Here is a 57671-nt window from a genome sequence, read left to right as displayed (position 1 = left end):
TGCCGGGCAGCCGTTACAGCGGGGGCAGCCCGGGAGGGGTGACGGCCGGGGTGGCCGTCAGCGCCTCGATGGCGAGCCGGACCGCCTCGTCCAGCTGCGGGTCCCGTCCCGCGGCCCAGTCCTGCGGCGCGATCGGCACCTCCACGTCCGGCTCCACACCGTAGTTCTCCACGTCCCAGCCGAAGTTCTTCAGCCAGATCGCGAACTTGGGCTGGGTGACGCCGGTACCGTCGACCAGCTCGTACCGCATGTCGATGCCGATGACGCCGCCCCAGGTGCGGGTGCCGACCACCGGGCCGATGCCCAGCGTCCTGATCGCCGCGGTGACCATGTCCCCGTCGGAGCCGGAGAACTCGTTGGCGAGCGCCACGATCGGCCCGCGCGGTGCGTCCGACGGATAGCTCTCCGGCCGCTCCCCCCGGATCAGGTCCCAGCCGATGATGCGGCGCGTCAGCTTCTCCAGAACCAGCTGCGAGGTGTGCCCGCCGCGGTTCCCGCGCACGTCGACCACCAGGCCCTCCCGGGCCACCTCGGTCCGCAGATCACGGTGCAGCTGCGCCCAGCCGCTGCTGACCATGTCCGGGATGTGCAGGTAACCGAGCCGCCCGCCGGACCGCTCGTGCACGACCTCCCGGCGTTCCGCGACCCACGCGTGGTAGCGCAGCTGCTCCTCGTCGTCCAGCGGCACGACGACCACGTGCCGGGGGGTGTCCCCGGCGGCCGGCAGCACCGTCAGCTCGACGGGCTTGTCGGCCGCGCCCGCCAGCAGCGGTGCCGGGCCGGTGACCGGGTCCACGGGGTCGCCGTCCACCGCCACGATCGCGTCCCCGGGCCGGATCGCGACGCCGGGAGCGGCCAGGGGTGAGCGGGCCTCCGGGTCCGACGTCTCCGAGGGCAGTATCCGGTCGACACGCCAGTGACCGTCCTTGTGGCGGGACAGGTCGGCCCCGAGCAGCCCCTGCCGCCGGTCCGCGGAGCCGCCGCCGCCCGGGGGCATGATGTAGGCGTGCGAGGTGCCCAGCTCCCCGTGCACCTCCCAGAACAGATCCGTCAGGTCGTCGTGGGTGGCCACCCGGTCCAGGACCGGACGGTAGCTCTCCAGCACCCCGTCCCAGTCCACGCCGCCCAGGTCGGCCCGCCAGAAGTTGTCCCGCATCAGCCGGCCCAGCTCGGCGTACATCTGCTGCCATTCGGCCGTGGGGTCGACGGTGAGCCGGATGCGGGACAGGTCGACGGTGACGGTGCGCTCGTCGTGCTCGCCGGGCTTGTCGGCGTCGGCGGGCACCAGCCGCAGGGTGTCATCGGCCCGCAGCAGAATCTGTTTGCCGTCTCCCGTGACCGCGTAGTCGTGGGCCTTCTTGGCCGGCGTGCCCGCCCGGAGCCGGACCAGGTCGTAACGCTCCAGCGAGGTGCTCACACCGCCCTCACCGGGGGCGGCGACGGAGCTGCCGAGGCTTCCGCTCACCGGGTGGTGCAGCCAGAGCACCCCGTCGGCGTAGGAACGCAGGCCGCTGTAGCGGCCGGCATCGACCGGGAACGGCACGATGCGGTCGCCCAGACCTTCTCGGTCCACCCGGGTCACCGGGGCGGGCTTCTCACCGTTGCCGCCGCTCTTCCCGCCTGCGGCCCCCTCGGCGCTGTCGCCGCCCGGCTCACCGTCCACCGGCCTGCCGAGCAGCTGGGGCCCGAACGGGGAGGGGGTCTCCGCCGCCAGCGTCAGCAGGTACGGACGGCAGGCCGCGGGGAAGGACAGGTCGAAGACGTGGACGTCGTAGACGGGGTCGAAGGTCCGCTCCGAGAGGAACGCCAGGTGCTTCCCGTCCCTGGTGAAGGCGGGCGAGAAGTCCTGGAAGCGCAGCGGTGTGGCATCGGTGACGGTCCGGGTCTCCAGGTCGGCGATCCGGAGCTGGCGCAGGGGGCGGGTGCCCGGATGCGACCAGGCGAGCCAGCGGGAGTCCGGGGAAAAGGTCAGGCCGTCGGCATCACCGAACTCGCTGCGGTCCAGCTCGTGCAGCTCCCCTCCGGCCAGCCGCACCAGCAGGACCCGGCCGTCGTGCGAGGCGACGGCTGCCCAGCGGCCGTCGGGTGAGACCTGAAGGTCGTGCACCCGGCCCAGCTGCCCGGCCGCGATCAGGCGCGGGGCGGGTTCACCGGGGGCGGGGGTCACGGTGCGGAGGGAGAGGGCGTCGTCGCCACGCGCATCGGTGACCCACAGCACCTGGTCGACGCCGTCGGTGCGGAACACCCTGGGGAGCCTGATCCGCACCCCGGGATCGGCGGACAGGGTACGTGCCGGGCCGTCCCGGTGGGTGACCCAGTGCAGTGTTCCGCGGGTCTCCACCGCGCTGCCGCGTCCGGTGTGGTCGGGGACCGCCGCGCCCAGCCGGTCAGCGGCCGGCACCGGCCGCGGCTGCCGGTCGGTGCGCGGCCCGGGCACCCGGATGTCGAGCCGCCGCGGCTGGTCGTCGGCCAGGCTGTCCAGGATCCACAGCTCGCCGCGGCAGGTGTGGACGACGCGTTCGCCGTCGGTGGTGGCCTGCCGTGCGTATCCGCCGCCCAGTGGGCTGTGCCGGCGCAGATCGGAGCCGTCGGGCAGCGAGGAGTACACCGCGCCGGTGCCCTCGTGGTCGGAGAGGAAGGCGATACGGTCCTGGACCCACATCGGGCATTCCAGGTTGCCGTCGAGGCCGGTGTGCACCCGGGTGAACGTGCCGTCACCCGTGCGGTCGATCCACAGCTTGCCCGCGGTGCCGCCGCGGTATCGCTTCCAGCGGGCCGCGTCCCGGCCACGGCTCTGCCCCGCGGACAGCAGCAGGACGGCTTCCTCGGGGCCGTGGGCTGCGCTGCTGACGGGGCCGTACGGGAGGAGGCGGGCGGGTCCGCCGTCCAGCGGCACCGCATGCGCCCAGGTGTCGCGCGGCGACGGCTGCCCGTGCGGGCTGATCGCCAGCACCTCCGGGTCGCCGCCTCCGGGGCCGGCCGGAAGCCAGCCGCGCACGCCGGTCTCGCCGTTGCCCCAGTACGTCAGCCGGCGGGCGGACCCGCCGTCCACCGGGGCCACGTGCACCTCCGGTGCTCCGTCGCGGGTGGAGCCCCAGGCCACCTGGGTGCCGTCCGGGGAGAGCCGCGGGTGGCTGACCGGGGCGCGGTCGGCGCTGACCCGCCAGGCCCGGCCCCCGTCCAGCTGCGCAACCCAGACGTCGTCCTCGGCGGTGAAAGTGATCAGGTCACCCTGTACGTGCGGGAATCGAAGATAGGAAGGTCGTTTCACTCCAGGAACCCTAGGAGCCGGGCAGGGTTGGCGGAAGGCCATTCCCCGCAGGGGTTGCCTCCCGGTGCGCCGGGCCCGCCGCACATTCCGGGTCCGCGGGGCTGTTCTCCGGCCGGTCCGTGCTGGCGGGCCGGCGGGTTCCCGGCGAGGCAGCCCTTACCCGTTCCGACGCGCCTGAAAGGCCGTCACGGGGTTCCACTGCTACCGTGCAAAAGCCATACAGTGGACGATAAAGGACTCCGCCCATGTCCCACTTGCCCCAAGATCGGTGGACACTGCCCCGAGAACAGTGGGCCACCAGAGCAGGCTTCCTGCTGGCCGCGATCGGGTCCGCCATCGGTCTTGGCAACATCTGGCGCTTCCCGGCCATCACCTACGAGAACGGCGGTGGCGCGTTTCTCCTGCCGTATCTCATCGCCCTGCTGACCGCGGGCATTCCCCTGCTCATTCTCGAGTACACGGTCGGCCGCAAGTACCGCGCCTCACCGCCGGCCGCCTTCCGTCAGCTGGCCCGGCCGGCCGAGTTCATCGGCTGGTGGCAGGTCGTCATCTGCTTCGTCATCGCCACCTATTACGCCGTCATTCTCGCCTGGGCGGTGCGCTATGTCGGGTTCTCCGTCGGGCAGACCTGGGGCGACGACCCGGACACCTTCCTCTTCGAGGACTTCCTGCAGCTCTCCGACGAGCCCGGGACGGTCACCGCTTTCGTGCCGGGGGTGGCCTGGCCGCTGATCGCGGTATGGCTGGTGGTGCTGGCGATTCTGGTGTTCGGCGTCCGGCGCGGCATCGAACGGGCGAACAAGATCTTCATCCCTCTGCTGGTCCTGTTCTTCCTGATCCTGGTGGTGCGTGCGCTGACCCTGGAGGGCGCGGACATCGGCCTCGACGCCTTCTTCCGGCCGGACTGGGACGCGCTCACCGTCGGCAGTGTCTGGGTGGCGGCCTACGGGCAGATCTTCTTCTCGCTGTCCATCGGCTTCGGCATCATGATCACCTACGCCTCGTATCTGCGCCGCCGCGCCGACCTGACCGGCTCCGCCCTGGTCGCCGGTTTCGCCAACAGCTCCTTCGAGATCCTGGCGGGCATCGGCGTCTTCGCGACGCTGGGCTTCATGGCACTGCAGGCGGACATCGCCGTCGACGAGGTCGCGACCTCCGGGCTGGGCCTGGCGTTCATCGCCTTCCCGCAGATCATCTCCGAGATGCCGCTCGGCACCTTCTTCGGTGTGCTGTTCTTCAGCTCGCTGGTGGTCGCCGGGTTGTCCTCGCTGATCAGCATCGTGCAGGTGGTCGTCTCCTCGGTGCAGGACCGCACCGGGCTGGGCCGGCTCCCGACCGTGCTGGGGGTCGGCGGCGCGGTCGGCCTGGTGTCCGTCCTGCTGTTCTCCACCGACGGCGGGCTGTACTTCCTGGACGCGGCCGACCACTTCATCAACCAGTACGGCATCGCCCTGGCCGCCCTGGTCATCGTCATCACCATCTCCTGGATCCTGCGACGGCTGCCGTCCCTGCAGGAGAACGCCGACGCCACCTCCGCGGTCATGCTCGGCAAGTGGTGGCGGCTGTGCCTGGCGATCATCACCCCGCTCGTGCTGGGCTGGATGATGATCGACAGCCTGTGGACGGAGCTCACCGAGAACTACGAGGAATACCCGACCTCGTTCCTGCTGTACGCGGGATGGGGCGTCGCCATCGGCGCTCTGGTGCTCGGCATCCTCCTCGCTCTGCTCCCCCGGAAGCGGGGCAACGACCCGGGCGTCGCAGGGAAGTCCGGTACCAGTGAGGGAAGGAGCCGCTGATGTCGGGAGGCGCAGTGATCATGATGATCATCGCCATCACCATTGTCTGGGGCGGTCTCGCCGCGGCCATCGTCATGCTGCGACGGCACCCGGACGAGCCGGAACCGCCGGGCGTGGAGACCGCGCCACCGGACGGCGGCATGCGGCGCTGACCGGGGCCAGGCCGGCCGGACAGCGCCGCCTCGGCCAGGGTTCGCCCCCGCGACCCCGGCCGAAGTGTCACCGGCCCCAGCGGCCGGTGCGGGCCAGCAGGACGGCCGCACCGGCCGTCCCCGCCGTCGAGGTCCGCAGCACGCTGGGGCCCAGCCGGTACGGCCGGGCCCCAGCCTCGGCGAAAGCGGCCAGCTCTTCCTCGGACACCCCGCCCTCGGGGCCGACCACCAGGACGATCCCGCCCTCCCGGGGCAGCTCGGCGGTGGCCAGCGGGGTGCTGCCCGCCTCGTGCAGCACCGCGGCGAACGCCGCACCCGCCAGCAGCTCGCACACCTCGCCGGTGCTCGCCTGCCCGGTGACCTCGGGGAAGCGCAGCCGCCGGGACTGCTTGCCGGCCTCACGGGCGGTGGTCCGCCACTTCGCCAGCGCCTTCGCGCGTCGCTCACCCTTCCAGCGGGTGACGCAGCGGGCTGCGTCCCAGGGCACCACGACGTCCACTCCGGTCTCGGTCATCAGCTCCACGGCCAACTCACCGCGGTCCCCCTTGGGGAGGGCCTGGACCACCGTGAGAGAGGGACGGGCCGGCGGTTCGTGCCGGACGGCGCTGACCTCGACCAGCAGCCGGTCCTTGCCCGCGCTGTCCGCCACCGTGCCGTCCGCGCCGCTGCCCGCACCGTCGGTGAGCACCACCGCCTCACCGGCCCGCAGCCGCTTCACGGTCACCGCGTGCCGGCCTTCCGGCCCGTCGAGCCAGTACTGCCCGCCGGCCCGGAAGCCGGCCACCCCGGCATGCACGAAGACCGGTGCGGTCACCGCTGCCCCCCGAACGGCGCGGCAGCCACCAGGTGTACGGTCACCGGCCGTTGAACGCGTCCTTCAGGCGCGAGAACAGCCCTTGCTGGCCCGGCTGGAACTGACCCATCGGCCCTTCCTCGCCGCGCAGCTCGGCCAGCTTGCGCATGAGCTCCTCCTGCTCCGCGTCCAGCTTGCTCGGCGTCTGCACCTCGACGTGCACGACCAGGTCCCCGCGGCCGTTGCCGCGCAGGTGGGTGACGCCTCGGCCGTGCAGCGGGATCGACTGGCCGGACTGGGTCCCGGGCCTGATGTCGATCTCCTCGACTCCGTCCAGGGTGTCCAGCGGCACCTTGGTGCCCAGCGCGGCGGCCGTCATCGGCACGGTGACCGTGCAGTGCAGGTCGTCACCGCGCCGCTGGAACGTCGAGTGCGGGGTCTCCCGGATCTCCACGTAGAGGTCGCCGGCCGGGCCGCCACCGGGGCCGACCTCCCCCTCGCCCGCCAGCTGGATCCGGGTGCCGTTGTCGACACCCGCCGGAATCTTCACGGTCAGGTTCCGCCGGGAGCGGACCCGGCCGTCACCGGCGCAGTCGGGGCACGGAGTCGGCACCACGGTGCCGAACCCCTGGCACTGCGGACACGGCCGCGAGGTCATGACCTGCCCCAGGAACGAGCGGGTGACCTGGGAGACCTCTCCCCGGCCGCGGCACATGTCACACGTCTGCGCGGAGGTACCGGGCGCCGCCCCCTCACCGTTGCACGAGTTGCACACGGTGGCGGTGTCGACCTGGATCTCCTTCGTGGTGCCGAAGGCCGCCTCGCTGAGCTCGATGTCGAGCCGGATCAGGGCATCCTGACCGCGCCGGGTGCGCGACTTCGGGCCGCGCTGCGAGGCGGTCCCGAAGAAGGCGTCCATGATGTCGGAGAAGTTCCCGAAACCACCGCCGAACCCGGCACCCGCACCGGCCGCCCCGCCCATCGGGTCGCCGCCGAGGTCGTACATCTGCTTCTTCTGCGGATCGGAGAGCACCTCGTAAGCGGTGTTGATCTCCTTGAACCGCTCCTGGGTCTTCGGATCCGGATTGATGTCCGGGTGCAGCTCCCGCGCCAGCCTGCGGAAGGCCTTCTTGATCTCGTCCTGCGATGCGTCGCGCTGCACGCCCAGGACGGAATAATAGTCCGTCGCCACTTATTTCTCCGCGAGGATCTGTCCGACGTACCGTGCCACCGCGCGTACCGCTCCCATCGTTCCGGGGTAGTCCATCCTGGTCGGTCCGACCACACCGAGCTTCGCGACCGCCTCGTCACCTGAACCGTAGCCGACGGCGACAACCGATGTGGACGTCAGGCCCTCATGGGCATTCTCATGCCCGATGCGGACGGTCATGCCCGAGTCCGTCGCCTCTCCCAGCAACTTCAGCAGCACCACCTGCTCCTCCAGCGCCTCCAGCACGGGGCGGATGGTGAGCGGGAAGTCGTGGCCGAAACGCGTGAGGTTGGCGGTACCGCCGATCATCAAGCGCTCCTCGGTCTCCTCGACCAGGGTCTCCAGCAGCGTGGACAGCACGGTACGCACCGTGCCGCGCTCGTCCCCCTCGAAGGCATCGGCCAGATTCTCCACCAGCTGCGGCACCTCGGCGAAGCGCCGGCCCGCGATCCGGCTGTTCAGCCGGGCCCGCAGGTCGGCGACGGAAGCATCTCCGAACGGCACCGGGCAGTCGATCATCCGCTGCTCGACGCGGCCGGTGTCCGTGATCAGCACCAGCATCAGCCGGGCCGGGGCCAGGGAAAGCAGCTCCACATGCCGCACCGTGGACCGGGTCAGCGAGGGGTACTGCACGACCGCGACCTGCCGGGTCAGCTGCGCCAGCAGCCGGACGGTGCGCCCGACCACGTCGTCGAGGTCGACCGCCCCGCCCAGAAAGTTCTGGATGGCCCGGCGTTCCGGCGAGGACAGCGGCTTGACACCGGCCAGCTTGTCGACGAAGAGCCGGTAGCCCTTGTCCGTCGGCACCCGCCCGGCGCTGGTGTGCGGCTGGGCGATGTACCCGTCCTCCTCCAGCGCGGCCATGTCGTTGCGCACCGTGGCAGGGGACACCTGAAGGTTGTGGCGCTCGGTGAGTGCCTTGGAGCCCACCGGCTCCTGGGTGCCCACGTAGTCCTGGACGATCGCCCGCAAGACCTCGAGCCTGCGTTCGCTCAGCACCCGCGCACCTCCCGTCCGGCCGTCGCTTCCGGCTCGTCTCCTGGCACTCCCGATCGGCGAGTGCCAGCAATCCTGCTCCAGTGTACGGCCGGGTAGCAAGGCGGGGTAAGGCACGTCGTCGGTACGGATCCCGCTCTCCGGCCCAGGGGACTAACGTCTCAGTATGGAGAGCACCTGGGAAGAGCTTGCGCCGGGAGTCGTCCGACGACGGCTGCCGGGGTGGGACGAGACGGTCGGAGCGGTGGCCGGGCACCACGGGCTCCTCGTCGTGGACACCGGAGCCTCGCTGCGCACCGGTGCGGAGCTCCGCCGGGAGCTGACCGGCCGGTTCGGGCAGCCGGTGAGCCACGTCGTGATCACCCATCCGCACTTCGACCACGCGCTGGGCAGCGGCGCCTTCGCCGGCACCGAGATGTACGCGGCGGCCGGCTTCGGCGAACTCCTGGATCACGGCGTACGGGAGACGCTGACGGAGGACGCCGTCCGGCACGGCGCCGGCCGTGCGGAGAGCGAGGAGGCGGCCGACGTCCTGCACCGGCCGCAGCACGAGGTGTCCGGCGACATGCTGGTGGACCTGGGCGGCCGGACGGCCGTCGTGGCGAATGTCGGTCCCGGCCACACCGCGCACGACCTCGTCGTGCTGGTGCCGGGCGGGCGGGAAGGGCCGGACGTCGTGTTCTGCGGCGATCTGGTGGAGGAGTCCGGAGAGCCACAGGCCGGGCCCGACGCCCAGCCCGCCTGGTGGCCGGGCGCCCTGGACCGGCTGCTCGCCCTCGGCGGCGAGCACGCCCGCTACGTCCCCGGCCACGGCGCCGTGGTGGACGCGGCGTTCGTCCGGGCGCAGCGGGACATGCTGGCCGGCCGGTACGGCGTGGCGACGTGACACGAGGGGATTTCTTCATATCCTCTGCCGGGTGCGCAGCAGACAGTACGGCCCCGATCTGACCCCGCCCTGGAAGAAGCGGACCTCCGCCCCGGAGGTTCCGGCCGAGCCGGACCTGGTGGTGGAGGAGGTGGCCACCGGTTTCTGCGGTGCGGTGGTGCGCTGTGAGAAGACCGCTCAGGGGCCCACCGTCACCCTGGAGGACCGCTTCGGCAAGCACCGGGTCTTCCCGATGGAGCCGCGCGGCTTTCTGCTGGAGGGCAAGCCCGTCACCCTCGTCCGCCCCCTCCCCCGGTCCCGGCAGCCGGGCCGCCCCGCCCGCACCGCGTCCGGCTCGGTGGCCGTGCCCGGGGCCCGTGCCAGGGTGGCCCGCGCGGGCCGGATCTATGTCGAGGGCAAACACGACGCGGAGCTGGTCGAGAAGGTCTGGGGGGACGACCTGCGCATCGAGGGTGTCGTCGTCGAGTACCTGGAGGGCATCGACGACCTGCCGGACATCGTGCGGGCCTTCGCTCCCCGGCCGGACGCCCGGCTCGGGGTGCTTGTCGACCACCTGGTACCCGGCTCCAAGGAGTCCCGCATCGCCGAGCGGGTAACCGGCCCGGACGTCCTGGTGGTCGGTCACACGTACATCGACATCTGGGAGGCGGTGAAGCCCTCCTCCGTCGGTATCCAGGGCTGGCCGCAGGTCCCCCGCGGGCAGGACTGGAAGACGGGCGTCTGCCGGGCGCTGGGCTGGCCCGACCGCACCGGTGCTGCCTGGCAGCGCATCCTCGGCTGCGTGCACAGCTACCGCGATCTGCAGCCGGACCTGCTCGGACCGGTGGAGCACCTGATCGACCACGTCACCGTCGGAGGCCCGGCCGGCCCGCCGGGGTGACCTGATCACCGCGCCCGGCACCGGCTGCCGGGTAGGTACCGGCGGCATCCGTAGGACAATGGTTCCCATGCCCTCCGCACTCCCCGACGGCGATCCCGTCCCCGAGGACGGCTCCCTGCCGTCCACGGCCCTCGACGGCGCCGCGCACCGCCCGCTCGCCTTCTACCTGCACGTCCCGTACTGCGCCACCCGCTGCGGGTACTGCGACTTCAACACGTACACGGCGAGCGAGCTGCGGGGCTCGGGGGGCGCGGCAGCCTCCCGGGAGAACTACGCCGGCCTGCTCACCGACGAAGTGCGGCTGGCCCGCAAGGTGCTGGGGGACGACCCGCGCCCGGTGTCGACGGTGTTCGTCGGCGGCGGCACCCCCACCCTGCTGCCGGCCGCCGATCTCGGCCGGATGCTCGCGGCGGTGCGCACGGAGTTCGGCCTCACCGCCGACGCGGAGATCACCACCGAGGCGAACCCGGACTCGGTCGGCCCGCGCTCCCTCGGCGAGCTCCGCGCGGCCGGCTTCAACCGGGTCTCCTTCGGCATGCAGAGTGCCCGCCCGCACGTGCTGCGGGTGCTGGAGCGCACCCATGCCCCGGGCAGTCCCGAGCTGCGGGTGGCGCAGGCCCGGGAAGCGGGCTTCGCGCACGTGAACCTGGACCTGATCTACGGCACCCCGGGCGAGACCGACGACGACTGGCGGGCCTCCCTGGAGGCGGCGCTCGGCACCGGTGCCGACCACGTCTCGGCCTACTCCCTCATCGTGGAGGACGGCACCCGGCTCGCCCAGCAGGTACGGCGCGGTGAGGTGGAGATGACGGACGACGATGTGCACGCCGATCGTTACCTGATCGCCGAGGAGGCGCTCACCGCGGCCGGGTTCCACTGGTACGAGGTGTCGAACTGGGCTTCCTCGGCTGCCGGCCGCTGCCGGCACAACGAGCTGTACTGGACCGGTGCGGACTGGTGGGGAGCCGGACCGGGGGCCCACAGCCATGTCGGCGGCGTGCGCTGGTGGAACGTCAAGCATCCCGGCGCCTACGCGCAGGCGCTGGCGGAGGGCCGCTCCCCGGGCGCCGGACGCGAGATCCTCTCCCCCGAAGACCGCCGGGTGGAGCGGATCCTGCTGGAGCTGCGGCTGACGGAGGGCTGTGAGCTGTCGCTCCTCGCCCCGGCCGGTCTGCGCGCCGCGGAGCGGGCCCGGGAAGCCGGGCTGCTGCGGACCGACGCGCACCGCCGTGGGCGGGCCGCCCTCACTCTGGAGGGCCGGCTGCTGGCGGACGCGGTGGCCCGGGACCTGGTGGACTGACCGGGTCCCACCGGGGCGCCTCCCGTGCGGCCCGGGCCGGGATGCCCCGGCCCCGGCGGCGTACCGCCGGGGCACCGGGTCACCACGGCCGCCGGGTCAGGAGGTGTACATCTCCTCGACCAGGTGCTGGTACTGCTTCTCCACGACCGGCCGCTTCAGCTTCAGGCTCGGGGTCAGCTCGCCGTGCTCGACGTCGAGGTCCCGGGGCAGCAGCCGGAACTGCTTGATCGTCTGCCAGCGCTGCAGGTCGCTGTTGGCCCGCTGGACGAAGCCGTCGATCAGCTCACGGGTCCGCTCGTCGCCCACAACCTCCTCGTAGCTCTTGCCGCCGAGACCGTTCTCGTCGGCCCAGGCCATGATCGCGATCTCGTCCAGGGCGATGAGCGCGGAGCAGAAGTTCCGGTCGGCGCCGATCACCAGGATGTTCGACACGAACGGGCAGACGGCCTTGAACCGGCCCTCGATCTCCGTCGGGGCGATGTACTTGCCACCGGAGGTCTTGAACAGGTCCTTCTTGCGGTCGGTGATGCGCAGATAGCCGTCCTCCGACAGCTCACCGATGTCGCCGGTGTGGAACCAGCCGTCGGGCTCCAGCACCTCTGCGGTCTTCTCCGGGAGCCCGTGGTAGCCCTCCATCACGCTCGGGCCGCGCAGGAGGATCTCGCCGTCCTCGGCGACGCGTACTTCCAGACCGGGCATCGCCTTGCCGACCGTGCCGGTCCGGTAGGCGTCCGACGGGTTGACGAAGTTGGCGGCGCTGGTCTCGGTGAGACCGTAGCCCTCCAGGACGTGGATGCCCGCGCCGGCGAAGAAGAACCCGATCTCCGGGGACAGCGCCGCCGAACCGGAGACGCAGCCGCGCATCCGGCCGCCGAACCGCTCCCGCAGCTTGCTGTAGACCAGCTTGTCGGCGATCCCGTGCTTGACCCGCAGCCCGAACGGCGCGGTGCGGGTGCCGGTGCGGCGCTGGTTCTCCTGGGTGACCCGGCCGTACTCCTTGGCCACCTCGGCGGCCCACAGGAAGATCTTGTACTTGGCGCCGCCCGCTTCCTTGGCCTTGTTCGCCGCGCCGTTGTAGACCTTCTCGAAGATGCGCGGCACGGAGGCCATGAAGGTCGGCTGGACCACCGGCAGGTTCTCGATGATCTTGTCGACCCGGCCGTCCACGGCGGTGGGGTGCCCGATCTTCACCTGCCCAGCGAGCAGCGCCTTACCGAACACGTGGGCGAGCGGCAGCCACAGGTACTGGAGGTCGTCCTCCTGCACCAGGTCGATCGCCGACATGGCGTGCCCCAGGTACGACCAGCAGTCGTGCTGCAGCCGCACGCCCTTGGGACGCCCGGTGGTGCCCGAGGTGTAGATGAGCGTGGCGAGCTGGTCGGACCGCAGCGCCGCGACAGCGTCCTTGACACTGTCCGGGTGCTGCTTCAGGTAGGCCCCGCCCTTCTCGGCGAGGTCGGCCAGCGAGAGCACCCAGCCGTCGGGGTCCCCGTCCTCGGCTACCGCGTCCTCGGCCTCCATCACGACCACGTGGGCGAGGTCGGGCAGCTCCGCGCGGCGCGCCCGGGCCTTGGCCAGCTGGGCGGCGTCCTCGGCGAACAGCACCCGGCTGCCGGAGTCCTTCAGGATGTACGCCGTCTCCTCGGCGTTGGTCTGCGGGTACACCGTGGTGGTGGCACCACCGGCGCACAGGATGCCGAAGTCCGCCAGAATCCAGTCGACCCGGGTCATGGAGGCGATGGCGACCCGGTCCTCGGGCCGCACGCCCAGCGACATCAGCCCCGCCGCGATCGCGTACACCCGTTCCGCGACTTCCCGCCAGCTGTAAGTGCGCCAGTCGTCGGGCCCGCCCGCGGCGGACGGCACCGGGTATCGATACGCCTCCTTGTCGGGGGTGGCCTCGACCCGATCCAGAAAGAGATGCGCCACGGACGGCGGACGGTTCTCGATCTGGCTCTGCATATCGCTCACGACTTCCTCCGGGTCCCGCACTGCACACGGGGGTGACTCACGAGTAACTCTCGAGTGGAGCGCTCAGACTAGAGGGCGGGAGCCGCCCAGGAAAGGGTCCGAAGCTGGGTCGATATGAGGCTGTGCCCGGAGCGCAGCCCGCCAGGGCCCTTCCGGACGGGTCCGCCCAGGTCGGCGGGGCACCCCGGGGCAGCGGAATCGCCCCTCCGAGCATTCCCCCGACCGGGGGAAACGCCGGGCGGAACGGATTCCCCCGGGGGGCCCGTTCGGGGGAATGGCCGGTACACCCGCCGAGCGGTACGTCTGCACAGCCCGGGCTGTGCAGACGTACAGGGGCTATTTCTTGCTCTTGCTGTCCTTGACCTCCGCATCGGAGGACAGGGCTGCGATGAACGCCTCCTGGGGGACCTCTACGCGCCCCACGACCTTCATCCGCTTCTTGCCCTCCTTCTGCTTCTCCAGGAGCTTCCGCTTACGGGAGATGTCGCCGCCGTAGCACTTGGACAGCACATCCTTACGGATGGCCCGGACCGTCTCCCGGGCAATGACGCGGGCACCGATGGCAGCCTGGATGGGCACCTCGAACTGCTGCCGCGGGATCAGGTCGCGCAGCTTGCCGGCCATGCGGACGCCGTAGGCGTAGGCCTTGTCCTTGTGCACGATGGCGGAGAAGGCGTCCACCTGGTCGCCGTGCAGCAGGATGTCGACCTTCACCAGGTCGTCGGCCTGTTCGCCGGTCGGCTCGTAGTCGAGCGAGGCGTAGCCGCGGGTCTTGGACTTCAGGACGTCGAAGAAGTCGAAGACGATTTCCGCCAGGGGCAGCGTGTAGCGCAGCTCCACGCGTTCCTCGGACAGGTAGTCCATGCCCTGCAGGGAGCCGCGGCGGTTCTGGCACAGCTCCATGATCGCGCCGATGAACTCGCTGGGGGCGAGCAGCGTGGCCCGTACCACCGGCTCACGCACTTCGTCGATCTTGCCGGTGGGGAACTCGCTGGGGTTGGTGACGACGTGCTCGGTGCCGTCCTCCATCGTCACGTTGTAGACGACGTTCGGTGCGGTGGCGATGAGATCGAGGTTGAACTCCCGCTCCAGCCGCTCCCGGACGACCTCCAGGTGCAGGAGGCCGAGGAAGCCGACCCGGAAGCCGAAGCCCAGGGCCGCGGAGGTCTCCGGCTCGTAGACCAGCGCTGCGTCGTTGAGGAGGAGCTTGTCCAGGGCGTCCCGCAGGTCCGGGTAGTCCGAGCCGTCCAGGGGATAGAGCCCGGAGAACACCATGGGCCTGGGGTCCTTGTAGCCGCCCAGTGCCTCGGTGGCACCGTGCTTCAGCGAGGTGATGGTGTCCCCCACCTTGGACTGGCGGACGTCCTTCACCCCGGTGATCAGATAGCCGACCTCGCCGACGGCCAGCCCGTCGGAGGGGGTCATCTCCGGGCAGCTGGCCCCGATCTCCAGCAGCTCGTGGGTGGCACCGGTGGACATCATCTGGATGCGCTCACGTTTGCCGAGCTTGCCGTCGACCACCTTCACGTAGGTCACGACGCCACGGTAGGAGTCGTACACCGAGTCGAAGATCATGGCGCGGGCCGGTGCGTCGGCCTTCCCGACCGGCGGCGGGACCTGCCGGACGACCTCGTCCAGCAACTCCTCCACGCCCTCGCCGGTCTTGGCGGAGACCTTCAGGACCTCCGAGGGGTCGCAGCCGATCAGGTGTGCCAGTTCGGCGGCGAACTTCTCCGGCTGGGCCGCCGGCAGGTCGATCTTGTTGAGCACCGGGATGATGGTGAGCTCGTTCTCCATCGCGAGATAGAGGTTGGCGAGCGTCTGTGCCTCGATGCCCTGCGCCGCGTCGACGAGCAGCACACAGCCCTCGCAGGCGGCCAGGGACCGGGAGACCTCGTAGGTGAAGTCCACGTGACCGGGGGTGTCGATCATGTTCAGGATGTGCGAGGTGCCTGACTGGTCCCAGGGCATGCGCACGGCCTGCGACTTGATCGTGATGCCGCGTTCCCGCTCGATGTCCATGCGATCGAGGTACTGGGCGCGCATCTGTCGTTGCTCGACCACTCCGGTGAGCTGAAGCATGCGGTCGGCAAGTGTCGACTTGCCGTGGTCGATGTGCGCGATGATGCAGAAATTCCGGATCACTGCCGGGTCGGTGCGGCTCGGCTCCGGCGCGTTCGAAAGGGTCGCGGGCACGCAAGATCCTGTCGGGTGGATGGCTCGTATCGATACGTCGGTCCCATGCTCCCATGCGCGGCGCCCGACTCCCCGATGGGGAGGGCGACGCTCACCACTGGTAAGCTGGTCCACTGTGCCTTCTGCGCTCGCGGAGGCATCTTTCAGAGGCAATCGAACCTGCAAAGGCTCATTTCGTGGCGAACATCAAGTCCCAGGTCAAGCGGAACAAGACCAATGAGAAGGCCCGTCTGCGCAACAAGGCGGTCAAGTCCGAGCTGAAGACCGCCGTCCGCAAGGCCCGCGAGGCCGTGGCCGGTGGCGACGTCGAGCAGGCCACCGAGGCCACCCGCACGGCTGCCCGCAAGCTCGACAAGGCGGTCAGCAAGGGCGTGCTGCACAAGAACAACGCCGCCAACAAGAAGTCGTCGCTCGACGCACAGGTCGCCGCCCTCAAGGGCTGACCCGATCACCTCCCACCGCCCGGACCCAGCGGCCCCTCTCTCCGCTCCGGCCGGTGACCCGCGCACCGCACGCGTCCGACGTTCGCCACGTGGGTGCGGTGCCTCGTAGCACGCACGACACGGAAGGCCCCGGGCCGCTCTCCCCAGAGCGCCCGGGGCCTTTCCGCCGTACCGGCGGGGGTGGGCGCGAGTGCTAGCGGCGTGACCGGGCGGCCCCGGCGATGGTGACGACCGCCTTCTCCAGGGCGTACGCCGGATCGCTGCCGCCGCCCTTCACCGCTCCGTCCGCCTCGGCAACGGCGCGGATGGCCACCGCCACTCCGTCCGCCGACCAGCCGCGCAGTTGCCGCCGCACCCGGTCGATCTTCCACGGCGGCATCCCCAGCTCGCGTGCCAGGTCGGCGGGACGCATCCCGGACGGCGCGGAGGCCAGCTTGCCGATCGCCCGCACGCCCTGGGCGAGCGCACTGCTGATGAGCACCGGCGCGACCCCGGTGGACAGCGACCAGCGCAGGGCCTCCAGGGCACCCGCGGTGTTGCCCTCCACCGCGTGGTCGGCGACCGCGAAGCTGGAGGCCTCGGCCCGGCCGGTGTAGTACCGCGCGACGACGGCCTCGTCGATGGTGCCGTCCACGTCGGCGGCGAGCTGCGAGCAGGCCGAGGCCAGCTCCCGCAGATCACTGCCGAGGGCGTCCACCAGCGCCTGGCAGGCGTTCGGGGTGGCGCTGCGGCCGGCCGTCCGGAACTCGTTGCGGACGAAGGCCAGCCGGTCAGCGGGCTTGGTCAGCTTCGCGCAGGGAACCTCCCGGGCCCCCGCCTTGCGGGCGGCGTCCAGCAGCCCTTTGCCCTTGGGGCCTCCGGCGTGCAGCAGCAGCAGAGTGATCTCCTCGGCCGGTGCCGCACAGTACTTCTTCACATCCTTGACGGTGTCCGCGGAAAGGTCCTGGGCCTGCCGCACCACCACCACCTTGCGCTCCGCGAACAGCGACGGGCTGGTCAGCTCGGCCAGCGTGCCCGGCTGCAGCTCCCCGGGCGCCAGATCGCGCACGTCGGTGTCGGCGTCGACGGCCCTGGCGGCGGCCACGGTCTGCCGGACGACGCGGTCCTGCAGCAGCTCTTCCTGCCCCACGGCGAGCGTGATCGGGGCCAGCGGATCGTCGGTGCTCTTCTTCCCAGCCATCGCGCCCAGCATCCCACGCCACTCGGACACCCCCTCCGCCCCCACGTCCCCCGCCGGCCGGACGGCGCGTCCCGGGCGCCCTCCCGCCCGGGATGCGCCCGGCACCGTCCCTGACAATGGACCGGTGACCGACGCACGACGACACATCCTGGTGCTCCCCGACCGCGACGCGGCCGAGGAGGCCGCCGAAGAACTCGCCGAGAGTCTCGGCCTCCCCGAGGAGCCGCGGCCGGTGCGGGACGCTCTCGCCGGCGAGGACGACGCGGAGGACGCACAGTGGCTGGTGGTTCTGGAGGATCCGCGCTCCCGGCACGACCGCGAAGCCCTGCGGGGCCTCGCCGAGCGGTACGAGGGCTGGCTCGAGAACGACTGACCGGGCCCGGTCCGGCTCAGGGCCACCGGGCTGATCGGAAGAGCTGAGAGGGTGGGCGCGCGGGGCCGCTGCCGGTCACCGCGGGCGGTCTGCTCTCAGCGGCACCGGCACCTGGTCGAGCTCAATACCGAAGTGCTCCTGATAGGCGCGGAGTACGGCACTGTCGTCCGGCAGGTCCGTCTCGCGCTTCGCACCACCCTCGGTGATCTTCAGCTTCCGGCCGGCAAGCGTCACCCGTCCCTCCTCGGTGAGCCGCGTGCACATGGGACCGCGGGTGAAGTGGGACCGCGGTGACGTCCGGTGGTACCAGCAGGTGGGCTCGAACTCGGCGAGCTCCCGGGGCCGGGTGTCCAGCCGGTACTGCGGCACACCGTTCTGCAGCAGATCCAGGTCGCCGTACTCCGCCTCGACCAGCTGGAAAACCCCGGCCGGGTCCTGCTGCTCCGCCCGGCTTTCCCAGCGCAGCGGTTGCAGGAACGCCTCCCCGAATCCGACCTCGGCGAGCCAGGACCCCGATCCGTCGGCCGCCGTCGCCCGCAGCACGAGGTGGTCGTAGGGCACGCCGAGGCTTCCCTCCTGGAAGACCCGGGCGGACAGCAGCGTCACCGAGTACCCGAGCTCGGTGAGCAGGGTGGCGAACGCGCCGTTCAGCTCGTAACAGAAGCCGCCGCGCCGCCGTTCCACCACCTTGCGGACCAGCTCGTTCCCCACGAGCTCGATCTCCTCACGCAAGTGGATCGACAGGTTCTCGAACGGCACGGTGAGCAGGTGCCGGTACTGCAACTCGCGCAGGGTCGCGCCATCGGCCGGGACTGGACCGATGATGCCGAGACGTTCGAGGTAGGCGGTTGTGAGTGCTTGGTTCATAGGTCCCTTGTCCCTCGTCCGACCCTCATCGCGACCGGCACGGTAACAGCCGCGGAACCCGCGCGCCCAGGGCCGCAGCCGCACCCGTTCCCCGGTCGGTGTTCGCCGGGCGGACCGGCACGCTTGCCGCTCATCAGAGGTCGCACGCTCAGGGACGTTGTGCGCTCCGGAGGGGAGCGCGTGCCACCCGAACAGCGCACGCCCTTCCACGGACAGCCCAGCATTCCGGGCGGGGGAAACATCTCCCGCCCAGACTGATGTCCATGGCAGAACAGCGAGAAAAGCGCTCTCGGACCGCTTCCAGAACCGGCAGTGGCACAGCACATCGCCGTTCCCCGGTAAGGGGAGCAGCCGATGCCGCTCGCTATGCCGGCCAGCAACTCGAAGAGCTGATCACCCATTCCGTTGACGGCGTTTCCGCCGTACACCGGGCCGAGAACGGCTGGCGTGTGTGCGTGGACATCATGGAAGTACCGCGCATTCCCGATACCACCAGCCTGCTCGCCACGTACGAGGTCGAACTCGACGACGACGGAAACCTTCTCCAGTACCGCCGCGTTCGCCGATACCGGCGCAACTCGGCCGACGACTGACGGCGCTTCACCGGGCAAGCCCAGAGGAGATTCTCAGTGAGCACCACGACCACGTACACCGACGATGTCGCGTGTGTCCCCCGTGCGGGAACGCTCTATGACGTCATCGACATCATCCTCGATCGCGGCATGGTCATCGACGTCTTCCTCAGGGTCTCCCTGGTGGGAATCGAGATCCTGAAGGTCGATATACGGATCGTCATCGCCAGCGTCGACACCTATCTACGTTTCGCCGAGGCATGCAACCGGCTCGACCTCGAGACGGACACCCGCAGCCGCACCGTTCCCGAACTCTTCAGCGGCGGAAGCGCAATGAAGAGTGCAGGAAAGAAGGGCGCAAAAAAAGCAGTGGAAAGCACCGGAAGCAAAGTGAAGGACGCCCTGACCGGCAGCAGCGACGACGACGAGGAAGAGCAAGAGGAAGAGACGGAAAAGCAGCCGTCGAAACAGCGGTCACGGCCGAAGTCGTCGTCTTCGAAGTCCCGCAGCGGCACCAGGACGCGCAGCAAGAGCTCCAAGGGGGCGTGACGGATGACCGACCGGGGTGTCTACGTCTACGGCATCGTCCGCGCCGACCACTCGCTGCCGGCGGGTTGCCTGGGGGTCGGCTCTCCGCCCGCGGTGCTCCGGCTGCTGCGGTCGGGACGACTGGCCGCAGCGGTCAGTCCTGCCCCGGAGGGCCTGCGGGCCCGTCGGCGCGACCTGATGGCACACCAGGATGTCCTGCTGGCGCTGTCAATCAGCGGTCCCGTGCTTCCGATGCGCTTCGGCATGGTGGCGAACGACGACGCTTTCGTCCGAGGCCGCCTTGCCGAGGACGAGAACCGTTGCCTGGAGACCCTGGAGCGTCTCGACGGCCGCCTGGAGATGAACCTCAAAGTGTTTCCCGTCGAGGAGTCCCTCGGCGAACTCCTCCGCGAGGACCCCCAGGTGCGGCGACTCCGCGAGGCCATGCGACGCCGGCCCGGCTACGAGGAGAGAGTCCGGCTCGGGGAAGCGGTCGCCAACGCGTTCCACCGCCGGGCGGCCGAAGCGGCCACGCAGACCGTGCGCCGGCTCACCGGATTCGCCGACGACACCGCGGCCGGTCCGGACATCGCGGGTTGCGTGCGTAACCTCTCCTTCCTCATCCCGCGCAGCGCGGAGGATGAGTTCAGGAGTGTGGCAGGGCGATGCGCGGCCGACTGCGGCAGCCGGGCCGAACTCCGGCTCACCGGACCGCTGCCGTGCTTCAGCTTCGTTCCGGCGACGGACGCGGGGCAACGGGCTCCCGCGGGGTCTCCCTGACATGGGTCTGCTGTCCGAGGTCCTGCTACTGCCGCTGGCACCCGTGCGCGGTGTCGCCTGGGTCGCGGACAAACTCGCCGACGCAGCAGAAAAAGAACTGCGTGACCCCTCTCCCATTCTTGCGCGACTCGCCGAACTGAACCGTGCACTGGAGGACGGCGAAATCACCTCCGCTGAGTTCGAGAAGGAGGAGGAACACCTGCTCGACCTGCTCGACAAGCGGAACACCGCCCCAGTCGGACACCCCCAGAAACACAACCGCTGATCAGCCACGATGGGAATGTGTAGATGGATGACATGACAAAGGCAGCCCTCGCAGCAGGTATTGCGGGTGGCTACCTGATGGGTCGCACGAAGAAGGCAAAGCTGGCTTTCGCCATCGCCTCCTACGCTGCTGGGCGCCGTTTCGGCCTCAACCCCCGCGATCTCGCGGATGAAGGTCTGCGCATGCTCAAGGAGAGCCCGCAGTACGCGCAGCTGGAAGAACAGATTCGCGGGGAGTTGCTCGAGGCCAGTCGGGGGGCTGCCTCCGCCGCGGCCAGCCGGCGACTCGATGCTTTCGCCGATGCGCTCCGCACCCGCACGGAGTCCAAGAAGGGCCAAGGCGAAGAAGAGGAACCGGAGAAGGAAGAGGAAGAGCCCAAAGCGCAGGACAAGGAAGAACCCGAAGAAGGGGAGGAAGAAGGGGAAGGGGAAGAGGAAGAGGGAGAGGAGGAGCCCGAGGAAGAGGAGGAGGAGCCCGAGGAGGGGGAAGAGCCCGAGGAAGAGCCCGAGGAAGAAGAGGAGGGCGAAGAAGAAGAGGAGGAAGAGCCAGAGGAGGAGGAAGAGCCAGAGGAAGGGGAAGAACCCGAGGAGGAGAAAGCGGAGGAAGAGGAAGAGGAAGAGCCGGACGAGGAAGCCGCGGAGAAGACCCGTAAGCAGGAGAAGGCGGCAGATCGACGCAAGAAGAAGACGGAACGGCAGGCTGGAAAGAAGGGTACGGCAAAGAAGAGCTCCGCACCGGAAGAGTCGAAAAAGGACCGCAAGAAGTCCGGACCGTCCGGTAAGTCATCGAAGCCGGAAAAGGCAGCTCCGGCAAAGAAGGCGGCAGCCAAGAAGTCTCCGCCCAAAAAGAGGGAAGAACCCAAGAAAGCAGCGGCCAAGAAGTCAGCACCGAAGAAGTCGGCACCCAAGAAGTCAGCGTCAAAGAAATCCGCCGCAAAGAAGTCAGCACCGAAGAAATCCACACCGAAGAAGTCGCCTGCACAGAAGAAGTCATCTCAGAAGAAAACCGCGAAGAAGTCCACCTAGAGCACTCGGCGTCGGAGGTAGCACGTAATGGCGAAGGATCAGCAGAACGGCGACTCGGGTGTGCTCTCCGGAAGTCTTGACCGACTGAGCAGTGAGTTCAAAGATTTCCTTGGCTCCCAGGCCCAGTCACTGGTGGAGTCCGCCGGCCAGAAAGTTACCGGCCTGGCCGGGAAGCTCAGCGAGTCCGCACAGGGCGGGGGGATGATCCCCAAGGTCGGCGCCGACATCATGAGCGGCGAGTCCCCGGCAAAAGCGGTGACCAAGCAAGGCGCAAAAAGCCTCAAGGACAACACCGTGGGGAAGGTCAAAGGGCTTTTCGGAGGAGGCGGCGATGACAACGGTGCAGGTGGCGGCGGTGGAGGTGGCGGCGGTGGAGGTGGCGGAGGAGGAAAGGGTGGCAGCCCCAAGGTGATCAACATCGTGGAAGTGATCGACGTCGGGCGCCCACTGCGCACGTGTTACAACCACTGGACGCAGTACGACCAGTTCAACGACTTCATGAAGGGCGTCCAGAGTGTACAGATGTCCGACGAGAAGGAAAGTGACTGGAAACTCAAGGTCGCCTTCTCGAACCGCAGCTGGAAGGCCACGGTTCAGGAGCAGATCCCGGACGACCGGATCGAGTGGACCTCGGAGGGCGCGAAGGGCAGCACTCGAGGTGTCGTCTCGTTCCACGAGATCGCTCCCACACTGACGCGCATCGTGGTGGTCTGCGAGTACTTCCCCGCGGGCTTCTTCGAGAAGACGGGCAACCTCTGGCGCGCCCAGGGCCGTCGTCTGCGACTGGACCTCAAGCACTTCCAGAGATACGTGACGCTGGCAGCTGAAGAGGACCCCGAGGGATGGCGCGGGGAGATCCGCGACGGCGAGGTCGTCCGCTCCCACGAAGACGTGGTGGAAGAGGAGCAGCAAAAGCAAGAAGAGGACCAGGACGAGGGCGAAGAGGAGAACGGCGAGGAAGAAGAGGACGGGGAGGGCCAGGAGGAAGACGAAGGCGAGGAGGACGGCGAAGAGGACGGCGAAGAGGACGGCGAAGAGGACGAGGACGAGGAAGAGGAGGAAGACGAGGAGGACGAAGACGAAGACGAAGACGAAGACGAGGACGAGGACGAGGACGAGGAAGAGGAGGACGACGAGGAAGAGGAGGAGGAAGAGGAGGAGGAAGACGAGGACGAGGAAGAGGAGGACGAAGAGGACGAGGAAGAGGAGGAGGAAGAGAAGTGAATCGGGTCGGACAGGGGATGGACACCCTTCAGGTGCAGGAGCCCTACCCGCCACGGACGGCCAACCTGGCCGACATTCTGGAGCGGGTTCTCGACAAGGGCATCGTCATCGCGGGCGACGTCAAGATCGACCTGCTGGACATCGAGTTGCTGACCATCCGGCTGCGTCTGTTCATCTCCTCGGTCGACACCGCCAGGAAGGCCGGTATCGACTGGTGGGAAACCGACCCCGCGCTGTCCACCCGTGCCCGCCGCGAAGCGCTCGTGGAGGAGAACCAGGAACTCCGGGAGCGGCTTGCCGTCCTGGAGGCTGTCGCCGGTTCTCCTCCGCCGGCTGAACGGCAGGCCAGTCCGAGAAAGGGTTCGCAGGCTTCATGACGACACCTCCCCAGGCGGAAGAGGCGGTCACCTACGTGTTCGCGGTCTGCCGCAGACGCGTCTCGCTCGACCTCGGCGCGGTCACCGGGCACGGGGAGCACGCCCCGGTCCGGACCGTCACGGCAGGTGCGCTGACGGCCGTCGTCCAGGAAGTGCCCGCGGCCGATCACTCCGCCGAGGCGTTGCAGCAGCGCCTCGGCGACCGTGCCGAGCTCGAGCGGTGTGCCCGGGCACACCACGAGGTGGTGGCGGCCGTGGCCGCGTGCGTCCCGGCGGTGCCGCTGCCACTTGCCACGATCTATCTCAACGAGGACCGTGCCCGGCGGGCGGTCGCCGCTGACGCCCGACGGTTCCTCACCGCCCTGGACCGTATCGAGGGCCGAGTGGAGTGGGGCGTCAAGGTGTACTCGGCCAACCGGCCGGCACCGGTGGCTCCCCGGGAACCGGCCCGCCGCACGGTGCCCGACTCCGGTGCCGGTCACGCGTATCTCGAGCGGGTGCGCGGCCGGCACCAGGCCCGCGAGAGCCGGCAGGAGGCCTCCTGGAAATCGGCGGAACGGGTGGACACCGCGCTCCGTGACATTGCGGTCGCGGGGCGCCGGCTGCGGGCGCACGCCCCTGCAGAGGGTTCCGGGGGGCACTGGCGCCAGGTGCTCAACGCGGCCTACCTGGTCTGCGCGCGCCGGGAACACGAGCTGACCGCGCGGATCGAGGAGCTGCGGAACTGCCCGGAGTTCCGTGCCGGCATGCACATCGAGGTGACCGGCCCCTGGGTGCCCTACTCCTTCGTGGACGGCGGTGAGACGGATGACCACGCATGACCCCGTGCCGTGGGAGGGCGAGGAGGGGCCCTACGGCCCGATCGGCGTGCCACTGGTCGATCTCCTGGACCGGGTGCTGGCCACCGGCGTCGTCATCAAGGGGGACCTGGTGATCGCCATCGCCGAGGTGCCGCTGGTCCGGCTGTCGCTCAACGCGCTACTGGCCTCCGTCTCCGAACGCGTGCCCTCACCGTGGGCGGACAGTGGGCCCCTGTGACGGGAAACAGGCTGGACGTGGATCCTGACACCGTGGCCCGCGACCTGGTGGCCCTGGTGCTCACCGTGGTGGAGCTGCTGCGCCAGCTCATGGAACGGCAGGCACTCCGCCGCGTCGACAGCGGCGAGCTGACCGAGGAGCAGGTGGAGAAGATCGGCACCACCCTGATGATGCTGGAGGAACGCATGGCGGAACTGCGCGAGCAGCACGGGCTGCGCCCGGAGGACCTCAACCTCGACCTCGGCCCGCTGGGCTCCCTGCTTCCCCGCGACTGACAGCGGTTCTGCGGGTCATGTCGGTGGGGCTCAACAGTCGGCCTCTCTTCCGCGACGTTGTGCGCCGCCTGTGGTGGAGGACGGCGGAGGCGACGGCGCTGAGGAGCGCCAGCAGCAGCAGGACGGCGAGGAACATGCCCCAACCAGGGGTCGGCGGCGATGACCATGATCTGTCAGGACTCACGGACGATGCGGTCGTGCTTCTCGCGGATGGCGTGGAGCGGCATCCGAAGGTCTCCGTGTCGGTGTGGTCGAGGGCGGGGCGGCGGGCCGGGGTTCCGAGGTCCAGTCCGGTCAAGTCCCACCCCTGTGCACGCCCTGAGAGACGCTCGTGATCAACAGGAACCTGAATCATCCGGCGGGCACCAAAGAGCCCTCGACGAGCAAACGACGCAGAGACCAAGGTCGTTCACTGCTGCGGCGGTCCGCCGCAAGGAACTCGAACGCCGCATCCGCGAAAGTCGACACGGAGAACGCCTTCCTGCCCGATTCACCCCCGGGTGACGGCCTGCGGGCCGTCGGGGTGAGCGGTGATGGCGAGGGAGCCGTGGAGGTCGGTGCGCAGGACGGTACTGCCCAGGGACGTCAGCGCTTCGAGCGTGCTCGGAGCAGGGTGGCCGTAGGTGTTGTCCTCCCCGCAGGAGACGAGCGAGAAGCGCGGTCGCAGCCGGTCGAGCAGCGGAGGATGCTGGTAGGCAGAGCCGTGGTGAGCGACTTTCATGACATCCACCCGGGGCAGCTCCGGATACTCGGCCAGCAACCGTTGCTGCGCGGGGGGTTCCAGGTCGCCCGGCAGGAAAACGGTGAGCTCGGCGGTGTGCAGCAGCAGGGTGACACTGGCGTCGTTCGAGCCGTATCCGGCGGCGCGCTCCGGCGGCCACAGCACCTCCCAGCTCAGCTCGGCACCGATACGGCGCCGCTCCCCCGGCGCCGAGCGGACCACCGGTACGCCCGCGGCCCCGGCCGTGCGGTCCACGAACTCCGCCTGCCCCGGGGTGTCCCGCACGGTGGAGGTCTGGATGGCTCCCACGCTCCTGCCCCGCAGTACGCCCGGCAGCCCCGCCACATGGTCGGCGTGGAAGTGGGTGAGCACCAGCCACGGGATGTGCCGGATCCCCAGCTCACGCAGGCAGGTGTCCATGGCCGCCGGGTCAGGTCCGACGTCGATGACGAGCGCGGTGTGCGGTCCTGCGGCCAGCACCAGGCCGTCCCCCTGTCCCACGTCACAGGCCACCAGGCGCCAGCCGGGCGGCGGCCAGCCGGTGAGTACCTGCGTGACGGGCACGGGGCGCAGCACGGCGAGCAGGACCGTCAGCGCACAGAGCAGGACGAGCCAGGGGCGGCGCAGCAACGGACGGATCAGGAAGGCGCCGGCAAGGGTGACGGCGGCCAGCAGCGCGGCGCCCGCCCAGCCGCCGGGCCAGCCGAGTTCGGCCCCGGGCAGGGCGGCGCCGGTCCGGGCGATGGCGGCGATCCAGCGGGCCGGCCAACTCGCCAGCCAGGCCAGGGCGGTTCCGGCGGGCAGGAACAGCGGGGCGATCACCAGGGCGGCCCAGCCGAGAACGGTGGCCGGGGCGAAGGCGAGTTGGGCGAGGAGGTTGGCGGGGACCGCGACCAGACTGACCCGGGCGGCGAAGACGGTGACGACCGGTGCACAGACCAGCTGTGCGGCGCCCGCCGCCGCCAGCGCCTCGGCGAGCCGGGGCGGCACGCCGCGCTTCCGCAGGGCGAGGCTCCAGCGGGGGGCGAGGGTGAGCAGCGCCCCGGTGGCGAGGACGGACAGCAGAAAGCCGAAGGAGCGGGAGAGGCCGGGATCGTAGAGGACGAGCAGCAGGGCGGCCGCGGCGAGAGCGGGCAGCAGGGAACGGCGACGGCCGGTGGCGATGGCCAGCAGCGCGATGCCTCCGCAGACCGCCGCCCGCAGCACACTGGGGCCGGGCCGGCACAGGACCACGAAGAGGAGCACGAGCCCGCTGCCCAGCACGGCGGTGGTGCGCAGCGGGATGCCGAGCCGGGCCGCCAGCCCGCGTCTCTCGGCCAGCGAGGCAGTTCCCGGGGTACCGATCAGGACGGCCAGCACGATCCCGAGGTGCGCGCCGCTCACCACGATGAGGTGCGTCATGTCGGTGGCCTGCACTGCTTCGCGCAGGTCGGCGGGGATGCGCGAGGTGTCACCGACGACCAGGGCGGGGAGCATGGCGCGGGCGTCCTCGGGCAAGCCGTCGGTCGCCTCCCGGAAGGTCTCGCGCAGGTGGCCCGCGAAGCGGTGCACGCTGCTCGGCGGTGCTGTCACCTCCGGCGGTCCGGCCTGGGAGACCCGCAGGACTGCCGTGATGTCCGCGCCCCGCCCGCTCGCCGGAAGGGCCAGCCTGCCCCGCACCCGCAGTTCGGTGGAGGGGAGCAGCCGCAGCCACTCCTCCTGCTCCGCCGCGGTCTCCTCGGAGGCGGCGTATCCACCGGAGACGATGAGCAGCACGGGGCTTCGGACCGCCGTCCCGGTGCCGGCTCCGGTGCTGACCGAGGTGGTCTCGGCGGGGACGAGCAGGGGCGGGGGAGCTTGCGCGGCGCTGCCGGCCGCCGGGCGTCCCTGGCGGGGGTCCCCGGTGAGCCTGAGGTCCAGGGTGACCTGCGCCTGCCGTTCTGCCAGCTCGGGCAGTGGCCCGCTCCGGACGGAAGCGGCGTGCAGGCCTGCCACGGTGCCACCCGCCGCGGCACACAGCAGTGCCAGGGCGACGGCGGTGAGCACGGGCCGACCGGCTCGTGCCGGTCGGCACCGTGCGGCGCCGAGGAGGATCAGTGCGGCCAGGCAGCACCCGGCCACTGCCCAGGCGGTCTGCCGTGCCGACGCACCCAGCCCCACCGCCGCTGCCGCCCAGGTCGCGAGGGCGGGCGGGACCAGGCGCAGGTCGAGCGGGCCTTCCTGGCGGGGGGAGCGCGATCCGAGCCGGTGCCCGGAGGCGGCGTGCACCGGGTGACGGCCGGGTCCGGGGCCGGGGCCAGGGCCGGGGTCAGAGAGTGACACGGTCCCGCAGGTCGCTCAGCCGGCGTTCCCCGATGCCGGACACTTCGAGGAGCTGGTCCACCGAAGTGAACGCCCCGTGCTGGTCCCGGTGGCCGATGATCTGGCCGGCCAGCACCGGGCCGATTCCCGGCAGTGTCTCCAGCTGTTCCGCGGTGGCGGAGTTGAGACTGATCCGGCCGTCTCCCGGCGGGGCGTGGCCGGCACCGCCGTGTCCGGCTCCCCCGGGCGGGGGGTCTGCGCCGACCACGATCTGTTCGCCGTCGGTCAGGACCCGGGCCTGGTTGAGCGCTTCGATGTCGGTGCCGGGGCGTACGCCACCGGCGGCCTCGACCGCGTCGGCGACCCGGGAGCCGGGAGGCAGCGTGTGGACGCCGGGCTTTCCGACCTTCCCCGCCACGTCGACGACGACCGTCGCGGATTCCTCCGGGGGCGCGTCACCTGGCTGGGCGGTGGGCTCGGCGGACGCCGCCGCCGTCGGGGTGACCTCGGCGACCGGCAACTGGTCGGCGGAGGCGAAGGCCTGCGGTCGTGCGGTCCAGTAGTGGTGGGCAGCGAAGCCGGCGGCGACGACCAGCACGACGCACACCGCTGCCAGCGTCCGCACCTCCAGCCCGCACCGCCGCTGCGCCCACAGGGGCAGGCGTTCCAGCACGGCCAGCCGCAGCCGCTGCCCGGCCGGCAGCGGCTTCGTCTCCTCCCAGTCCGGCCCGTCACCGGGGGCCGGAGCGGGGTCGGGGTCCAGAGCCGGGTCGGGGTCCAGGGCCGGGTCGGCGGGACGGCCAAGCGCCGGCTCCGGCTCCGGCTCCGGCGCCGGCTCCGGCTCCGGCTCCGGCTCCGGCTCCGGCTCCGGCTCCGGCTCCGGGGCGAGGATGTCCGGCCGGCCCGCGCCGTCACCCCGCGACCCCGGGCCGTCCGCGCTCCTGCCCTCCGGACCGACGCCGCCGGCTCTGTCGGGGACCGGACCGGCAGGGCTGTCAGGGACCGGGCTGTCGGCGACCGGGGCGTCCGGGCGGCAGGGGAAGAGGGCCGCGGCCCGGCCCCGGACCTCGTGGTCCCGGTGATGCTCCCGGCCGCGGCGTCGACGCCCGGGACCACTGCGGCCCCCGCTGCCCGGGCTCCGGCCGGCTCTGTTGCTGCGTCCTCGCATCTCCATGCCGCAGGACGCTAGGAGAGAGCGGCATCGTCGTGGTGATCATGGCCCGGATCTGTGGAAAACCCCGTTCCGGTGGAAATCCCGGTCCTCCGCCGGAGGGAACCGGGAGCGCATGCGAAGAGCGCACGCCGGGAGGAGCGGTGTCCGGGCGCTCGGGCCCACCCGGACACCGGGACGTCAGCGGGGGGAGACGACCGTACCCAGCAGGCCGGGACCGGTGTGTGCGCCGAGGACCGCGCCGACCTCGCTGACGTGCAGCTCCACCATCGCGGGAAGCCGCTGGGCCAGCCGGTCCGCCAGCTGCTCGGCACGTTCGGCAGCGGCCAGGTGGTGCACCGCCACATCGACGGGACCGGAGCCCGCGTGGGCGACAGCCAGTTCCTCGAGACGGGCGATCGCCCGGCCCGCCGTGCGCACCTTCTCCAGCGGCTCGATGCGCCCGCCGGACAGCTCCAGCAGCGGTTTGACGGCCAGCGCCGAGCCGAGCAGGGCCTGGGCCGCTCCGATGCGGCCGCCGCGCCGCAGGTACTCGAGGGTGTCCACGTAGAAGTAGGCGCCGGTGCCCTCGGCCCGCTTCCGGGCCGCGCTCACCGCCTCCTCCAGGCCACCGCCGACAGCGGCGACCTCTGCGGCGGCCAGCACGCTGAAGCCGAGCGCCATGGCGATCATGCCGCTGTCCACCACCCGCACCGGCACCGGCGCCTCCTTGGCCGCCAGCAGCGCCGCGTCGTAGGTACCGGAGATCTCCGAGGACAGGTGGAGCGAGACGATCCCGTCGGCGCCCGCCTCCGCCGCGGCCCGGTACGCCTCCGCGAAGGTGGCGGGGTTCGGACGGGAGGTCGTCACCGGCTGCCGGTGCTGCAGCGCCTCCGCCAGCCGCTGGGCGGACTCCTCGGTGCCGTCCTCGTAGGCCCGGCCGTCGAGGACCACGGTCAGCGGGACGGAGATGATGCCGTGCTGTGCGAGAGTCGCCTTCGGCAGGTAGGCCGTGGAGTCCGTGACGATGGCGACTGAGCTGAACATGGTCCGGAGAATACCCGCGGTCGGGCGGCCCCGCCGCCGACGACGCCTGCCGGGCGGCGCGCGCCCCCGGCTACCTCCCGGTATCAGCCGGCGCCCGGTCCGTCCTTGCGGAACAGCTGGCGCTTCTCCGGCTCCGGCGGAAGCGACGGACCGGCAGTCGGCTCGGCCGGCGCCCAGTGCCGCAGCGCACTCGCCTCGATACCGATCTGCTGGTGCAGGGAGTCGAGTTCGTCCGTGTCGTAGCGGTGCGCGCGCTCCTGCGCGGCGTGCCGCAGCGCGTCGGCCGACTTCCGGATCCGGTCGGCGCGCTCCCGCAGGTGCGGGAGACGCTGGGTGACACGCCGCCGGTCGGGCTCGGCGGCCATCAGTGCGCCCATTTCCTGGTCCAGGTGGCGGGCGTGCCCGTGGAGCTGGTCCAGCAGGCCCAGGGCCTCACGGAGGGCGGGGTCCTCGGCTGAACCCCGTTCCAGCACCGCACGGGTGCTGTCGATGGAGGTCCGCAGCTCTTTCCGGGTCCGGGCCAGCTCTCCGACCGGGCCGGGCTGCGCGGCCCGCGCCGCCAGCCCTGCCTGGGAGAGTGACCGGCGGGCCTCCACTCCGGCGCGCTCCACCCCGCGCTTGACCGCCCTGGCAGTGCGCACCGCCAGGACCACGAACAGCAGGAAGCACAGCACGAGCAGCACGAGCACGATTTCCATCAGAACTGCTCCCTCATCTCTGCTCCTCCCCCGGCGCGGGATCCGCAGTATCCCAGGGTAGGCGGCCTGCCGGGGAAATGGGGACGGAACGGGACCCTGAGAAGTCCCGGACCGCCCCCTACGGGTGCGCGCCGCGGCCCCGGTGAGGTCAGGCCGGAACGATGTTCACCAGCTTGGGCGCACGGACGATCACCTTGCGGATGCCCGCCCCGCCCAGCGCCGCCCGCACTCCCGGCTCGGCCAGGGCCAGGGCCTCCAGCTCCGCGTCGGCGATGGACGGGGAGACCTCCAGCCGGGCCTTGACCTTGCCCTTCACCTGGACCACGCACGTCACCGTCTCGTCGACGACGTACGCCGGGTCGGCCACGGGAAATTCCTGGTGCACCACCGACTCCTGGTGTCCCAGCCGGCGCCACAGCTCCTCCGCGATGTGCGGGGCCAGCGGCGCGATCAGCAGCACCATGGGCTCGGCCACGGCCCGCGGCACCTCCCGCGCCTTGGTCACATGGTTGTTCAACTCGGTGATCTTGGCGATGGCGGTGTTGAAACGCAGCCCCGCCATGTCGTGCCGGACACCGTCGATCGCTTTGTGCAGAGCGCGCAGCGTGGCCTCGTCCGGCTCTCCGCCGGTGACGGTGGTCTCGCCGGTTTCCTCGTCCACGATGTTCCGCCACAGCCGTTGCAGCAGCCGGTACTGGCCCACGACGGCCCGGGTGTCCCAGGGCCGGGAGACGTCCAGCGGGCCCATCGCCATTTCGTACAGGCGCAAGGTGTCGGCGCCGTACTCGGTGCAGATCTCGTCCGGGGTGACGGCGTTCTTCAGCGACTTGCCCATCTTGCCCAGCTCGCGCCGCACGGGTTCGCCCTGGTGGTACCAGACGCCGTCCCGTTCCTCGGTCTCGCCGGCGGGGACCGGGAAGCCGCGGCTGTCCCGGTAGACGTACGCCTGGATCATGCCCTGGTTGTACAGCTTGTGGAACGGCTCGGCGGAGGAGACATGCCCCAGGTCGTACAGGACCTTGGACCAGAACCGCGCGTACAGCAGATGCAGGACGGCGTGCTCCGCGCCACCGACGTACAGGTCGACACCGCCGTGCGGCATGCCTTCACGCGGGCCCATCCAGTACTGCTCGATGCCGGGGTCGACCAGCCGCTCGCTGTTGTGCGGATCGAGGTAGCGCAGCTCGTACCAGCAGGATCCGGCCCAGTTGGGCATGGTGTTGGTCTCGCGGCGGAACCGGCGCGGCCCCCGCCCGTCCCCCAGGTCCAGGGTGACGTTCACCCATTCCTCGTTGCGGGACAGCGGGGTTTCCGGCTCGGTGTGCGCGTCGTCGGAGTCGAAGGTCCGCGGGGAGTAGTCCTCGACCTCGGGCAGCTCCAGCGGCAGCATGGACTCGGGCAGCGGGTGGGCGATGCCGTCCTCGTCGTAGACGATCGGGAACGGCTCGCCCCAGTACCGCTGGCGGCTGAACAGCCAGTCGCGCAGGCGGAAGTTGACGGTGCCTTCGCCGATGCCGTGCTCCTCCAGCCAGGTGCTGACCCGGGCCTTGGCGTCCACGACACCCAGCCCGTCCAGGCTGATGTCCGGGCCGGTGGAGTTGACCAGCCGGGCTTCGCCGGCGACGAACGCGTCATCCCAGGTTGCGGGGTCGGTGCCGCGGCCGTCGGTGGGTTCGACGACGCAGCGCATCGGCAGCTCGAAAGCCCGCGCGAAGGCGAAGTCGCGGTGGTCGTGGGCGGGAACGGCCATGATCGCGCCGGTGCCGTATCCCATCAGGACGTAGTCGGCGACGAACACCGGGATCCGCTCGGCACTGACCGGGTTGACCGCGTAAACACCGGTGAAGACGCCCGTCTTCACCTTGGCGTCGGCCTGCCGCTCGACGTCGGACTTGGCACCGGCCTGCCGCCGGTAGGTGGCGACCGCCTCGGCCGGGCTGCCGTGGCCGCCCGTCCACGCCTCGCGGGTGCCCTCGGGCCAGGTGTCCGGGATGACGCTGTCCAGCAGCGGGTGTTCGGGGGCCAGCACCATGTAGGTGGCACCGAACAGGGTGTCCTGACGGGTGGTGAAAACGGAGATTCGCTCGCTGCGGGCCGCCGGGCCGCCGTCCGGCGCGCTGATGGTGAAGTCGGCGCGGGCGCCCTCGGAGCGCCCGATCCAGTTGCGCTGCTGCAGCTTGATCGCCTCGGGCCAGTCCAGGCCGTCCAGGTCGTCCAGCAGCCGGTCGGCGTAGGCGGTGATCCGCATGTTCCACTGCCGCAGCCTGGCCTTGAACACGGGGAAGTTCCCCCGCTCGGAGCGCCCTTCGGAGGTGACCTCCTCATTGGCCAGCACGGTGCCCAGGCCGGGACACCAGTTGACCGGGGCGTGCGAGGCGTAGGCCAGGCGGTGGCCGCCCAGGATGTCGGCCCGCTCGGTGTCCGTCAGGTCTGCCCAGGGGCGGCCGTCCGGGGTCGGCCGCCGGCCGTCCTCGAACTGGGCGGCCAGCTCGCCGATGGGACGGGCGCGGCCGGCCTCGGTGTCGTACCAGGAGTTGAAGATCTGCAGGAAGATCCACTGGGTCCAGCGGTAGTACTCGGGGTCGATGGTGGTGACCGACCGGCGCTGGTCGTGGCCCAGACCGAGCCGGCGCAGCTGGGCCTTCATGGTGCCGATGTTGGCTTCGGTGGAGATCCGGGGGTGGGTGCCGGTCTGGACGGCGTACTGCTCGGCGGGCAGCCCGAAGGCGTCGAAGCCCAGCGTGTGCAGCACGTTGTGCCCCGTCATCCGCAGGTAGCGGGCGTGCACGTCGGTGGCGATGTAGCCCAGGGGGTGGCCCACATGCAGACCCGCCCCCGAGGGGTACGGGAACATGTCCATCACGAACTTCTTGGGCCTGGCCACCATGGCGGGATCGTCCGCCAGATCTCCGGTGGGGTTGGGCGCGTCGTAGGTGCCGTGCTTGTCCCAGTGGTCCTGCCAGCGCGCCTCGATGTCAGCGGCCAGGTCCGCCCCGTACTTGAATGTCTCGCTCATCGTCCTCGAAGCTCCATCGGTCGTCTCTGCCCCGGACATGAAAAAGCCCCCCGCACACACGAGGGGAGGCCGCGCCGACTCCGCCCACAGCGCGGAGGGCGGGTCTGGTCAGCGCGGCCCGGTAAGCAGAAGGCGTACGGCACGCATGGTCTCAGGCTACCGCACCGGAGAGTGACGCAGAACGGGCCGTCCGGCTACCGGACGGCCCGTTCACCTGCGTGTCTGGTGCAGCGCGTCAGCGGGGGCATGACCCCGCGTCGATCACGCCGGAGGGAGGAGGGAAGTGGAGCTAAGGAGAATCGAACTCCTGACCTCTTGCATGCCATGCAAGCGCTCTACCAACTGAGCTATAGCCCCCGGTACACCGGCCCCGCGAGTCGCGCGACCCGTGGAGCTAAGGAGAATCGAACTCCTGACCTCTTGCATGCCATGCAAGCGCTCTACCAACTGAGCTATAGCCCCGGGTTTGGTCCGCTCGCGGTCTCCCGCTGCGGCGACGCCTACTGTACACGGGCTCCGGGGCCGGACGCCAAATCGGCCCACGGGAGCCGGAACCGGGGTGGTGAGCAGTCGCCGGAGAACGGAACACGGAGGTCAGCGAGCGGGCACCGCCGGGCGGTGAGCAGCGCGGCGGGGACCGCGGAACCGGTGTCGCGGGCTCGGGCGCCGGGGAACGTCAGGCGCTGGCGAAGGAGTAGAAGCGCTTCAGCGAGCAGTGCTCGTCCAGGAGCCGGCCGTAGATCGGCTCGCCCTCCAGCTCACGGTACGTCTCGATGGGGTCACCCTTGATGATGAGGGCGCGGGCGCACTCCACACACCAGTACTGGTAGGAGTCGTTGACCGGCTGGAGGTCACGGACGATCGGGGTGCCGCTGCCGCACCAGTCGCACTTCCTGCTGTGTGCTCCCATACCCCGATCAGCTCCCGCTTTGCTCGTGGGCCGTGCGCACAGTGGAATACCCTCCGTCATCGCCGCCGGGAGTCCTGCCGGCCCCCCGCCCGGCGGTTTCCGATTCTGCCACGCGAACGACGACGCCATAAGCCGCGATTCCCGCCTCCGTGGAAAGGAGACGGGATCGACACCTCTCCCATACCCGGGCCGACACCGTTCCAGCCGTCCTCCGGCACCATTCCGTCACAACGCGGACATGAGTGGCACGAGTCGGCCGTACCGCCGGATCTGCCCGGTGCTCCGTGCGTCGTTCCGCGGGCAGCACGGCACGGTCCCGCACGGTGCGCCGTCCGCCAACGGGCCGGACCGAGGGTCAGGTGTCGTCGCCGAGCACGGGCTCGGGGAGGCTGCCAGCGTTGTGCTCCACCAGCCGCCAGCCGTTGACGCCCCTGCCCAGCACCGACCAACAGCAGTTCGACAGCCCGCCGAGCGCCTCCCAGCTGCCCGGGGGCAGCCCGATCAGCCGGCCGATCGTGGTACGGATCGTGCCGCCGTGACTGACGACGACCAGCGTGCCGTTCTCCGGCAGCTTCTCGGCGTGCCGCTCCACGAACGGGGCGGCCCGGTCGGCGACCTCGGTCTCCAGCTCACCACCCCCGCGCCGCACCGCCTCGCCGCGCTTCCACGCGGCGTACTCCGCGCCGAACCGCTCCACGATCTCGTCGTGCGTCAGCCCCTGCCACGCTCCCGCGTAGGTTTCCCGCAGCGACTCGTCGTGCAGCACGTTCAGACCGGTGAGCACCGCCAGCTCGGCAGCCGTCGCCGCGGTGCGCTGCAGGTCGGAGGCAATGATCGCGTCGGGCCGGAGCCCGGCGAGCAGAGCGGCGGCGCGCCGGGCCTGAGCGAGGCCCTCCGGCGTCAGCGCGATGTCGGTGCTGCCCTGGAAGCGGCGCTCCAGGTTCCACGCCGTCTGGCCGTGCCGCCACAGCACGATCTTGCGGCCCGCCGGAGGCATCACCGCGGCTCACCGTCCGCGTTCCGGTCCGAGCCCTCCCCGTCCGGCCGCGCCGGGCCGCCCTTGGTGCGCGTCGCCTCGGCCTCCGGGGGGAGCTTGATCTCCGGGCAGTCCTTCCACAGCCGCTCCAGGGCGTAGAAGACCCGCTCCTCGGAATGCTGCACATGCACCACGATGTCGAGGTAGTCCAGCAGCACCCAGCGCCCCTCGCGCTCGCCCTCCCGCCGGACCGGCTTGACGCCGAGCTCCCGGGACAGCCGCTCCTCGATGCCGTCGACGATGGCCTTCACCTGCCGGTCGTTCGGCGCGGAGGCGAGCAGGAAGGCGTCGGTGATGGCGAGGACGTCTCCGACGTCGTAGGCGATGATGTCGCTGGCGAGCTTGTCCGCCGCGGCCTGGGCGGCGTGGTTGATCAGCTCGGTGGCACGGTCGGTTACGGTCACGGGTGCAGCTTTCTCCGGTCGTCTCTGGGGACTCCGCCGCCGCCCGGGACGGGGCGACGGCGGATGAGTACCTCACCCAGGGTCTCACGACCGGGTCGGTTCAATCCCCGTAGTCCTCCCCCAGGAGGATGGTCACGTCGGCGTTGCCGGAGGTCTCTTCCTCCACCACGGCCTGCTCTCCCAGCCCGAGCAGGATCGCCACCTCCATGGCCGTCTCCCGGTGGGCCTCGTCGGCGTAACGGACCTCCGTCTCCGCCCGGGTGTCGTCCACGGCCCGGGTGTCGACCACCGAGAAGCCGCCGTTGATCAGCGCGGCCCGTGCGGATTCCACCGCGTCGTCGGTTCCGGTGGCATCACGCACCCCGATGCGGGCGACGCCGCCCTCGGCGTTGCTGACGGTGCCGCCGAGCACCTCCGCGACCAGACCGGTCGCCGTCTCGTCGCTGATCATGCCGGTGTCCTCGACGGGAAGCAGCACGGTGGTGTGCTTGTCCTCCTTCGCGAGAGCGGCCAGCTGCGCGAGGGACACCCCTAGCTCATCCTCGGGGAGCGACGGATCGGCGATCTGGGCGAGGTTCTCGACCACCCGGGTGGCGGCCTCGTCGGTGGTGGGCAGCTTGCGCAGCACCGCCTCCATCACCTGGCCGAAGCGCTCCAGCTGGGCCTCCTGCGGCTCGTCGCCGCCGCGGTGCACCGCGTAGGCGACCGCGGCCCGGCCGTCCATGGCGATACCCTCGCCCGCCGGGACCAGCGGCTCGTCCCCGTCCTCGCCGGGCACCTCGGTGTCGCTGTCCAGAGTGATGCCGCCGGCCAGGTCGACGAGGTTCTCCAGGTACGGGGTGTCCAGCCGCCAGGTGCCCTTGATGTCCGCACCGAGCAGCAGCCCCACCGCTTCCCGGACGGAGGCGGCACCCTCCTCGGTGACCGCCTGGCCCAGGGTGGTGCTCCCGCCGTCCGGGGAGACCGCCAGATTGTTGGGGAGCAGCAGGACGGTGCCGTGACCGGTCGTCTCGTTGGCGACCAGCAGGGCCGTCGAGGTGACGTCGCCGTTGGTCTCCCGCAGGTGGACGACGATCACATCGCGCCGCTCCGCCTCGGCCGCACTCTCCTCGGCGGAGCCGCCGGGGCCGGGAACCCCGGGCAGGTTGCCGGTGTACCAGAGCCCGCCGACAGCGCCGAGCAGGGCCAGCACCAGCGCGATCACCAGGAGCCGCTGACGGCTGCGGCCCTTGCGCTTGGCCTCCTCACGGCGCTCGGTGCGGCTCTCGGTGAACTTGAGCCAGTCGATGACGTCCTCGGACTCCTCCTCCTGTTCCTCCACGAACGCGAACTGCTCGGTGTGGTAGCCGTCATCGTCGGGCCCGTGGCCGCCCGGCACACCCGGCCCGGCGGGCCGCCGCGGCTCCTCCGGCCGGCGCGGCGGCGGGACCACACCGGGGCCGGGCTCCGGCTGCCGCTGCGAGGGGGGCTGCTGCCAGGGCTGCTGAGAGGGCTGCTGCTGCGGGAAGGAGGGCTCCGCCGGCGGCTGCTCCGTCCGTACCGGGGCCTGCGGGCCCGGGCCATAGGTACCGAAGGCATCGAAGGTGTCGGAGGCACCGCGAGCCTGCGGCCCCTGCGGGGTGGGGTCGTAGCCGTAGTCGTCGACCGCCGGCTGCTGCGCGGTGCCGTAACTCACCGGCTGCTGCGGGCCCGGATAGCCGTAGCCGGGCTGCTGCTGCTCGGGCTGCGCGGCGTAGGGGTCCTGGCCGTAGCCCTGGCCGGAATACGGGGCGTACGGGTCGTAGGCCTGGCCGCCGCCGGGCTGCGACGCGGCATAGGGATCCGGGTCGTAGGTCTGCCCGGCGGGGTAACCGGACGAGTCCTGCGGGAGGGGCTGGTCCTGGGCGGTTCTGTAGAGGGGGCGGCCGTACTCGTCGTAGCCGTAGATGTGCCCGTACGGATCCTGTCGGTCGTTCACCAGTGCCGCCCCTTCAGCCCCTCTTAGCGCCTCGGTCCCTGTCGGTTCCGATAGAGCGCACGCTTGTTGATGTAGCGCACCACTCCGTCCGGCACCAAATACCAGACGGGGTCTCCCCGGGAAACCCGCCGACGGCAGCCGGTGGAGGAGATGGCGAGCGCCGGCACCTCGACCAGCGTGACACCGCCGTCCGGCAGACCGGGATCGGCGAGCGCGTGCCCCGGGCGGGTGACGCCGATGAAATGAGCGAGTGAGAACAGCTCGCCGGCGTTCCGCCAGCTGAGAATCTGCGCGAGGGCGTCGGCGCCGGTGATGAAGAAGAGGTCGGCGTTCTCGTTCTCGGACCGGAGATCCCGCAGGGTGTCTATGGTGTACGTCTTGCCGGGCCGGTCGATGTCGATCCGGCTGACGGAGAACTGCGGGTTGGACGCCGTGGCGATGACCGTCATCAGGTAACGGTCCTCGGCCGGGGAGACCGTGGAGTGGCTCTTCTGCCACGGCTGCCCGGTCGGCACGAAAACGACCTCGTCCAGCTGAAAGGTCGCGGCCACTTCGCTGGCGGCGACCAGGTGGCCGTGATGGATCGGATCGAACGTCCCGCCCATCACCCCGAGCCGTCGCCGGTGAGGGGCTATGTGGTCTCCCATGCGCAGACCCTAGCCGGTCCGGGGCCCGGTGGCTCAGCGGTCCCGGTTCAGCAGGTTGGTGATCGCCAGCAGCAGGAGCAGCCCGGCCAGCGTCAAGCCGCCGACGAAGTACGGGTTGATGGCATCGTCGCCGGCCTCGGCGAGGGTGGAGAGGGCGGCGTTGGCGCTCGTCACGAACATGCGAAGGACCTATCCGAGGTGGGACGGAGGAAAAACGTAGGGTCATCGTAAGCCGACCGGCGTACGGCCGGCCCCTGCCCCCACCCCTTGAGGCGTCGCGCGGCTCCCCGTCGGCGCTCCGGGGCAGGCCGGGCATCAGCCGTAGCCCGGTCCGGGAGAGCACGCGAAGGAGCCGGGCGAGCCGCGGCAGGGCCGGGACCGCGCCACCGGAATCCGGGGAGAGCGGGAGGCGGCTGCCGCATCCGTCAGGTTCCGCCCGTCACCCCACGGCCCTGCGCTAGGAGCCCGGGAGGGCCGGCTGGGCCGCGGGGTCCAGGGTTCCGCACAGTGTGCCGCCGCTGTCCGCCTGGAACGGGTCGGTCCCGGCCGGGCCCGAAGCCGACGCCTCCTCGCCGGCCAGCAGCGGACGGAGTTCCGCGGCCGACTCAGCGGCGCAGTCCATCGGGCCGGCCCGCATCTCGGCCCGCTGCACCACGACCCGCCGGGCGATCAGGTCCTCCTCGTCGAGAGTGAGACGCACGGTGCGCTGCACCACGAACAGCGAGGCGGGTTCCTCCACGGACTCGGCGGAACGCACCGCGTAGACCAGGACGTGTTCGCCGGTGACCGACAGCGTCCCCGGCTCCTGCTCCTCCACCGTGAACTGCCCGGTGCCCCGCACCCGCGGGTCGGCCAGCGACACCGCGGAGGAGTCGAACCGTACGAGCCAGCCGGTTGCCGGAGGCCGGTCCTCCCGGCCGCCCAGACTGCCGTCGAGCTGCCGTTGCTGCTCGGGGCGGAGCAGGGCCCGCACCGGCAGGGCGGTGGCACCGGTCAGCACTTCAGGTGTGAGGGAGGACGCCACCACATACTCCTTGGCCACGCCCAGGGCCGTCAGCACTTCCTCCCTGGTGAAGTTCTCGGTGGCGCCCGGATCGGGCAGCTCGACGGCGCCCGCGCCCGTCCCGAAGCCGGCGGCCGGGCTGTGCGCGTAGAGCTCGCGGGGTGCGCCGCCGGGCACGTCCGCTTGCGGGACCAGCGGTATGACGACGGCGTGGGGCGGGGGCACGGGGGCCGGCTGCCCCGGACCGTAGGCGTTGTTGCCGCCCAGATAGATGGCGGCGACGATCGCGGTCAGGACGACGAGGGCCAGGGCGAGTCCCTGCTTCGGCGCCCTCGACGCCATGCCGGCGATCTGGGCGGCGGGACGGTCGCGCACCGGGGAGGTGCGCTCCTCCAGGCGCTGCCGGGCGGAGAACTCCTCCAGCTGGGCAGCGCGGATGAACGACTCGTCGAAGACGGTCGAACGGAGTTCTTCGTCCCCGCCTCCTGGGACGCCCCCGGGTGTCCCTTCGGGAGGACCTGTGCGCCCGGTCACACTTCCAGCGTAGGCCGGGACCGGGCGGTGCACACAGTGGCGGGTGCGAGGTTTCTCCGCCGGGCGGGCGATCCGGGCGATACACCCCGGTCCGTCCCGGAGGCTTCTCCGGCAGATTGCGGGCCCTGTCCCGGCCCGTCCCGTCACCCCGCTCATGGCACCGCGGAGACTTTCGCACCGACTCACCCGGCCCACCCGACTCACCCGGCGGGGCAAGCCTCGGTGCGGTGCGCCCGCGCCGTCAGCCGCCGGGGTGGATCAGGACGAACCGGCGGGTCTGTCCCCGCCGCTGCCCCCACCGCTGTCCCCCGGCTCACTGGCCGGGGACACCGGGCCGGTGTCGGGGCGTTGGGCCGAACCGGCCCGCTGCACGGCGACCAGGGCGAACGCGACCATGCTGATGCCCATCACCACGGCCAGCACGCAGGCGACGGGCCGCTGCCACCGGGCAGGCCGCCAGGACGCCGGCACCGACGGCCGGCGGCCGACCGCGAAACCCGCCGGTCCGGATGCGTCCGGCCGGGTGTCCGCCGGGCTCCCGGACCCCGGCAGGCCGTTGCGGCCGACGGGCGCCGCCTGGCCGGGAGGCCCCTCCTCGCCGAAGTCCCGGTCCTCGCGGTACTCCCGGTACTGGTATCCGGGGATCCCGAACCGGTCGTACCCGTCGTAGCGGCTGGTGGGCTCCCAGCCCCGCGAGCCGGCCGCTCCGTCGACGGCTCCCGGGTCGAGCTCCGGGGCCTGGTAGAAGCCGAACGGCTCCTCCGGGGAATCGGCCCTCTCGGCACGCTCGAGCGCGGCCCGGAGCATCCGGTCGGCGGCGGTCGGCTCGTGGATCGCCGCCGCCCGGATGAACGCCTCGTCGAGCACCACGGCGGCGAACGCCTCGTCGGCTGCCCCGCTGTCTGCGCTGTCCGGCCTCTCGCCGTCCGGGAACGGCTGGCCTCCCACGTCGTCCGGCACAGGCTCCAGCCTAGGCGGAATCCGGCGAAAGGGGGAAGGCGAGGGAGGATTCACCCCCGGATGTGGCCGTCCCCGGTCACCACGTACTTGGTGGAGGTGAGCTCCGGCAGCCCCATCGGGCCCCGGGCGTGCAGCTTCTGCGTCGAGATGCCGATCTCCGCGCCGAAACCGAACTGGCTGCCATCGGTGAAGCGCGTGGAGGCGTTGACCATCACGGCCGTCGAGTCGACCCGCGAGACGAAGCGGCGGGCGGCCCCGGTGTCCCGCGTGACGATCGCCTCGGTGTGCCCGGAGGACCAGCGGCGGATGTGGGCCACGGCGGCGTCCAGGTCGGGAACGACGGCCGCCGCGAGGTCGTAGCTGAGGTACTCCGTCGCCCAGTCGTCCTCGGTGGCCGGGACCACGCCCTTGCCGAGCTTCTGCCAGGCCTCGTCGCCGTGCACCGTCACCCCGGCGTCGCGCAGCGCCTCCAGCGCGAGCGGCAGGAAGCGGTCCGCGATGGCCTCGTGCACCAGCACGGTCTCGGCCGCGTTGCACACACTGGGCCGCTGGGCCTTGGAGTTGAGGAGGATGTCCACGGCCATGTCCAGGTCGGCCAGCTCGTCGACGTAGACGTGGCAGTTGCCGGTGCCCGTCTCGATGACGGGCACCGTCGACTCCTGCACCACGGTTCGGATCAGCGAGGCGCCGCCGCGCGGGATCAGCACGTCGACCAGTCCGCGGGCCCGCATGAGCTCGTGCGCGGACTCCCGGCCCTCCCCCGGGACCAGCTGCACCGCGTCCGCGGGCAGCCCCGCGGAGGCCACCGCGTCCCGGAGCACGGCGACCAGCGCCGTGTTGGAGGCATAGGCCGAGGAGGACCCGCGCAGCAGCACGGCGTTACCGGCCTTCAGGCAGAGCGCGGCCGCGTCGACGGTCACATTGGGACGGGCCTCGTAAATGATGCCGACGACACCGAGCGGGACCCGGATCTGCCGCAGCTCCAGGCCGTTGGGGAGGGTCGATCCGCGCACCACCTCACCCACCGGATCGGGCAGCGCCACCACGTCGCGCACATCGGCGGCGATGGCCGCGATCCGCTCCGGCGTCAGGGTGAGCCGGTCGACGATCGCCTCCGGAGTACCCGCGGCACGCGCCGCGGCGGTGTCCCCCGCGTTGGCGGTCACCACCTCGTCGGCCCGGGCCTCCAGCGCGTCGGCGATGGCCAGCAGGGCGGCGTCCCGGACGGTGCGCGGCTGCGGGGCGAGCTCGGCGGCTGCCTCCTGGGCACGGCGGGCGGCGGCGATGACGGGGGAATCGACGGAGGCGTCCTCAGTGCGGCTCATGTTTCGAAGGGTAACCGGGTCCCTGCCCGTGACGACCGCTGTCCGGACTGCGGAACAGCCACCGGCACAACCGCCCCGCCGGCCCGGCCCGTACCGCCGGGAGAACCCGTACCGCCGGGGTGACCCGCGTGCCTGCACGCGCGGGTGCCCCGTACAGGGGCGGAGGCGGCGCCTCTTCCCCGGCGCCGCCCCCGTCCCGTGCCGCGGTACCGGCGCCCGGCCGTTCCACCGGCGCCGGCCGCCATCCCGCTGCCGCCCTAATACGGGTGCACGCCGACCGGCACGGCCGGCGGCGGCCCGTACCCCTCCGCGACGCGCTGGTGATAGGTGGACCGCCCGATGACCTCCAGGCCGACAATCTCCCAGGGCGGCAGCTGGGCGGTGCGCCGGTGCTCACCCCAGAGCCGCAGAGCGACCGCTGCGGCGTCGTGCAGGTCCCGTGCTTGTTCCCAGTAGCGGATCTCGGCATGGTCCTCGGCGTAGCGGCTCGTCAGCAGAAAGGGGTGTTCGTGGGCGAGCTGCTCCAGGGCGCGGCGCACATCCGTCAGAGGCGCCGCCTCCCCGGACACGCTGAGAGTGATGTGCCAAAGCCGGAAAGCGTCATCGCTTTCGGCCTCTCCCGGGTCTTCGCGCTCAGCGCGTCGGCCTCCGTCGACGCTGGCCAGTCGTCTCACCGGCAGCCTCCTGACATAGTGCTGTGGGGTGTGGTGCTGCTGTCGGGCGTAGTGCGCGTGGTGCGTGGACTGATGGTGCTGGGGGATCCGGATGACCCGTGCGGTGCGGCGCGGTGCTGCTCGGCTGGTGCTGTGGGGGTGCCGGCCGCACGGAGAACCGGACGCGCTGCCCCGCCGGTCCGGCGGAACACCGCGAGGCAAAGTTGACCAGCTCATGGCCGGCCGTGTGGCGGTTTCGACGAAGCTGCCACATAAACCCGGGAACTCCTGCACTCCGGCGCACGCCCGTGCACGACTCCCGGCATGCCGCGTCCGTCCGGCTGCCGGCGGCGTCAGGCCCGCAGCAGTACCAGGTCATCGCGGTGCACGACCTCTCTCTCGTACGCGGAGCCGAGCTCCCTGGCCAGCTCCCGGGTCGAACGCCCGAGCAGCTGGGGAATCTCCTTGGCGTCGAAGTTGACGAGCCCGCGCGCGACGGCCTGCCCGGTCTCGTCCCGCAGCTCGATCGGCTCCCCGGCGGTGAAGTCGCCGTCGACGGCGGTGATCCCGGCCGGCAGCAGCGAGCTGCCCCGCTCGGTGATGGCCTGGACGGCGCCCGCGTCCAGCGTGACGCTGCCGCGCGGGGACGAGGCGTGGGCCAGCCAGAGCAGCCGGCCGGTCTCGCGACGCCCGGTGGGGTGGAAGTAGGTGCCGGTCGGCGCCCCGGACAGGGCATCCGCGGCCCGGCTCGCGGAGGTCAGCACCACCGGCACACCCGCGCCGGTGGCGATCCGGGCAGCCTCGACCTTGGTGACCATCCCGCCGGTGCCCAGCCCGGCCTTGCCTGCGCTGCCGATCCGGACACCCTCGAGGTCGCCGGGGCCGGAGACCTCGTCGATCCGGGTGGTGCCGGGCCGCCGCGGGTCCCCGTCGTACAGGCCGTCCACATCGGACAGCAGCACCAGCAGGTCGGCCCGCACCAGGTGCGCGACGAGCGCGGCGAGCCGGTCGTTGTCGCCGAAGCGGATCTCGTCGGTGGCCACCGTGTCGTTCTCGTTCACCACCGGCACGGTGCCCATGGCCAGGAGCTGGTCCAGCGTCCGGTAGGCGTTCCGGTAGTGCACCCGGTGGCTGGTGTCATGGGTGGTGAGCAGCACCTGCCCGACGCGCCTCGCATAGCGGGCGAACGAGGCGGTGTACCGGGCGAGCAGCAGCCCTTGCCCGACGCTGGCGGCGGCCTGCTGACGGGCCAGGTCCGCGGGCCTGCGCAGCAGCCCCAGCGGTGCCAGCCCGGCGGCGATGGCACCGGAGGACACCAGCACGACCTGCTTGTCCTCGTAGCGCGCCAGCACGTCGACGAGCGCGTCCACCCGGTCGGCGTCGAGCCCTCCCGCCGCGGTGGTAAGCGAGGACGAACCGATCTTGACGACGATCCTGCGGGCTTCCACCACGCCCTGCCGCACCGCTGCCACTGTCAGTCCCTCGCGCTCGGTCGGGCCCCCGGCGGCACCGGGTGCCTCTCCCCCGCAATCTACGCCACAGCCCCTCCCGCCGGGGCCTCACCCCACAATGAGGGCTACAGCTATCATAGGCGCAGCTATCATTACCGGAGTCATCTCCAGGAGCCAGGATGCAGAAACCGCAGCAGCTCTTCGGCCGGGACGCCGAGTGGCACGCGCTCGACGACTTCACAGCTCCCGGACCGCTCGGGGCGTCCCTCGGCCTGGTGTACGGCCGTCGCCGCCAAGGCAAGACCCTCATGCTGGAGCTTCTCGCCCAGGAAACCAGCGGCTTCCTGTTCGCCGCGACACAGCAGAGCGAGGCACAGAACCTCGCCGACCTCGGGGCCGCCCTGGCCGGCCACCGCGGGCTGCGCCGCCCCCTGCTCCTCACCGACTGGCGCGAAGCCCTGGAAGAGCTGCTGGCGCTCGGCGAGGAGCGGTCCGTGCCCGTGATCATCGACGAGTTCCCCTACCTCGTCAGCACAACCCCAGCGCTTCCCTCATACCTTCAGCAGGCGCTCAGCCCGCTCAGCCACGCCAAGCAGCACACCCGCACCCGGCTCATCCTCTGCGGCAGCGCCCTGACCGTCATGACGCAACTGCTCGGCGGCGGCGCTCCGCTGCGCGGCCGCGCCTCCCTCGAACTTGTCGTCCGGCCCTTCCGCTACCGCGAGGCTGCGGCCTTCTGGGGTGTGGACGACCGCCCTGAGCTCGCCTTCCAGCTGGATGCCCTGGTCGGGGGCACCCCGGCCTACCGCGACATGTGCGGCGGTGCGGGCCCGGACAGCCTGGCCGGCTTCGGCCCGTGGGTGCAACAGCGACTGCTGAGCCCCGCCTCCGCCATGTTCCGCGAGGGCGGCCTGCTCCTGCGCGAGGAACCGACCATCACCGACCCCACCTCCTACACCGCGGTACTCGCGGCGATCAGCGCGGGTAACCACCGGCGGTCCGAGATCGCCTCGGCCCTCGGCCGCAACAGCGGCGCGCTCGCCCATCTGCTGTCGGGCCTGCAGGACATCGGGCTGGTGGAACAGGCCGACGACGCGCTGCGGGACAAACGCAGTGTCTTCCGGGTCACCGAACCCGTCGTCCGGCTGCACCAGCTGCTGATCCGACGACGCGAACCGGAACTCGTCATCGGCCGCGCCCAGCAGGTGTGGGACGGCAGCGCGGACACCGTGGCCGCCCGAATCTACGGCCCTCACCTGGAGGATCTGGCCCGCCGGTGGTGCTTCGAGCACGCCTCGCCCGCAACCCTCGGCGGCCAGGCCTCCCGTGTCCTGCCCACCGAGATCCCCTGCCGCGAACACCGGCAGGGACACGAACTCGACCTGGTCATCGTGGAGTCCCCGCCCCACGGACCCGACCGCGTCACAGCGATCGGCGAGGTCAAGGCCACGACGGCGCCGATGGGCATCAACCAGCTCGAGCGGCTGGAACACCTGCGGACCCTGCTACCGAGCGCCAAGGTGCAGCAGCTCCCCAAGCTGCTCCTGTGCGCCCGCTCCGGTTTCACCTCCGACCTCCGCGGCACGGCCGGGGCGCGCAGCGACATCGAGCTGATCGACCTCCCCCGCCTCTACCACGGTGACTGAGCCGCCTCCGGCCCTCCGCCCGTCCACCGGTCAGCCGGCAGGGCTCCCCGGCACAGCAGACACCGCGTAGCGCACCGGGCCGTCGCGGACGAGCAGTGCGTAGCCGCGGCCCGCTTCCAGCCGCGCCCATGCCCGCTCGGACTCTGCGCGGTCCGCCAGCCAGTCCCGTACCGGCCGCGCGGCGGGCGGATCCAGCTGATCGGCGACGTGCGCCGCGCGCCAGGCCAGCCACAGCACCGCTCCCCAGGCCGACGCCACCTCGTGCGCCCCGAGCCGGTGAAGCCGCGGCTCCCCCACCGTGTAGGCCACGCACTCACAGAAGAACGTGCGGCCGGTCAGCGCCACCGGCGAGGGAAACGACGGCGCGATGGTCAGCACGGGTCGACCGGCCCGCCCGGCAGGCACAGCTGCGCCCAGACCGTTTTCCCCGGCCCGGGCCTGCGCTCCGCCACACCCCAGCGGAGCGCCACGGCAGCGACCAGCGCCAGCCCACGACCCGCCTCGGCGTCGGAGGCGGCTCCCGGAGCAGCGGGCGACGGACGCGTGTCGCCCCGGGCGTCCGTGACCGCGACCCAGAGCCGGCCGGGCACCCGGACGAGGCGGACCTCGAAGTCCCGCCCCGGCAACCGCCCGTGCGTCACGGCGTTTGCGGCCAGCTCGCCCACCACCAGGGCCACGGCGTCGGAGGCGTCACTGCCGTGCGGCACGCCCCAGTCGGCGAGCTGCTGCACGGCCAGCAGCCGGGCCAGCCGGGCACCACGCGGGGTCGAGCTGAAGCGCTGGCGGAACACCGGGGCGCGGAGGAGTTTCTCGGCTTGCATGCCCTCGATCCTGTACCGCCCGCACCGCCCGGAGCAGGGCCACGACCGGCACAGAACGTACTCGGCCCGGTACCCAGGGTGGACACCGGCGGGGCGGAACCGCCACGCTGGGCACCGCACGACGGACATCGGGGAAGAAGGCACACATGGCACGCGCACCGGGCGGCTGGGACACCGCAGAACCCTCGGACGGGCAACGCGCCCTCGGCGCACAGATCAAACACCTCCGCGAACGCGCCGGCCTCACCCAGTTCCAGCTCGGCGAACGCATCGGCTACGGCGAGGACCAGGTCCGCAAAGTCGAAGCCGGCAAACGCCCCGCCAAACCCGAGTTCCTCCGCGGCGCCGAAGAAGTCCTCAACAGCGGAGGACTCCTGGAAGTCGCCGCCCGCAAACTCACCCGCACCCGCTTCCCCGCCCACTTCCAGGACGTCGCCCGACTCGAAGAAGACGCCATCCGCCGCTACGACTACGAATGCCGCCTCATCCCTGGCCTCCTCCAGACCAAGGCCTACGCCCACGCACTGATCTCCTCGTACCGCCCCGCCCTGGACGACGAGACGATCGAGCAACGCGTGACCGCCCGCCTGGAGCGACAGTCACTCCTCACCCGCAAGCCCACTGTCGAGACATCCTTCATCATCACCGAGCCGGCGCTACTCTGGCCGCTGGGCGGCAGGAGCGTGCTCCGCACACAGCTTCACCACCTCCTGGACTGCTCGCAGCTGCGCAACGTCGCCCTGCAGGTCATGCCCCACTCGCGAAGCTCCCACTGCGGATTCGGCGGCCCCATGGTGCTGCTGGAGGACAGCGGACACGAATGGTTCGCCTACCTCGAATCCCAGGACATCGGCGTGGTGTTGTCCGACCGGAAACAGGTCAGCAACCTCAGCCTGCGCTATGACACACTGCGCTCCCAGGCCCTCGACATCGAGGAATCGTCCCGTCTCATCGAGCGCGCGGCAGGAGAGCTATGAGCACCGAACTGGCATGGTTCAAGAGCAGCTACAGCGGCCCTTCCGGAGACAACTGCATCGAGGTGGCCACCACCCCCACCACCATCCACATCCGCGACTCCAAAACCCCCCACAGCCCCCACCTCACCCTCACCCCCACCACCTGGACCACCTTCCTCACCACGCTCAACCCCAGCTGACTGTTCATGACGTGCTGCTCTGGCCGAGAGCCGACGCAGTCAGCGCACACCCCAACCTGGGTCGCCCTGACGGTAGCTCCCGCTTGGCAGTCCGAAAAGGGGCCGCTGGCGTAGCCAGTCGCCTATATCCGCCACCTGCGGCATGGTCCGCCTGTCGATCACAGCCTCGGCCTCCACCACCAAGACCGTCAGCTTCCGCACATGGGCCCCAGCGCGGACTCAACAAGGGCCCCGGTCTCTTATTCCGGACGATATGTTCCGATGAAAGTCCTGCGGAATGCTCATGCGATACGGCCACCTACCGCCCTGATGGTCCATAATTGGCGGTCAGCGCTGCCGCATACTCGGCCGGGACAGCACGATCCGAGAGACTCAGCTGCAGATACGAGTCCAGTGCGTCTGAAACCTCGAGAAAGGGGCCGAACTGCTCTTGCCATTTATCTCGTGCAGCCAGATTCGGAAAACCACGGAAAACTCCAACCTCAGGGCACCTCTCACCCCAACATCCCCACCTCCCGGAAGGTCCGGTCACTGCGACGACGTTCGCCGAGATCACGATCGACCCCAGACTGTCACCTTCAGCCTCAAAGCCGACCGCCGCCCAGTAGTCATCCACACTGGCCTCGACGGACAGCGACACTGCCGGGTATCCCAACCGTTCGGGAATGTAGAAGTCGTCACAGTCTGGTTCAAGGACCAGTAGTTCGACATGCCCGTCACCATGCCATCGAGCCATCTCACAGAAAGCCGGCCAGAGTTCCGGGAAGAATACTGCCTCGAACTCACAGAATAGCGAGTCCCCCAAATCTCCCTTGAAAACCTGGCTGGGCAACCTGGCACCCAGATCGAAGATGACAGAACTGCGGGAATAAATGTCCAGATATTCGCAGTGATCAACCACGACCGTACCCTTCTCCACTGTCAGTGTTCCGTGCAAGTCAGGCGCCCGTACCTTTTCCCCCTCACCAGCGATCAGGTCAGGCGCAGCCTCGACTTCTCGTTCGACTAGATCACCTTGTACTTCATCTTGCACCCCACGTCTGCCCTCTGCCGCAGCCACGCTGACACTGCTGCGCCCGCTCATTCACACGCGACCCCAGCGACCGACTGCGCCGTCCGGGGCAGGGCCGCGACCGGCACAGAACGTACTCGGCCCGGTACCCAGGGTGGACACCGGCGGGGCGGAACCGCCACGCTGGGCACCGCACGACGGACATCGGGGAAGAAGGCACACATGGCACGCGCACCGGGCGGCTGGGACACCGCAGAACCCTCGGACGGGCAACGCGCCCTCGGCGCACAGATCAAACACCTCCGCGAACGCGCCGGCCTCACCCAGTTCCAGCTCGGCGAACGCATCGGCTACGGCGAGGACCAGGTCCGCAAAGTCGAAGCCGGCAAACGCCCCGCCAAACCCGAGTTCCTCCGCGGCGCCGAAGAAGTCCTCAACAGCGGAGGACTCCTGGAAGTCGCCGCCCGCAAACTCACCCGCACCCGCTTCCCCGCCCACTTCCAGGACGTCGCCCGACTCGAAGAAGACGCCATCCGCCGCTACGACTACGAATGCCGCCTCATCCCTGGCCTCCTCCAGACCAAGGCCTACGCCCACGCACTGATCTCCGCTCATCGACCGACGCTGGAGCCGGAGGAGGTGGATCAACGCGTGCAAGCCCGCATCGAGCGTCAGGCGCTTCTCAGCCGAAAACCCGTCCTGGAAGCCTCGTTCATCATTACGGAGACCGCTCTGCTGCAGCCGGTAGGAGGCGTTCCCCTCCTCCGGACACAGCTGCAGCATCTGCTGGAAGCCACCCGTCCCCGCAACGTGGATCTGCAGGTCATGCCGATCTCGGTCGGGGCTCACTGCGGCCTCGACGGCCCGATGACGCTCCTTCAGGACAGTGAGCACGAGTGGTTCGGCTACCTCGAATGCCAGGACGTCGGCGTTGTTCTTTCTGACCGGAAACACGTCAGCTCTCTCAGCCTGCGCTATGACACACTGCGCTCCCAGGCCCTCAACGTCGAGGAGTCGTCCCGTCTCATCGAGCGCATGGCAGGAGAGCTATGAGCACCCAGCTGACCTGGTGCAAGAGCAGCTACAGCGGCAGCTCAGGGGACAACTGCATCGAGGTGGCCACCACCCCCACCACGATCCACATCCGCGACTCCAAGACCCCCGACAGCTCTCACCTCACCCTCACCCCCACCACCTGGACCACCTTCCTCACCACGCTCGACCCCAGCTGATCGAGCTCTTCGAACGGCAATCTCTGCGGCGCAGGAGTCGGCGAACGCTGCTCGGTAGTAATCCCGGCAGCCGTGGCGACTGATGTCCTGGCTGACCGGCGACGTGCACCGGCCGCCACGGCGGCGATCCCCCGCTGCTCCAAACAACCGGACCACGGGAGATCTTCTCCCGAACAGCGAAGGACAACGAAGAGCGGACGGCCATCATGCTCATGGCAGTGCTCTCTACTCAGGGACAAAACTCCCCGCGGGCCTCTACAAGCGTAATCAATTGCTCCGACCAGTTCGAATCAAGCTTCGTTGCCGATGTCGTTGCTGTCAAACGCCCTGAAAGGCCCGGTCAAATCCTCTCCGTCCGGGCCTCCAGGCTCTTGCGTAAGCAGAGTGCTATACCCGTTCCATTCGACTGACCCATCGCTGACATACGTCAACAGTGATCGGCTCGAACAGTTCGGGGCTCGACGCCTCGAACAGGAATTGAGTCAGCAAATCGACGTCCTCTTCATCGATCTCAACACGCTCCAGCATGTGAACTACCCCTGCCCATCGCGGCAAGTGCAGAACGTCAACTTCTCCGGCAATGCACCGCTGAAGTACCTGCCCTACCGCTTTACGATCCAGACGTACGGAAGGTCCTTCGAGTCGATCGCATCGGTTGGCAGCGTCGATCAGCCCGTCCAACGGGTATTCCCATCGAATCAGGCTGGCCAGAGCCTGGCAAGCGCCTATCTGCACGATCCTCACCCTCACTTGAACTTGATGTGCGCAATTCTGCCATCAGGGAGGAACGTCGTCTTGTAAGCCAACTCCGTGACTCCTTCGGCGTCTACCCGCTTCCGATACACCGCGTACGACCCGGGAACCCTTCCGGGTACCTTGTAGCTGAATTCCGCACCGCCTCCACGGAGTCGAATGATCTGCGGAATCTCGGCATCTCCAGGACTCTTCTTCATGAAGCCAGTGAGGTTCTTACGCAATGCTGGAGACAGATCATCGACGCCCGAAGCAGCAGCAACCTTTTCACCCCGTGTCAGGTTTGTGCCGCAGGTTCCACCCGAGTTATGAACGAGTACCGGGGTGTGCCCCGCCAGTACATAGTACGTGTGGACGCCCTCGACGGTGAGGTTGTAGACAGTGGTGGTCTCGGCCCAACGCTGGACAGCGGTGACCTGGAGCAGGGCACCGTCGCTGGCCTGTAGCCAGGTTCCAGCCTGCAGGTCAGTAGCGTCCACCCATGTGTCCAGGGCGGGAACCCAGAAGGGGTGACCGTCAGTGGCGACGAGCTCGACTGGAGCGTACTGACCCTCCACAGCGACGGTGAGCGACACGAGGCTCTTCTTGCCAGTGCTGAAGATCTCGGCGGTTACAGTCCGAGCTGTCGTCTCCCCTGTCGTGGGGTCCGTGGCAAGGACCTTGTCGCCGATCTCAATGTCATCAATGGGCTTCGTCTCCCCATCGACCATCAGGACATGCGTACCGGGGAGAAAGCTCTGGCATGGTGAGGTGGCCTTCTTCCCCTTGACAATTTTAAAAGCCTTGCCCCACTTCAAGAACGGGATATCGGTGGCCGCCCATCCACAGCTACCCCATTGGTGATCGTACGCGCATCCTTTCCAATCTTCGTAGCCGAAGACCTGCGAGGAAGCCCACTTGAAGACTTCCCATCCCGTGGCAGTATCACCCGGGTGCATCGCACTTCGTGGATACTCCCCCGTTTCGCGGAAAGTAGTGCAGTGATGACTGTTGCTACCGGCGCACTCATTGGGTTGGCTGACCGGCTGGGTTGAACTTGTGGATGTGGTGGTGTAACTCGCCTGAGTAGCAGAGGAGGACGACTGGTTCCGGCGGAGTCCTTTGCTCTTCGCACTGGTCCATCTCGAGACCGTCTGCGCAATCTTCTTCGCAGCACGAACCAACCTCGAAGGGTCGAAAAAGAGGCCCGTGGGGTCGCTGAATGCCAGGGGGTTGTTGTTGCCGTAGGTGTAGCCGTGGATCTGCTGCGGGTCGACCAGGTCCATGATCGGGTCGAGGGAGATGAAGCGGCCCAGCGCCGGGTCGTACTCGCGCGCCTGCAGGTGCGTCAGGCCGGTAGCGGTGTCGGTGACACCGCCGACGAATCCCCGGCTTCCCGGCCAGTCCTCGCCCGGGTCGTCCCCGCGTAGGCTGCCGAACGGGAGGGTGCGGCGCTGGGTGATGGCCTGCGTGCCGGCCTCGACCGCGAAGTGGCCGGTGCCGTGATGGTCGGCCAGCGTGAAGGAGGCCGTTCCGTCGTTCGTCACGACCGCCATGTGGCCGCCGCCGAGTTCGAGGTAGCGGGTCGCTTCGGCGGTGCTCGAGCCGGTCGGGAGGGTTACCTCGGTGTGGCCCAGGTAGAGGGTGGTCTCTGCGGCGGTGCGGCCGATCAGCCGATTTCCGTCCGCGTCGTACAGGTACTCCGCCGTGGTGCCGTCCGCATCGGTGACCTTCTCGACACGGCCTTCCGCGTTCCACGACAGGGTCTGGGTCTCACCGCCCAGCTGCCGTGACGTGGTGTTGCCGTTGGCGTCGTAGCCGTACTCCTCCAGCGACCGGACACCCGGCGCGTCCTGCACCACCTCGGTGACCGCGTGCGGCTGGGTCTCGGAGTAGCCGTAGGTACGGGTGGTGTCCTGCTCGTGCAGGGTTTCGGTCAGCCGGTTGCCGACCTCGTCGTAGGTGTAGGAGTGGTGATACGGCGCGGGGCCGCCGATCGTGGCCGCGCTGCCGTCCTCCGCGCAGCCCTGCGCTCCCTGGGTCCACGCCTCGGTCAGGCGGCGCAGGTAGTCGTAGCCGAAGCACTGCACGTCCGTACCGGTGCGGGAGACGTCCGCGATGGACTGGACGTTGCCGGCGGGGTCGTAGGCGTAGGTCTCGTGCCGGTCGACGCCCGGCTGGTTCTCACGGTCGACACGGGCGGTCTTCAGGCGCTGGGTGCCCCACTCGTAGGTGTTGGTCGCCCACACCTTCGGCCCGTTGTTCCGGGAGAGTTCGAACTGCAACGGCTTCCCGGTGAGGCTGTAGTTGGCCTCGGCACGCAGACCTGTCTGGCTCAGCGTGGTGGACGTCTGCCTGCGTGTGCCGTCCTCGTACGCGAAGGACACCCCCTGCCCGGGCAGATTTCCGGCCGCCGGAAGCGTCATGCCACGCGTCAGCCCGGAGGCCTCGTACTCGACGCTCGACACGTAGGAGCCGGCGAGGGCCCCCTCGGTCTGCGGGACAATCACTACGGAACGGGTGGACCGGTAGAGCTGGTCGTACTGCACCAGCCTCGTCGTGTAGGCCTGGCCGTTCTCCCAGCGTGTGGAGCTGGCCAGCCTGCCCTTGGCGCCGTTGACCGTGTCGAAGACCCATTCCGCGCGCAGCGGCCCGCTGTCGTCGTCCTCACGGATCTGCGTGCGCCGTCCCAGGCCGTCGTAGACGTAGGCAAGAGTGTCGCCTGCCTCGTTGGTGGTGGAGAGCTTCTGGCCACGGTCGTCGTAGGTGTGGGTGACGGTGCCCGCGTCCGGGTCCGTGCTGGAGATCTGGCGGCCGAGCTGGTCGTAGGTGTACGTCCACCGGTTGCCGGCCGGGTCGGTCACGTCCGCGAGTTCGCCGTGACCGGTGTACGCGTACCGCGTGGTGTCGTAGGAGGCGCTTGCCGTCGGTTCGTGGTGCTGGCGCAGCTCGGTCAGCTGCCCCCGGGCGTCGTTGAGCGTGGTGGTGGCCGTGCCGCCGACCGGGGGGATCACTGTGGTGCGGTCGCCGCCGTGCAGGGTCCTGGCGAGGGAGAGCACCTTGCCGCCGTCGCCGTCACCGGCCATCAGGCGGGATTGGGTCTCCCGGCCCACGCCGTCGTACGTGTGACGGGTCTGGGACTCCACCGTGGATTCGTCGGACGGCAGGAAGAGTGACGCGGACGGCGCGCCCGCGACGTAGTAGGAGGCGAAGGTCTTGCTGGTCAGGCCGCGCTCGTCGTAGAAGGCGTCGGTGAGCAGGCGGCCGCCGTCCGGCCCGGGGTTCTGGGTCTGGCGCTCGCGGAGGAATCCGTCGTAGATGACGTACGAGGTGTCCTGGACGCCCCGGTTGCCGATCGTCTTCGTGCCGACCGCTACGGGCTGCCCCTCGACGATGCGGTAGGTGAATTCGTAGCTCGGGAGCGTCGTGGTGGACCGGTCCGGCAGCCACACCTTCGTGGAGCGGCCGAGCGCGTCGTGTGTCAGGTGGGTGATCTTGCCGTTGGCGTCGGTGACCTTCAGCGGCATCCCTCGGGCGGGATCGATGTCGGTGACCGTGGTCATCGCCGAGGAAGCCACCCCGGTCTTCGCGGGCGGGGTGGTCTCGGTGACCTTCGTGGCGAAGCCGGTGGCCGGGCTGTACACGGTGGTGGCGGTGCGGCCGTCAGTGCGCGGCGTGCGCTGGGGGGTGCCGCTGCCGGTGACCGTGACGTCGGCGGCCAGGTCGGTCGCGGTGAGCGGCCTGCCGTAGCTGTCATGGGTGGCGCCGGATTCGACGTAGGTCGCCGTGGTGCCGTTGTGGTCCTTCAGCTCCGCCGTCCCGGTCACGGAGCCGAACGCCGGGGTCTCGCCGTAGGCCTTGCCGTCGTAGGCGTAGCGGGTGTCGGAGATGACGTCCGAGCTGCGGTCAGGTGTGGCGGAGCAGCGGACGGAGAGGCTTTCCTCGCGGGACGGCAGGTCGAGGAGGTTCTTCGCCGTGTTGGTGGCGTAGGTGGTGCGGGTGCACCGGTCGTCCGTGGTGGTGCTGGTGTCGCCGCGGTCGTCGACCCGGGTGAGGCGGCCGGCGACGGTGTCGTAGGACAGGTACTGCTCGCTGGTGCGCCACTGGCTGCCGGCGCCGTCGTCGAGCGAGGTCCAGGTCTTGGTGTGGGCGGTGCCGGTGAAGTGGGCGGCGAGCGTTCCCCAGTCCCGCACCTTCTTCGCGGTCTCGTGGTGCCAGGGGCGCGAGACGGTTTTCTCCAGAACCTTGCCGTCGACACCGCTGAAGGTGACGGTCTTGTACGCGAAGCCGGCGGCCGAGGCGTGGTCAGTGAGGGGATCGCCCTCGCCCGCGCCGAGCGTGACGGTCACGGTTTTCTTTCCGCCGCTTTCGTTGCGGCGGTCGCCGTCCATGCCGCGCAGGAAGTAGGAGTCGGACTGGGAGATCATCCCGTCCGTACCCTGGCCGCCGGTCCGGACCCGGACGTGGCCGTAACCCCGCCACTGGGACCAGGTCTTCTCCTCTTCGGGGACCAGGCCGCTGCCGTCGTCATAGTGCCAGGCGGCGCCGCCCAGATAGCTGTAGCGGGTCACCTCGTCCGGCGCACCGCCGGTGCGGTCGGTAGCGGTCATCGCGGTGACCACGTACTTGTTGAACCACTGCATGTCCGGGTCGTGCTCGGGTCCGCCGGCCAGGTTCTGCGGGAAGCAGCGGGTGGTGTTGGTCTCGGGGGTGGGCAGGCTGGAGGGCTTGCAGGCCGGGGCGGAGTACTCGACGTCGATCTGGCCGCCGGCCTCGTCCGCCACCGAGGACAGCCGGGCCTTGATGAACGGGGCATAGCCGTCGCCGGTCTCGTCCATGCGGTTGGCGAGCTGGGTGTAGCCGAAGGTGGTCTTCGGCAGGGTGAGAGGAGCGGCGTCGGTGTGGCCGGTGTGCTGGACGCTGGAGAGCAGCAGCTGGTAGTCGATGTCGGCCGTGCCCCAGTGGTGCGCCAGCTTCCAGGAGTCCACCTTCTTCCAGGTGGTGCCGGTGCGGATCTGGGTGGTGACCTCGGTGAGGCGCTTGGTGGTCCAGAAGGTCGGGGAGAAGCGGCCGGAGTCGCAGTCCTCACTGGCCTTGCAGTTCAGGTCCCACGGTGTGTCGTACCAGTAGTGGGCGTTCTGTTCGATGTCCGAGCAGTCGGCACTGCCCCCGGGCAGGCAGCGGTCGCTGTTGGTGAACTGCACCCTGGCCAGGGGGTTCCCGGAGTAGAGGGTGTCCTTGTGCTGGCCGTACTCGATGCGGTCGAGGGTGCCGCCACGGGTGTAGCGGGTGTTCTTCTCCTCGTCGAGGAAGCGGCCGTAGGAGTTCTGTTCCTTGTTGTAGTAGTAGGTGACGGCGTTGCCGCGGGGGTCGACGACGTAGTCGAGGTTCCAGCGCCATGCCTGCTGGCACCAGGCGTCCTTGAGGGTGGCCGAGTGGCACGGGTCGCCGGAGTCGTTGCCGAAGACGGGGACCGTCCACGTCGAGTTGGTGACGGACCGGCCGGAGGACCAGCCGGGCAGCCGGTGGTAGCCGAAGTGGTACTGGACACCGGCGGAGGTGGTCACCCTCCAGTACTCGTTGTCGTTGTCCCCGTTCGCCCGTGCCGAGTCCTTCAGCAGCTCGACCTTGGTGCCGTCATCGTTCGCGAGCTTCCAGGTGTTGCTGCCGGCCGGGACGAGTTCCCCCGCGCTGCCGTTGAAGGAGAGGAACGCGTTGTCGTAGTCCCAGCACAGGTCGCCGACCTTGTGCCCGTCGTCGTTCTCGACGTCGTCGTATCCGCACGGCTTGTACTTTCGCTCGATGTAGCCGGGCCACAGGTCGAACCCGTCGCCCGCCCAGGAGCCCTGGTTGTTGGTCCCTCCGCTGCGGCCGTCGATGCTCCCGGAGGAGTAGGACAGGCCGACGTTCGGCGTCAGTCCACCGGGCACTTCCGGCACGGACATCTCGTGCGACCAGGTGAAGTCACCGGTGTTGAGGTCGGTGTCCCAGGTCGCTGACGGTGCCAGGTCCGTTGCCTTGTAGTCTCCGGACTCGCTCTCGGCTCCTGTCGTGACCGCCAGCACCACGGGCTGGGCGGAAGCGAGGGACACGCTGCCCGCCGTCAGCACCTGGCGCTCGGTGTCGTTCTCCGCCGCGATGGTGGTCCGCTCCTGGCACTCCGGCTTTTCGGGGCTGTCCAGTGCGCATGCGGGAAGCTCCACCAGCGTGAGCCGTGCGGCGTAGTTGCCGCCGAAGGAGTCAGCGAACTCCGAATAGTTGAGCGCCACGTCGGCCTGGGGCGGCTCAGCCGGCCGGAGCACTCCGGACTGCTCCGGCTCCCGGGCAGTGACCGTGATGACCGGGCCTTCCGTGCCCAGGGCGGCGCCGGCCTGCTCGTCCAGGAGCGCGACATCGGCGGTCACGGCCTGGCCGTCCCCGGTGAGGGTGAGGGGCAGATCACCGGCCGCGGCGGGAAGCGTGATCGCCGATGCGGCGGGCAGCGCGACCTCTGCTGTGCCGGGCTCCGGCCACTCAGCCCGCGGCTCCCCCGGCGGGCTGCCCTTCTCGGTGTTCCGCTGCTTGACCTGGAGTCCGTCCCGCCCTTCGACCGGCTCCTCGGAGTCCGGCCGGTCGGGCCGGCCGCTGTCCGCCGCCGCCGACGGCATGGCCGAGGTCTGCAGCAGCGTGACCACCATCATCGCCGACAGCCCGAGAGCCAGCTGACTCCGCAGCCGCCTCGTCGTTCGCCGTGCTCTGCCTGTCCCGCTCATGTATGCCTTCATCCTCAGTGACCACGCCAGCCCCGCCCCAGCACGACTGACAAGCTTGGAAAGACTTCGAACACGCAGGCCCGCGGGAGAGGTGCACCCGGGCTTCACACCGGACGCACCACTCCCG

General features: G+C 70.2%; 49 protein-coding genes, 2 tRNA genes and 1 pseudogene. 22 read left to right on the top strand and 30 right to left on the bottom strand.

What is annotated here, in order from left to right; all coding sequences use genetic code 11:
* Window positions 1-13: 13 nt before the first annotated feature.
* On the bottom strand, window positions 14-3313 hold the full coding sequence (locus tag PJ985_RS11670; protein WP_443033467.1) for a S41 family peptidase: 3300 nt from the start codon (window positions 3311-3313) through the stop codon (window positions 14-16).
* Between the two features lie 203 nt (window positions 3314-3516).
* Between PJ985_RS11670 and PJ985_RS11665 the strand changes: the two genes are divergently transcribed.
* Both PJ985_RS11665 and PJ985_RS11660 read left to right on the top strand, forming a co-directional pair.
* Complete coding sequence (locus tag PJ985_RS11665; RefSeq protein WP_271683603.1) at window positions 3517-5070, top strand: sodium-dependent transporter; 1554 nt, start codon at window positions 3517-3519, stop codon at window positions 5068-5070.
* The gene (locus tag PJ985_RS11660; RefSeq protein WP_271683602.1) at window positions 5070-5222 is read left to right on the top strand and encodes a methionine/alanine import family NSS transporter small subunit; all 153 of its coding nucleotides are present in this window, start codon (window positions 5070-5072) and stop codon (window positions 5220-5222) included. Before PJ985_RS11665 ends, PJ985_RS11660 begins: the two co-directional genes overlap by 1 nt.
* Before the next feature lie 67 nt (window positions 5223-5289).
* Here PJ985_RS11660 and PJ985_RS11655 read toward each other — a convergent pair whose 3' ends face one another.
* The 3 genes from PJ985_RS11655 to hrcA are packed head-to-tail and all read right to left on the bottom strand — an operon-like array spanning window position 5290 to window position 8224.
* Window positions 5290-6036 (bottom strand): 16S rRNA (uracil(1498)-N(3))-methyltransferase, encoded by a 747-nt coding sequence (locus PJ985_RS11655; protein WP_271683601.1) that lies wholly within the window; start codon window positions 6034-6036, stop codon window positions 5290-5292.
* Window positions 6037-6076: 40 nt separating this feature from the next.
* On the bottom strand, window positions 6077-7207 hold the full coding sequence (gene dnaJ / locus PJ985_RS11650) for a molecular chaperone DnaJ (protein WP_271683600.1): 1131 nt from the start codon (window positions 7205-7207) through the stop codon (window positions 6077-6079).
* Window positions 7208-8224 carry a heat-inducible transcriptional repressor HrcA gene (gene hrcA, locus PJ985_RS11645; protein WP_271683599.1) on the bottom strand — a complete coding sequence of 339 codons (1017 nt, stop codon included), beginning with the start codon at window positions 8222-8224 and terminating at the stop codon, window positions 7208-7210.
* A 163-nt stretch (window positions 8225-8387) separates the two neighbouring features.
* Between hrcA and PJ985_RS11640 the strand changes: the two genes are divergently transcribed.
* From PJ985_RS11640 to hemW, 3 genes are all read left to right on the top strand, one after another.
* Window positions 8388-9107, top strand: coding sequence for an MBL fold metallo-hydrolase (locus tag PJ985_RS11640; protein ID WP_271683598.1), 720 nt, complete (start codon window positions 8388-8390; stop codon window positions 9105-9107).
* 31 nt (window positions 9108-9138) lie between these two features.
* Window positions 9139-9987: a DUF3097 domain-containing protein gene (locus tag PJ985_RS11635; RefSeq protein ID WP_271683597.1), complete on the top strand. Its 849-nt coding sequence runs from the start codon at window positions 9139-9141 to the stop codon at window positions 9985-9987.
* A gap of 67 nt (window positions 9988-10054) precedes the next feature.
* The gene (hemW, locus tag PJ985_RS11630; RefSeq protein ID WP_271683596.1) at window positions 10055-11287 is read left to right on the top strand and encodes a radical SAM family heme chaperone HemW; all 1233 of its coding nucleotides are present in this window, start codon (window positions 10055-10057) and stop codon (window positions 11285-11287) included.
* 96 nt (window positions 11288-11383) lie between these two features.
* On the opposite strand, the gene PJ985_RS11625 is transcribed toward hemW, so the two are convergent.
* Both PJ985_RS11625 and lepA read right to left on the bottom strand, forming a co-directional pair.
* The gene (locus PJ985_RS11625; RefSeq protein WP_271683595.1) at window positions 11384-13258 is read right to left on the bottom strand and encodes an AMP-dependent synthetase/ligase; all 1875 of its coding nucleotides are present in this window, start codon (window positions 13256-13258) and stop codon (window positions 11384-11386) included.
* A gap of 336 nt (window positions 13259-13594) precedes the next feature.
* Window positions 13595-15454 (bottom strand): translation elongation factor 4, encoded by a 1860-nt coding sequence (lepA, locus tag PJ985_RS11620; RefSeq protein ID WP_271683594.1) that lies wholly within the window; start codon window positions 15452-15454, stop codon window positions 13595-13597.
* Between the two features lie 176 nt (window positions 15455-15630).
* Between lepA and rpsT the strand changes: the two genes are divergently transcribed.
* The gene (rpsT, locus tag PJ985_RS11615; protein WP_271683593.1) at window positions 15631-15897 is read left to right on the top strand and encodes a 30S ribosomal protein S20; all 267 of its coding nucleotides are present in this window, start codon (window positions 15631-15633) and stop codon (window positions 15895-15897) included.
* Window positions 15898-16090: 193 nt separating this feature from the next.
* Here rpsT and holA read toward each other — a convergent pair whose 3' ends face one another.
* The gene (gene holA, locus PJ985_RS11610) at window positions 16091-17077 is read right to left on the bottom strand and encodes a DNA polymerase III subunit delta (RefSeq protein WP_271683592.1); all 987 of its coding nucleotides are present in this window, start codon (window positions 17075-17077) and stop codon (window positions 16091-16093) included.
* A gap of 124 nt (window positions 17078-17201) precedes the next feature.
* Between holA and PJ985_RS11605 the strand changes: the two genes are divergently transcribed.
* The gene (locus PJ985_RS11605; RefSeq protein WP_271683591.1) at window positions 17202-17450 is read left to right on the top strand and encodes a hypothetical protein; all 249 of its coding nucleotides are present in this window, start codon (window positions 17202-17204) and stop codon (window positions 17448-17450) included.
* Between the two features lie 75 nt (window positions 17451-17525).
* Here the strand turns inward: PJ985_RS11605 and PJ985_RS11600 are convergent, their stop codons facing one another.
* Entirely contained in the window at window positions 17526-18317 is a 792-nt protein-coding gene (locus tag PJ985_RS11600) for an arylamine N-acetyltransferase family protein (protein ID WP_271683590.1), read from the bottom strand.
* 263 nt (window positions 18318-18580) lie between these two features.
* On the opposite strand from PJ985_RS11600, the gene PJ985_RS11595 reads away from it, so the two are divergent.
* From PJ985_RS11595 to PJ985_RS11550, 10 genes are read left to right on the top strand one after another with little or no spacing between them, the layout of a single operon-like run.
* Window positions 18581-18910, top strand: coding sequence for a gas vesicle protein GvpO (locus tag PJ985_RS11595; protein ID WP_271683589.1), 330 nt, complete (start codon window positions 18581-18583; stop codon window positions 18908-18910).
* A 36-nt stretch (window positions 18911-18946) separates the two neighbouring features.
* Window positions 18947-19438, top strand: a complete 492-nt coding sequence (gvpJ, locus tag PJ985_RS11590; protein ID WP_271683588.1) for a gas vesicle protein GvpJ — start codon at window positions 18947-18949, stop codon at window positions 19436-19438.
* A 3-nt stretch (window positions 19439-19441) separates the two neighbouring features.
* Window positions 19442-20197 carry a GvpL/GvpF family gas vesicle protein gene (locus PJ985_RS11585; RefSeq protein ID WP_271683587.1) on the top strand — a complete coding sequence of 252 codons (756 nt, stop codon included), beginning with the start codon at window positions 19442-19444 and terminating at the stop codon, window positions 20195-20197.
* A gap of 1 nt (window position 20198) precedes the next feature.
* Window positions 20199-20462, top strand: a complete 264-nt coding sequence (locus PJ985_RS11580; protein WP_271683586.1) for a gas vesicle protein GvpG — start codon at window positions 20199-20201, stop codon at window positions 20460-20462.
* A 23-nt stretch (window positions 20463-20485) separates the two neighbouring features.
* Window positions 20486-21487: a histone protein gene (locus tag PJ985_RS11575; RefSeq protein WP_271683585.1), complete on the top strand. Its 1002-nt coding sequence runs from the start codon at window positions 20486-20488 to the stop codon at window positions 21485-21487.
* Between the two features lie 27 nt (window positions 21488-21514).
* Window positions 21515-22711 (top strand): SRPBCC family protein, encoded by a 1197-nt coding sequence (locus PJ985_RS11570; RefSeq protein WP_271683584.1) that lies wholly within the window; start codon window positions 21515-21517, stop codon window positions 22709-22711.
* Window positions 22712-22728: 17 nt separating this feature from the next.
* Complete coding sequence (locus PJ985_RS11565) at window positions 22729-23088, top strand: gas vesicle protein (RefSeq protein ID WP_271683769.1); 360 nt, start codon at window positions 22729-22731, stop codon at window positions 23086-23088.
* Window positions 23085-23909: a GvpL/GvpF family gas vesicle protein gene (locus tag PJ985_RS11560; protein WP_271683583.1), complete on the top strand. Its 825-nt coding sequence runs from the start codon at window positions 23085-23087 to the stop codon at window positions 23907-23909. Before PJ985_RS11565 ends, PJ985_RS11560 begins: the two co-directional genes overlap by 4 nt.
* The gene (locus tag PJ985_RS11555) at window positions 23896-24126 is read left to right on the top strand and encodes a gas vesicle protein (protein ID WP_271683582.1); all 231 of its coding nucleotides are present in this window, start codon (window positions 23896-23898) and stop codon (window positions 24124-24126) included. The genes PJ985_RS11560 and PJ985_RS11555 overlap by 14 nt, the downstream gene beginning before the upstream one ends.
* Window positions 24123-24401: a gas vesicle protein K gene (locus tag PJ985_RS11550; RefSeq protein ID WP_271683581.1), complete on the top strand. Its 279-nt coding sequence runs from the start codon at window positions 24123-24125 to the stop codon at window positions 24399-24401. The genes PJ985_RS11555 and PJ985_RS11550 overlap by 4 nt, the downstream gene beginning before the upstream one ends.
* A 490-nt stretch (window positions 24402-24891) precedes the next feature.
* On the opposite strand, the gene PJ985_RS11545 is transcribed toward PJ985_RS11550, so the two are convergent.
* The 18 genes and pseudogenes from PJ985_RS11545 to proB all read right to left on the bottom strand — a co-directional run bounded on the left by PJ985_RS11545 (window position 24892) and on the right by proB (window position 44214).
* Window positions 24892-27369, bottom strand: a complete 2478-nt coding sequence (locus PJ985_RS11545) for a ComEC/Rec2 family competence protein (RefSeq protein WP_271683580.1) — start codon at window positions 27367-27369, stop codon at window positions 24892-24894.
* Between the two features lie 40 nt (window positions 27370-27409).
* Window positions 27410-28576, bottom strand: coding sequence for a ComEA family DNA-binding protein (locus PJ985_RS11540; RefSeq protein WP_271683579.1), 1167 nt, complete (start codon window positions 28574-28576; stop codon window positions 27410-27412).
* A 177-nt stretch (window positions 28577-28753) separates the two neighbouring features.
* Complete coding sequence (locus tag PJ985_RS11535) at window positions 28754-29599, bottom strand: DegV family protein (protein ID WP_271683578.1); 846 nt, start codon at window positions 29597-29599, stop codon at window positions 28754-28756.
* Between the two features lie 83 nt (window positions 29600-29682).
* Window positions 29683-30297, bottom strand: coding sequence for a hypothetical protein (locus PJ985_RS11530; protein ID WP_271683577.1), 615 nt, complete (start codon window positions 30295-30297; stop codon window positions 29683-29685).
* 148 nt (window positions 30298-30445) lie between these two features.
* Window positions 30446-33313: a leucine--tRNA ligase gene (leuS, locus tag PJ985_RS11525; protein WP_271683576.1), complete on the bottom strand. Its 2868-nt coding sequence runs from the start codon at window positions 33311-33313 to the stop codon at window positions 30446-30448.
* Between the two features lie 284 nt (window positions 33314-33597).
* A tRNA-Ala gene (locus PJ985_RS11520) sits at window positions 33598-33670 on the bottom strand.
* 32 nt (window positions 33671-33702) lie between these two features.
* Window positions 33703-33775 (bottom strand) — tRNA-Ala (locus PJ985_RS11515).
* Between the two features lie 214 nt (window positions 33776-33989).
* Complete coding sequence (locus PJ985_RS11510) at window positions 33990-34223, bottom strand: hypothetical protein (protein WP_271683575.1); 234 nt, start codon at window positions 34221-34223, stop codon at window positions 33990-33992.
* Window positions 34224-34578: 355 nt separating this feature from the next.
* Complete coding sequence (locus tag PJ985_RS11505) at window positions 34579-35220, bottom strand: histidine phosphatase family protein (RefSeq protein WP_271683768.1); 642 nt, start codon at window positions 35218-35220, stop codon at window positions 34579-34581.
* Window positions 35220-35663 (bottom strand): ribosome silencing factor, encoded by a 444-nt coding sequence (gene rsfS, locus PJ985_RS11500; protein WP_271683574.1) that lies wholly within the window; start codon window positions 35661-35663, stop codon window positions 35220-35222. Before rsfS ends, PJ985_RS11505 begins: the two co-directional genes overlap by 1 nt.
* Window positions 35664-35763: 100 nt before the next feature.
* On the bottom strand, window positions 35764-37620 hold the full coding sequence (locus tag PJ985_RS11495; RefSeq protein WP_271683573.1) for an LCP family protein: 1857 nt from the start codon (window positions 37618-37620) through the stop codon (window positions 35764-35766).
* Between the two features lie 23 nt (window positions 37621-37643).
* On the bottom strand, window positions 37644-38267 hold the full coding sequence (gene nadD, locus PJ985_RS11490) for a nicotinate-nucleotide adenylyltransferase (protein ID WP_271683572.1): 624 nt from the start codon (window positions 38265-38267) through the stop codon (window positions 37644-37646).
* A 33-nt stretch (window positions 38268-38300) separates the two neighbouring features.
* A complete protein-coding gene (locus PJ985_RS11485; protein ID WP_271683571.1) occupies window positions 38301-38447 on the bottom strand; it encodes a hypothetical protein in 147 nt (48 codons plus the stop codon).
* Between the two features lie 277 nt (window positions 38448-38724).
* Window positions 38725-39804, bottom strand: coding sequence for an SCO2583 family membrane protein (locus PJ985_RS11480; protein ID WP_271683570.1), 1080 nt, complete (start codon window positions 39802-39804; stop codon window positions 38725-38727).
* 258 nt (window positions 39805-40062) lie between these two features.
* Complete coding sequence (locus tag PJ985_RS11475) at window positions 40063-40764, bottom strand: SCO2584 family spore wall biosynthesis protein (RefSeq protein WP_271683569.1); 702 nt, start codon at window positions 40762-40764, stop codon at window positions 40063-40065.
* Window positions 40765-40814: 50 nt separating this feature from the next.
* Window positions 40815-42098: pseudogene (locus tag PJ985_RS11470) on the bottom strand (glutamate-5-semialdehyde dehydrogenase); the annotation flags it as partial.
* 248 nt (window positions 42099-42346) lie between these two features.
* A complete protein-coding gene (locus tag PJ985_RS11465; RefSeq protein WP_333909847.1) occupies window positions 42347-42763 on the bottom strand; it encodes a hypothetical protein in 417 nt (138 codons plus the stop codon).
* A 332-nt stretch (window positions 42764-43095) separates the two neighbouring features.
* On the bottom strand, window positions 43096-44214 hold the full coding sequence (gene proB, locus PJ985_RS11460; RefSeq protein WP_443033466.1) for a glutamate 5-kinase: 1119 nt from the start codon (window positions 44212-44214) through the stop codon (window positions 43096-43098).
* A gap of 158 nt (window positions 44215-44372) precedes the next feature.
* On the opposite strand from proB, the gene PJ985_RS11455 reads away from it, so the two are divergent.
* A complete protein-coding gene (locus PJ985_RS11455; RefSeq protein ID WP_271683568.1) occupies window positions 44373-45839 on the top strand; it encodes an AAA family ATPase in 1467 nt (488 codons plus the stop codon).
* Between the two features lie 30 nt (window positions 45840-45869).
* On the opposite strand, the gene PJ985_RS11450 is transcribed toward PJ985_RS11455, so the two are convergent.
* Both PJ985_RS11450 and PJ985_RS11445 read right to left on the bottom strand, forming a co-directional pair.
* Complete coding sequence (locus PJ985_RS11450; RefSeq protein WP_271683567.1) at window positions 45870-46217, bottom strand: hypothetical protein; 348 nt, start codon at window positions 46215-46217, stop codon at window positions 45870-45872.
* Window positions 46211-46660: an ATP-binding protein gene (locus PJ985_RS11445; RefSeq protein ID WP_271683566.1), complete on the bottom strand. Its 450-nt coding sequence runs from the start codon at window positions 46658-46660 to the stop codon at window positions 46211-46213. The genes PJ985_RS11450 and PJ985_RS11445 overlap by 7 nt, the downstream gene beginning before the upstream one ends.
* Window positions 46661-46806: 146 nt before the next feature.
* Here PJ985_RS11445 and PJ985_RS11440 point away from each other — a divergent pair, with 146 nt between their 5' ends.
* Both PJ985_RS11440 and PJ985_RS11435 read left to right on the top strand, forming a co-directional pair.
* Window positions 46807-47637 (top strand): helix-turn-helix domain-containing protein, encoded by an 831-nt coding sequence (locus tag PJ985_RS11440; protein WP_271683565.1) that lies wholly within the window; start codon window positions 46807-46809, stop codon window positions 47635-47637.
* Window positions 47634-47816: a DUF397 domain-containing protein gene (locus PJ985_RS11435; RefSeq protein ID WP_271683564.1), complete on the top strand. Its 183-nt coding sequence runs from the start codon at window positions 47634-47636 to the stop codon at window positions 47814-47816. Before PJ985_RS11440 ends, PJ985_RS11435 begins: the two co-directional genes overlap by 4 nt.
* A 298-nt stretch (window positions 47817-48114) precedes the next feature.
* On the opposite strand, the gene PJ985_RS11430 is transcribed toward PJ985_RS11435, so the two are convergent.
* Window positions 48115-48876, bottom strand: a complete 762-nt coding sequence (locus PJ985_RS11430) for a hypothetical protein (RefSeq protein ID WP_271683563.1) — start codon at window positions 48874-48876, stop codon at window positions 48115-48117.
* Between the two features lie 174 nt (window positions 48877-49050).
* Here PJ985_RS11430 and PJ985_RS11425 point away from each other — a divergent pair, with 174 nt between their 5' ends.
* Entirely contained in the window at window positions 49051-49881 is an 831-nt protein-coding gene (locus tag PJ985_RS11425) for a helix-turn-helix domain-containing protein (RefSeq protein WP_271683562.1), read from the top strand.
* Complete coding sequence (locus PJ985_RS11420; RefSeq protein WP_271683561.1) at window positions 49878-50060, top strand: DUF397 domain-containing protein; 183 nt, start codon at window positions 49878-49880, stop codon at window positions 50058-50060. Before PJ985_RS11425 ends, PJ985_RS11420 begins: the two co-directional genes overlap by 4 nt.
* Window positions 50061-50806: 746 nt before the next feature.
* Here PJ985_RS11420 and PJ985_RS11415 read toward each other — a convergent pair.
* The gene (locus tag PJ985_RS11415; RefSeq protein ID WP_271683560.1) at window positions 50807-57544 is read right to left on the bottom strand and encodes a polymorphic toxin-type HINT domain-containing protein; all 6738 of its coding nucleotides are present in this window, start codon (window positions 57542-57544) and stop codon (window positions 50807-50809) included.
* Between the last annotated feature and the right edge of the window lie 127 nt (window positions 57545-57671).

Source organism: Streptomyces sp. ACA25 (assembly GCF_028200735.1).
Taxonomy (GTDB): domain Bacteria; phylum Actinomycetota; class Actinomycetes; order Streptomycetales; family Streptomycetaceae; genus Streptomyces.
This window is presented reverse-complemented; position numbering and strand designations above follow the sequence as displayed.

Coding starts and splice junctions, on each gene's coding strand:
- PJ985_RS11670 (WP_443033467.1), bottom strand. CDS start 3,313: ATGGCCTTCCGCCAACCCTGCCCGGCTCCTAGGGTTCCTGGAGTGAAA.
- PJ985_RS11665 (WP_271683603.1), top strand. CDS start 3,517: ATGTCCCACTTGCCCCAAGATCGGTGGACACTGCCCCGAGAACAGTGG.
- PJ985_RS11660 (WP_271683602.1), top strand. CDS start 5,070: ATGTCGGGAGGCGCAGTGATCATGATGATCATCGCCATCACCATTGTC.
- PJ985_RS11640 (WP_271683598.1), top strand. CDS start 8,388: ATGGAGAGCACCTGGGAAGAGCTTGCGCCGGGAGTCGTCCGACGACGG.
- hemW (WP_271683596.1), top strand. CDS start 10,055: ATGCCCTCCGCACTCCCCGACGGCGATCCCGTCCCCGAGGACGGCTCC.
- holA (WP_271683592.1), bottom strand. CDS start 17,077: ATGGCTGGGAAGAAGAGCACCGACGATCCGCTGGCCCCGATCACGCTC.
- PJ985_RS11600 (WP_271683590.1), bottom strand. CDS start 18,317: ATGAACCAAGCACTCACAACCGCCTACCTCGAACGTCTCGGCATCATC.
- PJ985_RS11595 (WP_271683589.1), top strand. CDS start 18,581: ATGGCAGAACAGCGAGAAAAGCGCTCTCGGACCGCTTCCAGAACCGGC.
- PJ985_RS11585 (WP_271683587.1), top strand. CDS start 19,442: ATGACCGACCGGGGTGTCTACGTCTACGGCATCGTCCGCGCCGACCAC.
- PJ985_RS11580 (WP_271683586.1), top strand. CDS start 20,199: ATGGGTCTGCTGTCCGAGGTCCTGCTACTGCCGCTGGCACCCGTGCGC.
- PJ985_RS11575 (WP_271683585.1), top strand. CDS start 20,486: ATGGATGACATGACAAAGGCAGCCCTCGCAGCAGGTATTGCGGGTGGC.
- PJ985_RS11570 (WP_271683584.1), top strand. CDS start 21,515: ATGGCGAAGGATCAGCAGAACGGCGACTCGGGTGTGCTCTCCGGAAGT.
- PJ985_RS11565 (WP_271683769.1), top strand. CDS start 22,729: ATGGACACCCTTCAGGTGCAGGAGCCCTACCCGCCACGGACGGCCAAC.
- PJ985_RS11560 (WP_271683583.1), top strand. CDS start 23,085: ATGACGACACCTCCCCAGGCGGAAGAGGCGGTCACCTACGTGTTCGCG.
- PJ985_RS11555 (WP_271683582.1), top strand. CDS start 23,896: ATGACCACGCATGACCCCGTGCCGTGGGAGGGCGAGGAGGGGCCCTAC.
- PJ985_RS11540 (WP_271683579.1), bottom strand. CDS start 28,576: ATGGAGATGCGAGGACGCAGCAACAGAGCCGGCCGGAGCCCGGGCAGC.
- PJ985_RS11535 (WP_271683578.1), bottom strand. CDS start 29,599: ATGTTCAGCTCAGTCGCCATCGTCACGGACTCCACGGCCTACCTGCCG.
- PJ985_RS11530 (WP_271683577.1), bottom strand. CDS start 30,297: ATGGAAATCGTGCTCGTGCTGCTCGTGCTGTGCTTCCTGCTGTTCGTG.
- leuS (WP_271683576.1), bottom strand. CDS start 33,313: ATGAGCGAGACATTCAAGTACGGGGCGGACCTGGCCGCTGACATCGAG.
- PJ985_RS11510 (WP_271683575.1), bottom strand. CDS start 34,223: ATGGGAGCACACAGCAGGAAGTGCGACTGGTGCGGCAGCGGCACCCCG.
- PJ985_RS11505 (WP_271683768.1), bottom strand. CDS start 35,220: ATGCCTCCGGCGGGCCGCAAGATCGTGCTGTGGCGGCACGGCCAGACG.
- nadD (WP_271683572.1), bottom strand. CDS start 38,267: ATGGGAGACCACATAGCCCCTCACCGGCGACGGCTCGGGGTGATGGGC.
- PJ985_RS11485 (WP_271683571.1), bottom strand. CDS start 38,447: ATGTTCGTGACGAGCGCCAACGCCGCCCTCTCCACCCTCGCCGAGGCC.
- PJ985_RS11455 (WP_271683568.1), top strand. CDS start 44,373: ATGCAGAAACCGCAGCAGCTCTTCGGCCGGGACGCCGAGTGGCACGCG.
- PJ985_RS11445 (WP_271683566.1), bottom strand. CDS start 46,660: ATGCAAGCCGAGAAACTCCTCCGCGCCCCGGTGTTCCGCCAGCGCTTC.
- PJ985_RS11440 (WP_271683565.1), top strand. CDS start 46,807: ATGGCACGCGCACCGGGCGGCTGGGACACCGCAGAACCCTCGGACGGG.
- PJ985_RS11435 (WP_271683564.1), top strand. CDS start 47,634: ATGAGCACCGAACTGGCATGGTTCAAGAGCAGCTACAGCGGCCCTTCC.
- PJ985_RS11425 (WP_271683562.1), top strand. CDS start 49,051: ATGGCACGCGCACCGGGCGGCTGGGACACCGCAGAACCCTCGGACGGG.
- PJ985_RS11420 (WP_271683561.1), top strand. CDS start 49,878: ATGAGCACCCAGCTGACCTGGTGCAAGAGCAGCTACAGCGGCAGCTCA.
- PJ985_RS11415 (WP_271683560.1), bottom strand. CDS start 57,544: ATGAGCGGGACAGGCAGAGCACGGCGAACGACGAGGCGGCTGCGGAGT.